45 protein-coding genes, 1 tRNA gene and 2 pseudogenes are annotated in these 57,671 nt (G+C 65.3%); 23 read left to right on the forward strand and 25 right to left on the reverse strand.

What is annotated here, in order from left to right:
• Positions 1-198: 198 nt before the first annotated feature.
• The 4 genes from AC3A3Q_RS00005 to AC3A3Q_RS00020 are packed head-to-tail and all read right to left on the reverse strand — an operon-like array spanning position 199 to position 2,430.
• Entirely contained in the window at positions 199-726 is a 528-nt protein-coding gene (locus tag AC3A3Q_RS00005; RefSeq protein WP_487584316.1) for a protein tyrosine phosphatase family protein, read from the reverse strand.
• 11 nt (positions 727-737) lie between these two features.
• Entirely contained in the window at positions 738-1,154 is a 417-nt protein-coding gene (locus AC3A3Q_RS00010; protein WP_487584317.1) for a DUF6691 family protein, read from the reverse strand.
• 2 nt (positions 1,155-1,156) lie between these two features.
• Entirely contained in the window at positions 1,157-1,576 is a 420-nt protein-coding gene (locus tag AC3A3Q_RS00015) for a YeeE/YedE family protein (RefSeq protein WP_487584318.1), read from the reverse strand.
• Entirely contained in the window at positions 1,573-2,430 is an 858-nt protein-coding gene (locus AC3A3Q_RS00020) for an MBL fold metallo-hydrolase (protein WP_487584319.1), read from the reverse strand. Before AC3A3Q_RS00020 ends, AC3A3Q_RS00015 begins: the two co-directional genes overlap by 4 nt.
• Positions 2,431-2,531: 101 nt before the next feature.
• Between AC3A3Q_RS00020 and AC3A3Q_RS00025 the strand changes: the two genes are divergently transcribed.
• The 7 genes and pseudogenes from AC3A3Q_RS00025 (at position 2,532) to AC3A3Q_RS00055 (ending at position 10,107) form a co-directional block, all read left to right on the forward strand.
• Positions 2,532-2,876: a metalloregulator ArsR/SmtB family transcription factor gene (locus AC3A3Q_RS00025; protein WP_487584320.1), complete on the forward strand. Its 345-nt coding sequence runs from the start codon at positions 2,532-2,534 to the stop codon at positions 2,874-2,876.
• 8 nt (positions 2,877-2,884) lie between these two features.
• Positions 2,885-3,150 (forward strand): annotated as a pseudogene (locus AC3A3Q_RS00030) (hypothetical protein); the annotation flags it as partial.
• Positions 3,151-3,386: 236 nt separating this feature from the next.
• Positions 3,387-3,647: a DUF5676 family membrane protein gene (locus AC3A3Q_RS00035; protein WP_487584321.1), complete on the forward strand. Its 261-nt coding sequence runs from the start codon at positions 3,387-3,389 to the stop codon at positions 3,645-3,647.
• 87 nt (positions 3,648-3,734) lie between these two features.
• Positions 3,735-6,095 (forward strand): heavy metal translocating P-type ATPase, encoded by a 2,361-nt coding sequence (locus AC3A3Q_RS00040; protein WP_487584322.1) that lies wholly within the window; start codon positions 3,735-3,737, stop codon positions 6,093-6,095.
• A 402-nt stretch (positions 6,096-6,497) separates the two neighbouring features.
• Positions 6,498-6,848 (forward strand): hypothetical protein, encoded by a 351-nt coding sequence (locus AC3A3Q_RS00045; RefSeq protein ID WP_487584323.1) that lies wholly within the window; start codon positions 6,498-6,500, stop codon positions 6,846-6,848.
• Between the two features lie 374 nt (positions 6,849-7,222).
• On the forward strand, positions 7,223-9,322 hold the full coding sequence (locus AC3A3Q_RS00050; RefSeq protein ID WP_487584324.1) for an alkyl/aryl-sulfatase: 2,100 nt from the start codon (positions 7,223-7,225) through the stop codon (positions 9,320-9,322).
• Between the two features lie 41 nt (positions 9,323-9,363).
• Positions 9,364-10,107, forward strand: a complete 744-nt coding sequence (locus AC3A3Q_RS00055) for a hypothetical protein (RefSeq protein ID WP_487584325.1) — start codon at positions 9,364-9,366, stop codon at positions 10,105-10,107.
• A 601-nt stretch (positions 10,108-10,708) separates the two neighbouring features.
• On the opposite strand, the gene AC3A3Q_RS00060 is transcribed toward AC3A3Q_RS00055, so the two are convergent.
• Positions 10,709-11,482, reverse strand: coding sequence for an alpha/beta fold hydrolase (locus tag AC3A3Q_RS00060; RefSeq protein WP_487584326.1), 774 nt, complete (start codon positions 11,480-11,482; stop codon positions 10,709-10,711).
• Positions 11,483-11,596: 114 nt separating this feature from the next.
• Here AC3A3Q_RS00060 and AC3A3Q_RS00065 point away from each other — a divergent pair, with 114 nt between their 5' ends.
• Entirely contained in the window at positions 11,597-12,439 is an 843-nt protein-coding gene (locus AC3A3Q_RS00065) for a cupin domain-containing protein (RefSeq protein ID WP_487584327.1), read from the forward strand.
• Between the two features lie 37 nt (positions 12,440-12,476).
• On the opposite strand, the gene AC3A3Q_RS00070 is transcribed toward AC3A3Q_RS00065, so the two are convergent.
• The 8 genes from AC3A3Q_RS00070 to AC3A3Q_RS00105 all read right to left on the reverse strand — a co-directional run bounded on the left by AC3A3Q_RS00070 (position 12,477) and on the right by AC3A3Q_RS00105 (position 17,226).
• Positions 12,477-12,764 (reverse strand): hypothetical protein, encoded by a 288-nt coding sequence (locus AC3A3Q_RS00070; RefSeq protein WP_487584328.1) that lies wholly within the window; start codon positions 12,762-12,764, stop codon positions 12,477-12,479.
• A 104-nt stretch (positions 12,765-12,868) separates the two neighbouring features.
• Positions 12,869-13,486 (reverse strand): tyrosine-type recombinase/integrase, encoded by a 618-nt coding sequence (locus AC3A3Q_RS00075; protein ID WP_487584329.1) that lies wholly within the window; start codon positions 13,484-13,486, stop codon positions 12,869-12,871.
• 331 nt (positions 13,487-13,817) lie between these two features.
• The gene (locus tag AC3A3Q_RS00080; RefSeq protein WP_487584330.1) at positions 13,818-14,099 is read right to left on the reverse strand and encodes a hypothetical protein; all 282 of its coding nucleotides are present in this window, start codon (positions 14,097-14,099) and stop codon (positions 13,818-13,820) included.
• 307 nt (positions 14,100-14,406) lie between these two features.
• A complete protein-coding gene (locus tag AC3A3Q_RS00085) occupies positions 14,407-14,604 on the reverse strand; it encodes an HGGxSTG domain-containing protein (RefSeq protein WP_487584331.1) in 198 nt (65 codons plus the stop codon).
• A gap of 198 nt (positions 14,605-14,802) precedes the next feature.
• Positions 14,803-15,321 (reverse strand): hypothetical protein, encoded by a 519-nt coding sequence (locus tag AC3A3Q_RS00090; RefSeq protein WP_487584332.1) that lies wholly within the window; start codon positions 15,319-15,321, stop codon positions 14,803-14,805.
• Positions 15,311-15,634, reverse strand: a complete 324-nt coding sequence (locus AC3A3Q_RS00095) for a helix-turn-helix transcriptional regulator (protein ID WP_487584333.1) — start codon at positions 15,632-15,634, stop codon at positions 15,311-15,313. The genes AC3A3Q_RS00090 and AC3A3Q_RS00095 overlap by 11 nt, the downstream gene beginning before the upstream one ends.
• Positions 15,635-15,746: 112 nt before the next feature.
• Entirely contained in the window at positions 15,747-16,961 is a 1,215-nt protein-coding gene (locus AC3A3Q_RS00100; RefSeq protein WP_487584334.1) for a tyrosine-type recombinase/integrase, read from the reverse strand.
• 180 nt (positions 16,962-17,141) lie between these two features.
• Positions 17,142-17,226, reverse strand: a tRNA-Leu gene (locus AC3A3Q_RS00105).
• A 284-nt stretch (positions 17,227-17,510) separates the two neighbouring features.
• On the opposite strand from AC3A3Q_RS00105, the gene rnk reads away from it, so the two are divergent.
• The 10 genes from rnk (at position 17,511) to fabB (ending at position 29,404) form a co-directional block, all read left to right on the forward strand.
• On the forward strand, positions 17,511-17,927 hold the full coding sequence (gene rnk / locus AC3A3Q_RS00110; RefSeq protein ID WP_487584335.1) for a nucleoside diphosphate kinase regulator: 417 nt from the start codon (positions 17,511-17,513) through the stop codon (positions 17,925-17,927).
• Between the two features lie 140 nt (positions 17,928-18,067).
• A complete protein-coding gene (gene parC, locus AC3A3Q_RS00115) occupies positions 18,068-20,311 on the forward strand; it encodes a DNA topoisomerase IV subunit A (protein WP_487584336.1) in 2,244 nt (747 codons plus the stop codon).
• 3 nt (positions 20,312-20,314) lie between these two features.
• Positions 20,315-20,977: a thiopurine S-methyltransferase gene (locus AC3A3Q_RS00120; RefSeq protein WP_487584337.1), complete on the forward strand. Its 663-nt coding sequence runs from the start codon at positions 20,315-20,317 to the stop codon at positions 20,975-20,977.
• 44 nt (positions 20,978-21,021) lie between these two features.
• Complete coding sequence (hemN, locus tag AC3A3Q_RS00125) at positions 21,022-22,422, forward strand: oxygen-independent coproporphyrinogen III oxidase (protein WP_487584338.1); 1,401 nt, start codon at positions 21,022-21,024, stop codon at positions 22,420-22,422.
• 19 nt (positions 22,423-22,441) lie between these two features.
• Positions 22,442-23,197: a helix-turn-helix domain-containing protein gene (locus tag AC3A3Q_RS00130; protein ID WP_487584339.1), complete on the forward strand. Its 756-nt coding sequence runs from the start codon at positions 22,442-22,444 to the stop codon at positions 23,195-23,197.
• Positions 23,198-23,336: 139 nt separating this feature from the next.
• Positions 23,337-25,610 (forward strand): nitric-oxide reductase large subunit, encoded by a 2,274-nt coding sequence (locus tag AC3A3Q_RS00135; RefSeq protein WP_487584340.1) that lies wholly within the window; start codon positions 23,337-23,339, stop codon positions 25,608-25,610.
• 119 nt (positions 25,611-25,729) lie between these two features.
• Positions 25,730-26,962, forward strand: a complete 1,233-nt coding sequence (locus tag AC3A3Q_RS00140; protein WP_487584341.1) for an NnrS family protein — start codon at positions 25,730-25,732, stop codon at positions 26,960-26,962.
• Between the two features lie 20 nt (positions 26,963-26,982).
• Positions 26,983-27,384: a SirB2 family protein gene (locus tag AC3A3Q_RS00145; protein ID WP_487584342.1), complete on the forward strand. Its 402-nt coding sequence runs from the start codon at positions 26,983-26,985 to the stop codon at positions 27,382-27,384.
• Positions 27,385-27,664: 280 nt separating this feature from the next.
• Positions 27,665-28,180: a 3-hydroxyacyl-[acyl-carrier-protein] dehydratase FabA gene (fabA, locus tag AC3A3Q_RS00150; protein ID WP_487584343.1), complete on the forward strand. Its 516-nt coding sequence runs from the start codon at positions 27,665-27,667 to the stop codon at positions 28,178-28,180.
• The gene (gene fabB / locus AC3A3Q_RS00155) at positions 28,181-29,404 is read left to right on the forward strand and encodes a beta-ketoacyl-ACP synthase I (RefSeq protein WP_487584344.1); all 1,224 of its coding nucleotides are present in this window, start codon (positions 28,181-28,183) and stop codon (positions 29,402-29,404) included.
• 69 nt (positions 29,405-29,473) lie between these two features.
• On the opposite strand, the gene AC3A3Q_RS00160 is transcribed toward fabB, so the two are convergent.
• Positions 29,474-29,722 (reverse strand): hypothetical protein, encoded by a 249-nt coding sequence (locus AC3A3Q_RS00160; RefSeq protein WP_487584345.1) that lies wholly within the window; start codon positions 29,720-29,722, stop codon positions 29,474-29,476.
• 433 nt (positions 29,723-30,155) lie between these two features.
• On the opposite strand from AC3A3Q_RS00160, the gene azu reads away from it, so the two are divergent.
• Together azu and AC3A3Q_RS00170 are read left to right on the forward strand one after the other, a co-directional pair.
• The gene (gene azu, locus AC3A3Q_RS00165; protein WP_487584346.1) at positions 30,156-30,614 is read left to right on the forward strand and encodes an azurin; all 459 of its coding nucleotides are present in this window, start codon (positions 30,156-30,158) and stop codon (positions 30,612-30,614) included.
• A gap of 67 nt (positions 30,615-30,681) precedes the next feature.
• Entirely contained in the window at positions 30,682-31,791 is a 1,110-nt protein-coding gene (locus tag AC3A3Q_RS00170) for a PLP-dependent cysteine synthase family protein (RefSeq protein WP_487584347.1), read from the forward strand.
• 4 nt (positions 31,792-31,795) lie between these two features.
• On the opposite strand, the gene asnB is transcribed toward AC3A3Q_RS00170, so the two are convergent.
• Positions 31,796-33,496: an asparagine synthase B gene (gene asnB, locus AC3A3Q_RS00175; RefSeq protein WP_487584348.1), complete on the reverse strand. Its 1,701-nt coding sequence runs from the start codon at positions 33,494-33,496 to the stop codon at positions 31,796-31,798.
• 399 nt (positions 33,497-33,895) lie between these two features.
• On the opposite strand from asnB, the gene AC3A3Q_RS00180 reads away from it, so the two are divergent.
• On the forward strand, positions 33,896-36,238 hold the full coding sequence (locus AC3A3Q_RS00180; RefSeq protein WP_487584349.1) for a penicillin acylase family protein: 2,343 nt from the start codon (positions 33,896-33,898) through the stop codon (positions 36,236-36,238).
• Between the two features lie 45 nt (positions 36,239-36,283).
• On the opposite strand, the gene dapE is transcribed toward AC3A3Q_RS00180, so the two are convergent.
• From dapE to map, 5 genes and pseudogenes are all read right to left on the reverse strand, one after another.
• Positions 36,284-37,414, reverse strand: coding sequence for a succinyl-diaminopimelate desuccinylase (gene dapE, locus AC3A3Q_RS00185; RefSeq protein ID WP_487584350.1), 1,131 nt, complete (start codon positions 37,412-37,414; stop codon positions 36,284-36,286).
• Between the two features lie 16 nt (positions 37,415-37,430).
• A complete protein-coding gene (locus tag AC3A3Q_RS00190; RefSeq protein WP_487584351.1) occupies positions 37,431-37,796 on the reverse strand; it encodes a Spx/MgsR family RNA polymerase-binding regulatory protein in 366 nt (121 codons plus the stop codon).
• 2 nt (positions 37,797-37,798) lie between these two features.
• Positions 37,799-38,644 (reverse strand): annotated as a pseudogene (dapD, locus tag AC3A3Q_RS00195) (2,3,4,5-tetrahydropyridine-2,6-dicarboxylate N-succinyltransferase); the annotation flags it as partial.
• A 62-nt stretch (positions 38,645-38,706) separates the two neighbouring features.
• Entirely contained in the window at positions 38,707-41,352 is a 2,646-nt protein-coding gene (glnD, locus tag AC3A3Q_RS00200; RefSeq protein ID WP_487584352.1) for a [protein-PII] uridylyltransferase, read from the reverse strand.
• Entirely contained in the window at positions 41,349-42,125 is a 777-nt protein-coding gene (gene map / locus AC3A3Q_RS00205) for a type I methionyl aminopeptidase (protein WP_487584353.1), read from the reverse strand. Before map ends, glnD begins: the two co-directional genes overlap by 4 nt.
• A gap of 338 nt (positions 42,126-42,463) precedes the next feature.
• Between map and rpsB the strand changes: the two genes are divergently transcribed.
• On the forward strand, positions 42,464-43,288 hold the full coding sequence (gene rpsB / locus AC3A3Q_RS00210; protein ID WP_487584354.1) for a 30S ribosomal protein S2: 825 nt from the start codon (positions 42,464-42,466) through the stop codon (positions 43,286-43,288).
• Between the two features lie 166 nt (positions 43,289-43,454).
• Entirely contained in the window at positions 43,455-44,336 is an 882-nt protein-coding gene (tsf, locus tag AC3A3Q_RS00215) for a translation elongation factor Ts (protein ID WP_487584355.1), read from the forward strand.
• Positions 44,337-44,445: 109 nt separating this feature from the next.
• Here the strand turns inward: tsf and AC3A3Q_RS00220 are convergent, their stop codons facing one another.
• The 5 genes from AC3A3Q_RS00220 to AC3A3Q_RS00240 form a co-directional block, all read right to left on the reverse strand.
• A complete protein-coding gene (locus AC3A3Q_RS00220) occupies positions 44,446-47,664 on the reverse strand; it encodes a S8 family serine peptidase (RefSeq protein ID WP_487584356.1) in 3,219 nt (1,072 codons plus the stop codon).
• A 1,119-nt stretch (positions 47,665-48,783) separates the two neighbouring features.
• Positions 48,784-51,621, reverse strand: a complete 2,838-nt coding sequence (locus AC3A3Q_RS00225) for a TonB-dependent receptor domain-containing protein (protein WP_487584357.1) — start codon at positions 51,619-51,621, stop codon at positions 48,784-48,786.
• 128 nt (positions 51,622-51,749) lie between these two features.
• A complete protein-coding gene (locus tag AC3A3Q_RS00230; protein WP_487584358.1) occupies positions 51,750-52,748 on the reverse strand; it encodes a FecR family protein in 999 nt (332 codons plus the stop codon).
• Positions 52,749-52,756: 8 nt separating this feature from the next.
• Positions 52,757-53,356 (reverse strand): RNA polymerase sigma factor, encoded by a 600-nt coding sequence (locus AC3A3Q_RS00235; protein WP_487584359.1) that lies wholly within the window; start codon positions 53,354-53,356, stop codon positions 52,757-52,759.
• Positions 53,357-54,087: 731 nt separating this feature from the next.
• Positions 54,088-57,090, reverse strand: coding sequence for a TonB-dependent receptor (locus AC3A3Q_RS00240; RefSeq protein WP_487584360.1), 3,003 nt, complete (start codon positions 57,088-57,090; stop codon positions 54,088-54,090).
• Positions 57,091-57,671 lie beyond the last annotated feature (581 nt).

The raw sequence follows: 57,671 nt of genomic DNA on the forward strand, positions 1-57,671 counted from the left end.
CTCGCCGCGACTGTCTCGCAAATTCAGTCTGGCACCCACCGGGTGCCAAGGTGAGGAGGAGTCCATCCCATTGCTATCGGCCAATAGCAGACATCGGCGCTCGAACTAACGTTGTCCTGCCTGCTTCGGTCCCGTGCCATGGCGCGGCTAATTACCAGTCAGCATTGACCGACGCGACTGCGGTCGCATTTCGGTCTCCTACCGTCCAGTCTGGTCCAACCCGGCCTCGATCCGCCGCCGGACCTCGCCTTCAAGCCCCTTCAGGCCCCACATCTTGCCGATCGCGATCGCGTCTTCGGTCGAACGTCCTTCCATCCACGCCGCCCGCAGCGCCACGATCGCGCCGACGCGATTGCCGCTCGCACAGTGCACCAGCACCGGCCGCTTCGCCTCACGAAGCATCGCGTCGAACGCCTGCATGTTCTTATGCGTGAGGTCAGCCGGACCGCCCAGGGGCAGGTTCGAGTATGCGAGCCCGGCAGTTCGCACGGCGGCCGCCTCGTCGAAGTCCGGTGTTTCCGCATTTGGCGTCAGGTCGATGACATGGCGGATGCCAGCCTCGTGCACGCGCCCGATGTCCACGGGCGCGAGCCGACCGGCCGACACGACGCCTGGCTCCGGCGACACCGCGTTGGCGACCGCCGGCAGTTGGGTCGCGACCGACCATGTCGCGCAACCCGTCGCCGAAAATGCGGCAGTGAGGGCGAGGATGGAAAGTGGCTTCATAGCGGAGGACCTCAGGCGCGGTTGATCAGGCGGTGGAGGAGAACGCCGGCGAGCATCGCGGGAATAAACCAAAGCGCTTCGACAGAAACGATCCCCAGACCCGCGAGCGCAGGCCCAGGGCAATAGCCGGCGATACCCCAGCCAACGCCGAACAGCGCCGCGCCGCCCAGAAGTCGGCGATCGATGAGCTTCAGGTTCGACAGTTGGAAGGTGTGGGCAAGCACCGGGCTGCCGCGGCGGAGCACGAAGCGAAATAGCAGGGTGGTCGTGGCGACCGCGCCGCCAAGCACGAACATCAGGGTGGGATCGAAGGCGCCGAAGACATCGAGAAACCCGAGGGCGCGGCGCGGATCCGTCATGCCTGCCATCGCAAGGCCCAGCCCGAACAGCGCACCCGACACGAGTGCGGCAAGCGAGAACTTCTTCATGGTCAACTCCACAGATGGCGAAGGACATACGTGGTGGCAATCGCGGTGGCCATGAAGGTCACCACGGCCGCCAGCGAGCGCATGGAAAGCCGGCCAAGACCGCACACCCCGTGGCCACTCGTGCAGCCGTTGCCCATGCGTGTGCCGAAGCCGACCAGCAGGCCGGCGACGATCAGGCCGGCGCGCGAGAAGTCGGTGCGAGGCATTGGCGCGCCCGGCACGACTGCCATGTACAGGCCGCCCGCAGCGATGAGCCCCACGAGGAACGCCACGCGCCAGGACAAGTCACCGGGCTTCTGAAACACCGCGCCGTTGAGAATGCCGCTGACCCCGGCTACCCGGCCGTTGAGCCAGAGCAGCAATGTCGCCGACAGGCCGATCAGCACCCCGCCTGTCAGGGCAGTCAGCCACGTCAGCGTCACTTTCCACCTCCGATCTGATTAAGTGGCAGCCGCAGGTAGCGGATGCCATTGGCATCGGGCGGCGGCAGCTCGCCCGCGCGGATGTTCACCTGCAGCGCCGGCAGGACCAGTTTCGGGACTGCCAGGTTCACGTCCCGCTCGGTGCGCACCTTTACAAACGTCTGCTCATCGGCGTTTCCTCCTACATGGACGTTGCGCTGTCGCTGATCCTCAATCGAGCTCTGCGCGCGCGCCGCGCGTTCGGCCGACGGGTAGTCGTGACAAAGGAATAGGCGGGTAGTCGCGGGCAGGTCGAACAGCTTGCGGATCGAGCGATACAGCTTTCGCGCATCACCACCGGGGAAGTCCGCGCGCGCAGTGCCGGTTTCTGGCGCAAATATCGTGTCGCCGACGAAGGCGGCATCGCCGATCACGTAGGTGAGACTGTCGTCGGTGTGCCCCGGGGTGGCGATGACACGCGCGTCAAGCTCTCCGATAGCAAACGAGTCGTCATCGGCGAACAGCCGGTCAAACTGGCTGCCGTCCGTGGCGAACGCCGGCTCCATGTCGAACAGCGCCTTGAAGCGCGCCTGGACCTGCGTGATGCCACGGCCGATCGCGACTTTTGCCTGGGTTTCGCGCTTGAGGTAGGCGGCTGCCGTCAGGTGATCCGCATGGGCATGCGTCTCAAGGATCCAGTCCACTTTCAGGCGCTGAGTCCGCACGAAATTCAGCACGCGATCGGCTGATCCGGTCGAGGTGCGGGCGCTGGCCGGGTCGTAGTCGAGCACCGGATCGATAATGGCGGCGTGTCCGCCCTCGCGGTCGTACACCACGTGGGTAAAGGTGAACGTTGCCGGATCGTAGAAGTTCATCACTTGCGGATTCATGGAATTGCCCGTTGCGCATAACTTTAGCTACCACTAAAGTATGGTTGTAGCATATCCTTGTCAAGCAATCCCTAAAGTACCTGCCCATGACCCGTTCATCGAAGAAGCTCGCCCGGGCCCTGCCGCCCGTCCAGGAAATGGCAAGCCATGCCGGCGCGGCCGCCGAACTGTTGAAGGCCCTGGCCCATCCGGCCCGCCTGCTGGTGCTCTGCCAGTTGGTCGAAGGGGAGCGCTCGGTGGGCGAGCTCCAGCCGATCACCGGACTGAGCATGTCCGCACTCTCGCAACACCTGTCAGTGTTGCGAGAGATGGCGCTCGTGAACACGCGGCGCGAATCGCAGACGATCTTCTATTCAATGGCCGAGGGTCCCGCCGCGAGCGTGCTCGATGCCCTGTACGCCGCCTACTGCGGCACCCAGAAGGCCGGCTGACGACCACGCTGCAATTCCTTCTTGGCGCACTGGCGGGCGGCGCGGTCGGATTCACGCTCGGCCTCGTAGGCGGCGGCAGATCGATCCTTGCCGTTCCGCTGATGATCTACCTCGTCGGTGTGGACGACCCGCAGGTGATCGGGACGAGCGCGCTCGCCGTCACGTGGACGGGCAGAAGCTGCTTGCACTGTTCGCGCTGCTGATGCTGGTCGTCGTGGGCCTTATGGTCCGCTCGCGTGGGCGCGAGGGCGATCCGGCGGTGGCTACGGCCAGAAGCGGTTATTAGCGCCCGGCAAACTGCTTTCTTCTCGACTCTCCTCCTGGTTGTCGCCGCCAACGACTGCATTCCGCCTATCTGACTGTCTGATCCAGATCAAGGTCAAGGCGTGGCACCGGAGTAGGCTGAATTCAAGGAATCGAACAGATCGGCATATCAGTCACAGCGAAGTCGTTGCGAATACATGCCAGCATTCGCCTTGGGTTCGCTAGAGAACGCAAGCGAGGAGCACCATGGCCCCCATCCGAATCGGCATCGCCTTCGCCATCACGGTCGGCGTCTTCTACGCCTTGTGCACCCTCATCTGGGTGTTGGCGCCCGGATCGTTCCTAACCTTCATGAACAGCCTGTTCCACGGAATGGACTTCACCGCACTGGTCCAGCCCGAGCCACTTGCCTGGTCAGGATTCGTCACCGCGCTCCTCATTCTGTGTGGCTGGGCATTGGCAGCCGGGACATTCTTCGCGTGGTTGTCCCGTCGTTTCGCCCGCTGAACGGCAAAACGACCGCGCCCGACCGTCGGCCGGGCGATTGCTAGCCTTCGGGCCACATCTGCGCCCGGAACCACGAGGCCGATTCGCATGTCGCATCCAACCGCATACGGACACGCGCCATCCGAGGCAACCGCCATCGATCCGGTCTGCGGCATGCGCGTCGATCTGGCGAACCCGCAGTTTCGAACCGAGCACGCTGGGTTTGTGTTTCTTTTCTGCTCGGCGCATTGCCAGCAGAAGTTCATTGCCGATCCCGCCGCGTTCCATGCTGCCCACGCACAGGTTGCCCTGGCCCCGTCATCGTCCACGCTAGCTGCAGGACCAGCCACCCGCTACACGTGTCCGATGCATCCCGAAATCATCCGCGACGCGCCCGGTGCCTGTCCGATCTGCGGCATGGTGCTGGAGCCGCTGCTGCCAGTCGAGGTAGAGGTCAATCCGGAACTGGAAGACGTCCGTATGCGGTTCTGGCGGACGTTGCCGCTAACGATAATCGTCCTGACGCTGGCTATGATCGGTCACCGCTTCGCATGGCTGCCGGCCGGAACGCGTACCATGATCGAGCTGGTCCTGACCGCACCAGTGGTGCTGTGGGCCGCCTGGCCGTTCTTCGTTCGTTGCGTGTGGTCAATCCACAACAAGACCCCCAACATGTGGACGCTCATCGGCATCGGCGTGGCCGCCGCATATGGCTACAGCGTCGTGGCGACACTCACACCGGACTTGTTCCCGGCCTCATTCCGTTCGCATGGCCGCGTCGGTGTGTACTTCGAAGCCGCCGCCGTGATCGTCTCGCTGACATTGCTTGGTCAATTGCTCGAGTTGCGGGCACGCTCGAGGACGTCGGCCGCGATAATCGCGATACTTGGTCTGGCCCCGAAGACGGCGCGCCGCCAACGCGACGACGGCAGCGAGGAAGACATCGAACTGAGTCACGTGCACGTTGGCGACCGCCTGCGAGTGCGCCCTGGGGAAAAAGTGCCAGTGGATGGCCAGGTGATTGACGGCCACTCCAGTATCGACGAGTCAATGCTGACCGGCGAACCCATGCCGATCTTAAAGACCGTGGGTTCGTCGGTGATCGGCGCAACGCTCAATGGCACCGGCAGCTTGGTGATCCGCGCGGAAAGAATAGGCTCTGAATCCGTGCTTGCCCAGATCGTGCAGTTGGTTGCCCAGGCGCAACGGTCGCGTGCACCGATGCAGCGTATGGCGGACAAGGTCGCGTTCTGGTTCGTGCTAGCGGTGCTGAGCGTGGCGGTGCTGACGTTCTTCGGCTGGGGCCTGTTCGGACCAGCACCGTCGTGGACCTATGCGGTGCTCAATGCGGTGTCTGTGCTGATCATTGCGTGCCCGTGCGCGCTGGGCTTGGCGACACCGATGTCGATTATGGTGGCCACCGGCCGCGCAGCGCAGCATGGCGTGCTGTTCCGTGATGCCGAGGCGATCGAGAATCTCCGCAAGATCGATACCCTGATCGTCGACAAGACCGGCACACTCACCGAAGGCCGCCCGGCGTTCCGAACCGCTATTCCAGCGATGGGATTCAGTGAGAACGACGTGCTGCGCCTGGCTGCGAGTCTCGACCAAGGCAGCGAACACCCGCTGGCGGACGCGATCGTGGCCGAAGCACGTCGCCGACAGCTGACGTTGAACATTGCCGATGGCTTCGAGTCATCCACTGGTATCGGCGTCCGGGGCAAAGTCGGCACTCACACGCTGGCGATTGGCAATACCGAACTGATGCATGAAGTCGGCGTCGATCCGTCGCCCTTGTCTGCGGAGGCCGAATCCCTGCGCCAGGAAGGGGCGAGCGTCATGTTCCTCGCGGCGGACGGCATGCTTGCCGGGCTGCTCGCCGTTGCCGACCCTATCAAGGGATCGACCGCAGTCGCGATTAGGTCCCTACAGGACTCTGGGCTGCGCATCGTCATGGCAACTGGCGACGGCGTCACCACCGCTAATGCAGTTGCCCGGGAACTGGCCATTGACGAGGTGCACGGCGAGATCCGGCCCAAGGACAAAGTCGACCTGGTTCAGCGCCTCAAGGCCGAAGGGCGCCACGTGGCGATGGCGGGCGACGGCATCAACGATGCACCGGCGCTGGCCGCAGCGGACGTCGGCATTGCGATGGGCACCGGAACCGACGTGGCCATGTCGAGCGCGCAGGTCACGCTAGTCAAGGGTGACTTGCGGCGAATCATGCAGGCGCGCGCGATCTCCACTGCCACGGTGCGCAACATGAAGCAGAACCTCGCGTTCGCTTTTCTCTATAACGCCATCGGTGTGCCGGTCGCCGCCGGCGTCTTGTACCCCGTGTTCGGCTTGCTGCTGAGCCCGATGATCGCCGCGCTGGCGATGAGCCTTAGTTCGGTGTCCGTGGTCGCCAACGCCTTGCGCCTGGCTAAAGTGCCGCTGGCCCCTCCCATTGCTTATCCGCCACCTTAATCGAGCCTCGCCGCGTAATGTCGCCCCGGCTTCCAAACCCCTGGGGCGGCGTATGCGAAGTTGGCGCGAAGGTTGCTTTCAAACGCGCGAGATCTCGCTCTTGCGCAGGTCTTTCGCAGCAGCGGAATCTTTGGACAAAACTCCAAGTGGCCGCGGAAGAGTCGCAACTTGATTCGAGGTTATATGGACTGCAGATCATCACACCGGTGAATGTCAGCTTTGGGTCGAAAGCGGACCTTAGCACCGGTCCTGGCCTCCGCCCTGCCCCAACGTCCGCTTACGGCCAGAAGCGGGCATTGGGGGAAGGCGGAGGTCCGGACCGGCGCAGATGCATATACTGTTGCGGACCCCCTTCAGGGCAACCTACAGAATTGCACCACTTATAGCGGCGGAGTCTGAGGCATGGCACTTCACCAACCTGATTTGCTTAGTCGCATCCGATACGCACTCTTCGAGGCGGGCGTGTCCCGACTGATCTTCGAGCACGCACGCAACCTGGTTGTGGCGATGTTTGTGCTCGCGGCGGGCCTGGAGGCGATTGAGCACGATCCCCGTGACATCGGCCCCCTGTACTTTCGTTCCACCGGGTATGTTGTCGCTGCGGTGGGTGCTGCGCTGGTGCTGCTCAACCTGTCCGACGGGATGCATCGTTTATCAAAGGCGAGGCTGCCACGCCTGTGGCACAGCCTGCTTATAGTCACCTACGTCGTTGTGTTCTGGCGAGTTGCGCACCTGATCCTGCTTTTCAGGTGACGCCGCTACTGCCGGGAGCGATTGGGTGCGCAGTCACCCGACGCGCTCCGCCTGCCAGTACTGCCTTGCCAATCGCCCGAAATCCCAGACTCCGAACGCGCTGCGAACCGGCGTCACGCAAAACGCGACCATTCATCGCCGGCATTGCCGAAGCGAAGCCCCCAACCTGCTGCTGGATACCCGAAGCGTCGCGACCTCGACGTCTTGGATTATTTTCGTTTTGACGTCGCGGAGCGGTTGTCAGTGGGGACCTGTAGTGACACCATCCAAATCCGTCCGCCGACATGCATCAACGCCATCACACACGTATCACAATCGTGAATTGGGGCGGCGTCTGCGGCAGCGGCAGAGAGCAATCCGACAAGGAGCTAGAGATGAACGCTCTCCTCGGTCTTTTTTTTATTACGCTCGCCATCACGGCGCCTCCGGCATGGGCCCAACGCGCATCGGCCTTCGACGGCGCCGACTCGCGAACCGCTAGCACCGCGACGCACTTTCATCCCGAAGGCAAGCCGCCGTCGCGATTTACCGTGGAGCTTAGGAACGGCGCGAAGAAGGCCTTGCCGTTCGACGACGTGCGCGACTTCGAAGAGAACAAGCGCGGACTGCTCGCCGTTCCGCCTTTCAAGCAGATCATGGCCAACGCAGGAAACGTCGCCTGGGACATGGAGAGCTACAGTTTCCTGCTGCAGGACGATGACTTCGACAGCATCCATCCGTCGCTGCAGCGCCAAGCGATACTCAACATGGCCTATGGCCTGTATGAAGTCCTGCCCGACCGCATCTACCAGGTCAGGGGATTTGATCTCGCCAACGTCACTTTCATCAAGGGCAGTACCGGGTGGATTGTGTTTGACCCGGCAACGGCTGCCGAGACTTCGCGCGCCGCGCTGCAATTCATCAACAAGGAGCTTGGTGAGCGCCCCGTCGTCGCAGTGGTGTATTCCCACTCGCACGTCGATCACTTCGGTGGAGTGCATGGCGTGATCAGCGAGGCTGACGCGAGATCGGGCAAGGTCAAGGTCATCGCTCCAGAGAATTTCCTGCACGAAGCGATCTCAGAGAACGTTTTCGCGGGAAACGCAATGACACGCAGGAGCCGAATACAGTACGGCATCCTGTTGAAGCGCAGCCCGTTTGGCCACGTCGACCAGTCGATCGGAAAGAACGTGGCGTCCGGAAGCGTCGGCCTGATCGCACCTAACGTGAGTATTACCCGGGATTTCGAAGAACTTACCATCGACGGTATCCGGATGGTCTTTCAGAACGTGCCGGACACAGAGGCACCTGTGCAGATGCACACATGGTTTCCAGAATGGAAGGCGCTCTGGGCTGGCGAGAACGTGACTGCCACGATCCATAACATATATACGCTCCGCGGCGCGCCTGTGCGCAACGCGCTCAACTGGTCAAAGCAGATCAATGCGACCATCTACAATTTTCCGCAAGTCGAAGTGCTCTTCGCTTCGCACAGCTGGCCTCGTTGGGGAAACAAGCGCGTGATGGAGGTTCTTCGCGCGCAGCGTGATCTTTACGCGAACATGAATAATCAGGTTCTGCACCTGGCCAATCAGGGCGTAACGATCAACGAGATCCACAACATTTACCGCTCGCCGCCGAGCCTGCAGAGGCAATGGGCGGCGCGGAGCTACCACGGGGCGGAGACCAATAACAGCCGAGCGATCATCAACCGCTTCATCGGCTATTACGACGGCAATCCCGTGAACCTGGAACCTCTCCCGCAGCCCGTCATAGCCCGCCTCTACGTGGAGATGATGGGCGGGTCAGACAGGATCATCACCAAGGGGCGGGAACTGATGGAGCAAGGAAAGTATCTGGAGACGGGGGAACTGCTTAATCGCGTGGTTTTTGCCGAGCCGGAGAACCAGCCAGCGCGCAACCTCCTTGCCGACGCCTTTGAGCAGATTGGCTACCAACGCGAATCGCCGAGCATCCGCAACAGCTACCTGAACATGGCCTACGAACTTCGCAGCGGAATCCCCGCAGGCGTCGCACCAGCCTCCTCCAGCCCCGACGTCATTCGCGCCATGGCGACCGAGCAATGGCTGGATTTCCTGGGCATCAGCATGGACAGCCGGAAGGCGGACGGCATGCGCTTCACCATCAACCTGGTCACGCCGGACAACGGCGAGAAGTTCGTGATCGAGATGAACAATGCCACCTTGACCAACATCAAGGGCTTCACAAGTCCGGACGCGGACCTGACGATAACCGTCAACCGATCGGACCTCAACGACCTGATGATGGGGGTCAAGAGCTTCGAGGACCTGCGCAAAGAGGGTCGCGCGCAGTTCCACGGCGATCGCAAGCCGATCGATCAGTTGCGGGGTTTGATGGTGCAGTTCACGCCCGATTTCGCCGTCTTCCCCGGCACACGCAATGCACAGCCCGCGCCCGCGGCCACCAAGCCTTTCCAGATGGTTATCCAGCCGGGTACGACAATGGCCGACTGAGATCACCACGCCCGCTCACCCATTAGGCGACGAGGTAGCCCATGAAGCGACTCTCCCTGCCTTTCTGCATGTTCGCCATCGTCCTGTGCATGGCGGAAACCAGGTCCGCCGAGTCGTCCGACGACTGGGCGCAGACCGTCTATATCTACGGCATCGGCGCGGCGATCGAGGGTGACGCGCAGATCGGTGCGAACCTGCCGCCGCTCAGCGTCGACTTGAGCAGTTCCGATGTCCTCGATGCGTTGCGGATGGGGGGCATGGTTGCTTACGAGGTGAAGAACGACACCTGGTCCCTCACCGCGGACGTCACCTATATGGACCTTGGATGGAGCGCGTCGGCCCCCCGGGGAGCCGTTGGCGGAAGCCTCAAGCTCGACCAGCTCACCGTGATGGCCACCGGTGGCTACAGGTTCGCACCGTACGCCGAGGTGCTGCTGTCGGCCGCCTACTTCGACCTTGATGCGGACCTCACCATCCGCGTCCGGCAGTTGACGGCCCGGCCCGGCAGAAGCGCGAGCTGGACCGATGCGCTCGTCGGCCTGCGCGTATCGTTCCCCATCGGCGAGAAGTGGACCTACAACCTGCGTGGCGATATTGGCGGAGGAGGTTCCGACCTGACCTGGCATGTTGCGACCACGGTCCGGCGCAAAGTGAACGACAGTTTCGACTGGTATCTCGGCTACCGGGTGCTCTCTTACGACTACAGCGACGGCGCAGGCCCAAACTTCCAGCACTACGAGCTGATGCAGCACGGGCCAGGCGTCGGCGTCGCTTTTACCTTCTGAAACGCGCGCGCCCACACAACCCAGGTAGCCCCAACGTCCACTAACGGCCAGGAGCGGTCATTCAGTCAAAGCATGCCTCACCACTGGCCTGGCCCTGAGTCACGACGTTGAGGCAACCCATGCGGCCAATGTCGTTGGCGCAAGCACCAGTAACAACGGTCCCTCGCTGAGCCGCAAACGGGGCGACGCAAGCACCTTGGCACTGCGAATTGTCCGTGCAGACCTCGTCGCCATCTGTGGTGGGGCGGACACATCCCTCAGCACCGATAAGTATCCGCTCGACCTTGCCACCTTGTGCAGCGCACTCGTCTCGCGCCTCCGACGAGAGTCGCGTAACTCCATCCCGGAGCTTGACGTCGGGGGTGCACCCGAGACAGGTGAAAAGCACTATGGCGATGACGACACTATGTCTGCTCATGCGCGGAAGCCTATGGGAGCCCAAACCAGCTAACAAGCGAACCGTTGCCTCGTCGAAGAAGTGTCCGCTATGGGTCGGAAGCGGACGTTAACACCTGACGGGGCCCGACAAACCCTTTGAACGGCCGATCAACGCAGTTCGTCGGGAAGCCCTTGCGGACTCCCCGACAGATCCTGGGCAACATTACTTCGCGGTCGCGCGCACTGCCTCGATGATCACCTTAGCCACCGCTTCCGGGCTCGACACCATCGGCACGTGGCTAGTCGGCAACTCGGTGGTCGTGGCGCCGATCTTCTTCGCGAGCGCACGCTGCGCACCCGGGTCGATCATGCGGTCCTGGCCGGCGACGATGTACCACGACGGCTTCGCGGTCCACGCGGCCACGGTGACAGGCTGTTCGAAGTTCGCACCGCGCACCGGCCCCTGAGTGGCGTGGATCAGGTTGGCTTCGGCGGCGCTCACGTCCTGGGCGAAATCGCGGGCGATGGCGTCGGCGGGCAGAGTGAGGAAACCGTCGGCGTCTGCGATGAAGTGCGCGAAGCCCGGAGGCGCCGGGAAGCCGGTGGTGTCAGCGGCCGAGTGGGCGCCGAGCGTCGGTGCGAAGGCCGCGACGTAGACCAGCGACTTCACCTTGGCGTTGCCGCCGGCCTGGGTGATGACCGCACCGCCCCAGGAATGGCCGACCAGCACGACCGGACCGGTCTGGGCGTTGATGATGCGGTTGGCAGCGGCGACGTCGTCGTCCAGCGAGGTCAGCGGGTTCTGCACCGCGACCGCGTTCAGGCCCTGGGCCTGCAGCAGCGGGATGACCTTGTTCCAGGACGAACCATCGGCGAAGGCGCCGTGCACCAGGACTACGGTCGGGCGGGTGTCGGCGATCGGAGCAGGGGTCGCGGCGGTGGCGGCGGCGCTCAGGCCGAGGGCGGAGGCAAGGACCAGCGGGGCGAGGAAGTTCATGGCGGAGTTCCTTGGGAGTGAGTGGGCCGGGTCGTTCCCGGTGAGGCCACTATCCCGGAGTCGACCGCACGTCATGTGCTGTAAAGTCCAGAAAACTTGCCATGGAGTCCAAACATGACCGACAGGCTCGATGCCCTGCTGGGCAATTTCTCGGTGCGGGCCACGGTCCGCAACACCGGCACCATCTGTGGCACCCATGAATTGGCGACAGAAGACGGCTTGGGCCAGCTGCACCTGGTCAGGCGCGGCACTGTGGTCGTGCACCACTCCGTGGGCAAGTCGATCACCATCGATACGCCTAGCCTGCTGCTGTACCCGCGGCACTGCGGCCACCGCTTCGTGGTGGAAGGCGAGGAAGGCGCCGACCTGGCCTGCGCGGCCCTGGGCTTCGAATCCGCCACCGAAAATCCGCTGGTGTCCGCGCTGCCGGCCTACCTGTGCCTGCCGCTGGACCAGCTGACGGGCGCCCGCCTGCTGCTGGACCTGCTGTTTGAGGAAGCCTTCGAACAGCGCTGCGGTCGCCGCGAAGTACTGGGCCGCCTGTTCGAACTGGTGCTGATCCAGGTACTGCGTCACCAGATGGAAAGCGAGCAGTTGCAGACCGGCCTGATGGCGGGCTTGGCGCACCCGCGCCTGCGGCGCACGATCACCGCGATGCACGAACGGCCGCGTGAGGAGTGGACGCTGGAAGCGTCGGCGGCGGTGGCGGGCATGTCGCGCAGTTCGTTCGCGCAGACGTTCCGCACCACGGTCGGATGCACGCCGGGCGAATATCTGCAGCGGTGGCGGATCCTGCTGGTGCAGAAGGGGTTGCGCGGCGGCAAGCCCTTGAAGTTACTGGTCGATGACGCCGGCTATGCCAGCGAGTCGGCGCTGTCGCGGGCTTTCAAGGCGCAGGTGGGGGTAACGCCCAGGGAGTGGAAGGGGCGAACTAAAGTGCAGCGCAGGCCTGACTAGTCCGCTATCGGCCAGGAGCGGTCTTACCGCCCAACCGCTACCCGGTCCGATTAATGGCGAGCGCGTAAAGGTAGGTTAGAGGCCAAATGAGAATGACGGCTACGAACCACGCCCACTTGCCAGTGCGGAATGCGCGACGGGCTGACACAAAGGCGGTAACGATCGTCAGCACGATCGCCGCATACATCAGGCCTGCGCCGGCGATCCCGAACATTTCGACCGGTCCGCCGGTCGCGTCGTTGGGAACAAATGCAGCGCCGTATACAAAGAATGCGAGGACGGTGCCGAGGCCCAACTTCGGTATCAGGTTGCTACTGGTTGTCATGCCATTTTCCCAGTTGTTGAAGCCATACCACAAACGTCCGCTTAGGGTCGGAAGCAGTCGTCCGCCAGGCCAACGGCGCCGGCAGCGCCGTTGGCCCTGCTCCCTTAGGCTTCTGTCTGCTCCGCTAGCTCAAGGGCGTCATCGACCTCGATTCCGAGGTAGCGAACCGTGCTTTCCAGCTTTGTGTGCCCCAGCAGTAGCTGGACGGCGCGTAGGTTCTTCGTTCGGCGATAGATCAGGGCTGCTTTGGTGCGGCGCAGCGAGTGGGTCCCATAAGCACTGCTGTCGAGGCCGATCTCGGAAACCCAACGATGGACGATCCTCGCGTACTGCCTAGTGGATAGGTGGAGTGACCGGCGAAGGCGGCTAGGGAACAGATACGCATCCCCCGCCACACTTAAGCCGTCAAGCCAGGCCGCCACAGCTTGGCGGGTTTGGTCGGAGATCTCGAAGCAAACCGGTTGAGAAGTCTTGCGTTGGACGACTGTTGCTCGCGCCGCGATGGCGACGCCATGCCTGACGTCCCGCACCCGAAGGGCGACCAGGTCACATGCCCTCAGCTTCGAGTCGATGGCTAGGTTGAAGAGCGCCAGCTCTCGAGACTCCCGCCGGAGCTGAAGCCGTACCCGTATGGCCCAGATATCGCGGAGCTTCAACGGAGCCTTGCGGCCCACGACCTTGCCCTTGTTCCAAGGGACTGGGTTAGCAGCAGCGTTCTTCATGTTGGACTCCAGAGTGGGAGGTCCGAACATGCCTTCTATTGCGGAGGGGCGGCCCGATGGCCGCTTCCGGCTGTGGATTCAACCGGTCGATGTAACACCTGAAGGCTGCCGTTGCACATGACGTCCCGGGCAAGGATCCAGTGCATGGCAAGCCAGAACGTAACGTATACTCGCGCCCTGAACCCGCCGCAGGCTGGTCGCCCAACTTCCTCCGGGATGCGGCCCCAGGTATCCCGGCGGGTTCGCTATGTTCCGAATCCTCTTGGCATTGTTGGCGCCGGATTTCGGCCTGGCCGATAACCGGACATCCAGCAAGTCGCAATCCCGCTCGTTACAGCTTCAGTGGAAGGCCCGCACTTTGAAGGCATTCAGTAAGGGTCAAGTGGCCGTTCTGCAGGCGGGTCTCGTTCGCCTCATCTAGCGCTGCTCGATGCTGCCTTGTGAGGACGGGCAATAGTTCGCCCACCTGCGCCATTGTCCGAAGCTTCGCCTGACTCCCGCTCACCCAAATGTGCAGCAGTGTCATCGCCATGAGCTTGGGCAAGGAGCTGGCGCTAATCGCCTCGAACGCCTCACGTCCGATAGCGTCGCTGATCGTCTTGGCGTCGAACATAGGTAGCCCCCTGGAGTCGGGAGTGGGTGTGAATTGCGGGCCAGTTGCTTCAATCGAATAACGAACCATAGGGCGGCTCAAGGCCACGCGCGCACGTCCCTCTTGGGTAATGGGTCCAGTGCTGCACCCAGCGTGCCACTTGCACCTGGACCCGCGCGTTCTCACCAAAGTCACTCGCGCGCGTGCGCGCGCATAGGTTTCGACATGCCAAGCAACGCCCTCGCACGACACAGCCTTAGGCAGCCAGGTGTGCGCAACATCCACAACCCCTATGGCGATCAACTTCCCAGCACATGCACCGAGAACACTAACCGCCTTCCGCGGCGACTCGGGCCGCTCGGATACGGGGGAGGTTCAGGGCGACCTTGGCCCTTCCCTCGGGGGTTTTGGGGCCCGTCGAACGCCCCCCGTGCCAGCGACATCGCGTGCGCCCTGGAATGGGTTTCGTCCGACAAGGTGTTCCGGCGCGTGTCCTAGCGCCACAACAACTACTGATGAGTGCCATATCTGTTCACCGAAGTAGTTCGCGCGCACGTGCAAGCGTTTCGAAGTGACTGGAACGCGCGTTGCTCGTGGGGTCGTGCGTAGAGTCTTCACAAGATGAGGGCACATGGGGTGTGGGTTGCTTATACAACCCTTGGTAAGAATCTAAAAAGGTGTACGGTTCACGTACTGACCTCTTTGTCCCCATGAGTTTCCGCAGTTACGGAATACGTAACTGCGATGCATCCTTTTCCTCTCCGCGAGGTACGGGAATCGCATCTGTCATTACGGAATTCGTACTGGGCTCACGGCGCTTCGGGCGTTTGTACCGCGGACGATCGTGCTTCCACTCGCCGGTGGGCACCTTGGTGCGCGAACAATCAAGCTTGCCACTGCAGTCGTCGATCGGCATCCAGGTCAGCGCGTACAAGTTCGGCCCAATCTTTAGACCGCCCTGCTTTGTGCGGAAGACCAATCCGTAGTGCTCCAGCTCCAGGGCCGCGAAGTGCAATGTCTCCGGAACGGTCCAGCCCCGCTTGGCCATGAACGTCCTGCATGTGGTCAGATCGCCATTGTTATGCCCGTTGTACTGTCTGATCAGGTCGCAGAGCAACTTGATTGCAGTACCACCACACTGCTTCCAGTTCGCCGAGTCCTGCACGGCATGTGGAACCCGCGAAAACGTCCCGGATTCGCGGCGGCCTAGGTGTTTGGCACGGCTGCGGGCCTTATGATGCATCGCTCAGCCCCCCAAACTGGACACGCGCTGCAATCTGCGCCTCGATCCATTCGTCCACGGAAGACTCAGGCCAGGCATTAAGACGCTGTCCCAGTTTGATCGGCATGGGAAACGTCCCCGCTGCCATGCGGCGGTAGAGCTCGGAGCGACTGACCCCCGTACGAGCGATCACCTCGGGTAAGCGGACTAGGCGCTGCTTTGAGCCACGTGCTTTAGACTGTTGAGGCGACTGCATTCCGGCTCTCCAATAAAAAAGCCGCCTTGCGGCGGCTTGGGTGGGGGGTGATTTTTCGACACAAAAAAGCCCGCTCATGGCGGGCTTGGCATCAGGGGGCGATCGGACGAACCGGACGCAGCGCTCCTAGCATGGGAAATCTACTTCGTATCTGTTTCCCGAGCAAGTGCTGCGAGACGACCTGCGCCGTTTAAGGATGTGCCTGGACGGATCTCGGCGCAGCGCTCCCACACAAACTGTCCAGATAGTTCGCCCACACCTGCATCGCCTCGCGCCGGGCGTCGCCAAAAGTGGTGCGGTCGTAGGCCTTCTGCACATCCCCACGTTTGGCATGAGCAAGCTGGGCTTCCAAGACATCGATATCGACGTTGAGGCGTTCTCGGGCAACAGTACGGAGCATCCCGCGGAACCCGTGCGTGGCGTGCTGCCCTTGGAAGCCCATGCGACGGAGCGCTGCACTCAGGGCGTCCCGGTGCAGGTGGGGGGTCTTCTGGCGGGCCAAGGGAGGAAACACATAGGTTCGTCCTTCAGTGTAGGCCTGCATCTCGCGCAGGCCAGCAATCGCCTGGGTCGGCAACGGGACCAGATGATCGTGTCGGGTTTTCATGCGGTGACCGGCAACGTGCCACTCCCCCGCCTCCAGGTCGATCTCGTCCCAGCGCGCGGAGGCCACGATGCCCGGACGCATCGCCGTCAGCATGGCCAGCCTCAATGCCGCGCGGGTCACCGGCGTCGGGTAACCGTTGATCGCTTTGACCAGCGCCGTGATCGTCTTGACGTTGGTAGCTGCCGGGATGTGACCCTTGTCATGGGCGGGCACCGCCCCGCGAAGCGACAGCACACGCCCATCCTCACGCAACCCGTGTTGCTCGGCGTAGCGCGTGATGCCTTGCAAGTACTGCCGGGCCTTTGCCGCGAGTGCTGGGGCCCCCTTGCCTATGTCAACCAAAACCGCCACAGCATCCTTAGTGGTCAAGGTGGCGACCGAACGCCGGCGCAGCTTTGGAATGAGGTACATCTCCGTGACGTACTTGGCCTTGCGGTAGGTTTCCGGCGCCCAGCCCGGCCGCTTGTGCTCCAGCCACGCGGTAGCCGCGAGCTCGAACCCGGCCATGGCATCGCGCCTGGCCGCCGCCTTGGCTTCCGCGCGCGCAGCCGAGGGGTCTTGGCCGTTGCGCAGGACACGGCGCGCCTCGTCTCGTCGCTCGCGCGCCTCAGCGAGGCCGACCTCTGGATAGACACCGAACGCCAAGCGCTTTTCCTTGCCGGCGAATCGATACTTCATTCGCCAATATCGGCCACCGCTCTCGGTCACTTCGAGGTACAAGCCGAGGCCATCGGCGTGCTTGCCGGCGCGGGCCGACTTGATGAACAGCGCGGTGAGCTTGTTGGTTGCGGTCGCCATGGCATTCCAAGGTCGCAAAGTGGGCCCAATGTGCCCCCACGGCCAGATGCCCCCAAATATGCCCCCAGCTTGGCGGCGCTGCAATGGGACGACCTGAGATCCCCAGAAACAAAAAACCCGCCAAACTGGCGGGTTTCTGTCGATTCTCGGGACGTCGTGAGATGACCCGAAACTATGTGTTGGTGCCCAGGAGAGGACTCGAACCTCCACGGTTTTACCCGCTAGTACCTGAAACTAGTGCGTCTACCAATTCCGCCACCTGGGCTCTCTGCAACGGTTTGTGCCGTGCGAGGCCGCGTATGTTGCGTTGCGGCGGGCACCTTGTCAACGCCTTGTGAGCAATTTTTTTTGGCGCCGGCGCAAGCAACAGCAAAATGGGTCCCGGCGTTCGCCGGGATGACGGATGTCCATGGCCGCTGGACCTTCAATGAATCCGCCGGAAGCCGCCTGTTGCCGCCTCCCGGATTCGGGGCTATGGTCGCGCTTACATCACTAATTGGCGGGCGGCGCACCCGGTGCGTCGCCCGCGCTGCTATTGGAGCCCGATCCATGAACCACCCCATTCCCCCGCCCCTGTTGATGTCGCGCCTCGACGTGGAGCGCATCGAGGCCCTGCTCGAGCTGCCGATCGCCGAGGGCATCGACACCTCGGCGCTGGAGGCGGAGCTGGAGCGGGCCGAGGTCGTCGAGCCGGGGCAGATGCCCGATGACGTCATCACCATGAACACGACCGCGCGCTTCCGCGACGAGACCAACGGCGAAGAGCACGAGCTGACCCTGGTCTACCCGCGCGATGCCGATGGCAGCCCGGACAAGGTTTCGATCCTGGCGCCGATCGGCAGCGCCCTGCTCGGCCTGCATGTAGGTGACTCGATCGAATGGCCGCTGCCAGGCGGCCGCACCGCGCGGCTGCAGGTGCTTTCCGTGCGCAACCAGCCTGAAGCCAACGGCGAAGCGCACCGCTGACCTCCTCTTTGCGTCTCTCGCATTGCGACGACGCAGGCAGAACATGCGACCGGGCCAACAGCCGCGCCACTGTGCGCGGTTAAATCGTGCAACGTTAAACTCCGCCCAACGACTCATTCCAGGTTCGTATCGCCCTCCCCATGAACGAAACCGTCCGTCCGGCCTTCCACGGCTTCGAGCAGATCCCGCTGCGCGAGTACGCCGAGCGCGCCTACCTCGATTACTCGATGTATGTGGTCCTCGACCGCGCCCTGCCCTTCCTCGGCGACGGCCTCAAGCCGGTGCAGCGCCGGATCATCTACTCGATGAGCGAACTGGGCCTCAATGCCGGGGCCAAGCCGAAGAAGTCCGCGCGCACCGTCGGTGACGTCATCGGTAAATACCATCCCCACGGCGACAGCGCCTGCTACGAGGCGATGGTGCTGATGGCGCAGCCGTTCTCGTACCGCTATCCGCTGGTCGAGGGCCAGGGCAACTTCGGTTCCACCGACGATCCCAAGTCGTTCGCGGCGATGCGCTACACCGAGTCCAAGCTCACCCCCATCGCCGAAGTGCTGCTGGGCGAGCTCGGCCAGGGCACGGTCGACTGGACGCCGAACTTCGACGGCACGCTGGAAGAGCCGACCTGGATGCCGGCGCGCCTGCCGCACCTGCTGCTCAACGGCACCACCGGCATTGCCGTGGGCATGGCCACCGACGTGCCGCCGCACAACCTCAACGAGGTCGTCAGCGCCTGCCTGCGGTTGCTCGACGACCCCGACGCGACCACACGCGACCTGTGCGAGCACGTGCTCGGCCCGGATTACCCGACCGCCGCCGAGATCATCACCCCGCGCGCCGACCTGCTGAACATGTACGAGACCGGCCTGGGCAGCGTTCGCGCCCGCGCCGTGTACGTGAAGGACGGCAGCAACCTGGTGATCACCGCGCTGCCGTACCAGGCCTCGCCCGGCAAGGTGATCGAGCAGATCGCCACGCAGATGCGTGCCAAGAAGCTGCCGTGGCTGGAGGACATCCGCGACGAGTCCGACCACGCCAACCCGACCCGCATCGTGCTGGTGCCGCGCAGCAACCGGATCGATGCCGAACAGCTGATGGGCCATCTGTTCGCGACCACGGACATGGAGAAGAGCTTCCGGGTCAACTTCAACGTGATCGGCCTCGATGGCCGCCCGCAGGTGAAGAACCTCAAGGCGTTCCTGAGCGAGTGGCTGTCGTTCCGTACCGACACCGTCACGCGCCGCCTCAAGCATCGCCTCGAAAAGGTCGAGCGCCGACTGCACCTGTTGGAAGGCTTGTTGATCGCCTTCCTCAACCTCGACGAAGTGATCCGCATCATCCGTCGCGAGGACGAGCCGCGTCCCGTGCTGATGGCGCGCTTCAAGCTCAGCGACGAGCAGACCGACTACATCCTCGAGACCAAGCTGCGCCAGCTGGCGCGTCTGGAAGAGATGAAGATCCGCGGCGAAGAGGCCGAACTGGAAGCCGAGCGCGATCGCATCATCGCCACGCTCGACAGCAAGGCCAAGCTCAAGAAGCTGGTGAAGGATGAACTGATCGCCGATGCCAAGAAGTTCGGTGACGAGCGTCGTTCGCCGCTGGTCGCACGCGGCGCCGCGCAGGCATTGTCGGAAACCGAACTGGTGGCCAGCGAGCCGATGACCGTCGTGCTCAGCGAGAAGGGCTGGGTGCGCGCGGCCAAGGGCCACGACATCGACGCATCGGGCCTGAGCTACCGCGAAGGCGACGAACTGCTGGCGGCGACCAAGAGCCGCAGCACGCAGCAGGTGGCGTTCCTGGATTCGACCGGTCGTGCCTATTCGACCGTGGTGCATTCGCTGCCTTCGGCGCGCGGCAATGGCGAACCGCTCACCGGCCGCTTCTCGCCGGCACCGGGCGCGTCGTTCCAGGCGCTGGCCAGCGGCGACAACGACCATCGCTTCGTGCTCGCCTCCAGCCACGGCTACGGCTTCGTCACCCGCTTCGAAAACCTCACTGGCCGCAACAAGGCCGGCAAGGCGATGCTGTCGCTGACCCCGGGCGCCAAGGTCATCCAGCCGGCACTTGTCGGCGACGTCGAACAGGGCCGCATCGCGGTGGTGACCAACGTTGGCCACCTGCTGACCTTCCCGGTGGGCGAACTGCCCGAGCTCGACAAGGGCAAGGGCAACAAGCTGATCGACATCCCCAAGGCCAAGCTCGGCACCGAGCGCGTGGTCGCGGTGGCGGTGGTGCTGCCGGGTTCGACGCTGGTGGTGAAGTCCGGAGCACGGACGATGTCGCTGTCGTTCAAGGACCTCGATGCCTACGTCGGTGCACGCGCCACGCGCGGTGGTTTGTTGCCGCGCGGTTGGCAGAAGGTCGAAGGCCTGGCGGTCGAATAAGCCATGCAGCCCGACTTCTGGCACCAGCGCTGGGCGGAAAAGCAGATCGGCTTCCATCAGGACAAGCCGACGCCGCTGCTGCTCAAGCATTGGCCGTCGTTGCAGATCGAAGCCGGCAGCCGCGTGTTCGTGCCGCTGGCCGGCAAGAGCCTGGACATGGCCTGGTTCGCCTCGCAGGGATTGCGCGTGCTCGGCGTCGAGCTGTCACGCATCGCCGTGGAGGAGTTCTTCGCCGAGAACGGCCTGGAGCCCGAAGTCAGCCAGTCGCCCTTTGGGGCCCACTACGTGGCCGAAGGCATCGAACTGATCTGCGGCGATGCGTTCGCACTGGACGCGGCCGTGCTTGCAGACTGCGCGGCCGTCTACGACCGTGCCGCCCTGATCGCCCTGCCCGCTCCACTGCGCCGACGCTACGTGCACGAACTCTACCCGCGCCTGCCGCAGCGCTGCCGCGGCCTGCTGATCACCCTGGAGTATCCGCAGCACGAGAAGGACGGCCCGCCGTTCGACGTGCGCGAGGCCGAGGTGCGCGAGCTGTACGGGCGCGACTGGGACGTGGCCACGCTGGAGCGCCGCGACATCCTGGCGCAGCAGCCGAAGTTCATCGAGGAAGGCGTCACGGCGCTGGATACCGTGGTCTATCGGATCGACCGCCGCCAGTTTTGACCTGGATCAAGGCGGTCATCGCGCTCCCGGCCTAGCCTTCTGCCATGGCCACGCCGTCTCCCGCCTTCGACCCCGATCTGCTGCGCCGCTATGACCGGCCCGGGCCGCGCTATACCTCCTATCCGACCGCTCCCCAGTTCTCCACGGACTTCCAGTCCGGCGAACTGCGCGAGATGGCGGCCATCAGCAATGGCGACCCGATTCCGCGCCCGCTGTCGATCTACGTGCACGTACCGTTCTGCGCGAGCCCGTGCTTCTACTGCGGCTGCAACCGCATCATCACCCGCGACAAGGCCCGCGGCGACGCCTACCTGACCCGGCTGTACCGCGAGATCGGGATGATGTCGACGTTGTTCGACCGCGATCGCGAGGTTGCGCAGCTGCACCTGGGCGGTGGTACGCCCAACTTCCTCGCGCCGGAGCAGATCGCCGAAGTCGTCGACGTGATCCACCGCCACTTCTCGTTCGCCCGCAGCGGCGAGCGTGACTGCTCGATCGAGCTCGATCCGCGATTCGTTTCTCCCGATGACATCCGCATCCTCGCCGAAGCCGGCTTCAACCGCGCCAGCCTCGGCGTCCAGGACTTCGACCCGGTGGTGCAACAGGCGGTCAACCGGATCCAGAGCGTGGAGGAAACGCTGGCGATCATCGAGGCATGCCGCAAGCATGGCCTGCGGTCGGTCAACGTGGACCTGATCTACGGGTTGCCGTTGCAGTCGCCGGAAGGTTTCGAGCGCACCCTCGATATCACCCTGGCCGCACGCCCGGATCGCCTGGCGATCTACAGCTACGCGCACCTGCCTTCCCTGTTTCGTCCGCAGCAGCGTATCCGCAGCGAAGACCTGCCCTCCCCGGCAGTCAAGCTCGGATTGCTGCAGCGGGCGATCGAGCGCCTTGGCGAAGCGGGCTATGTCTATATCGGCATGGACCATTTCGCCCTGCCCGAGGACGACCTCGCCGTGGCCCAGGCGCGCGGCGGCCTGCATCGCAACTTCATGGGCTATACCACCTGTGCCGACAGTGACCTGATCGGCCTCGGGGTCAGCGCGATCAGCCACATCGGCGCCAGCTTCAGCCAGAACCCGCGTGACCTGCCCAATTGGGAAAACGCCATCGACGAAGGCCGCCTGCCGGTCTGGCGCGGCATGCGCCTGGACGCCGACGACCTGGTCCGGGCCGACGTCATCCAGCAGCTGATGTGCCACGGCGAGATCGACATCGGCGTGGTCGAGCGCCGCCACATGATCGACTTCGCCGACTACTTCGGGCAGGCACTGCAGCGCCTGCAACCGCTGCAGCACGACGGGCTGGTCGACGTGTCCGCCACCCACATCCGGGCCACCTCCCGCGGCCGGCTGCTATTGCGTATCCTTGCCTCGTGTTTCGACCGATACCTCCCCAGCCAGCCCGACGCTGCTCCTGGGCAGTTCTCGCGGACCGTGTGATCCGGGACGGAGCCTGCGCATGAGTTCGGGCGTCATGTTTCCGCATACCGACGCCAGCATCCTGGCCGACGACGGCGATTCGTTCACTTTCTGCTCCACCTGCGCCTTCTCCCAGGCCTGCCTGTCGTCGGGCATGGACAAGAGCGCGCTGGCGGAGCTGCACGTGCTGGTCGAGCATGTCGGTCCGCTGCACGCGGGGGAGCACGTGTTCCGCGAAGGCGATCCCTTCGGCGCGATCGCCGCCGTGCGCGCCGGCACCGTCAAGACCTACATGACCGACGCCGACGGGCGCGAGCAGGTGCTGGGCTTCCACCTGCCAGGTGAGGTCATCGGCCTCAACGCCATCCACGACGATCGCTACCCCTGCAACGCCGTCGCCCTGGACACGGTGATGCTGTGTCGTTTCTCGTTCCCGCGAATCGCACTGCTGGCCACGCGGCTGCCCAATCTGCAACAGCACCTGTTCAAGCTGATGAGCCGCGACATCGGCGTGGCCTCGCTGTTCGCCGGCGACCACTCCGCCGACGAACGCATGGCTGCCTTCCTCATCGGGCTCTCACGACGCCTGGCCCTGCGCGGGTTCTCGCCGCGCCGCTTCCAGCTGACGATGTCGCGCACGGAAATCGCCAACTACCTGCGCCAGGCACCGGAGACGGTCAGCCGCGTGCTGCGCCGTTTCGAGCGCGATGGTCTGCTGGCCATCAAGCAGCGCGACGTCGAGATCCTCGACATGCCGCGGCTTGAAGCCCTGGCGCTGACGATACTGCGCCACTGATCGCGACCGCGCAGCGGCCCGGCCGCAGTTGCCTCGTGCTCCATCCGGGACGATCCACTCCGCCTTGATCTGCGTCATGGAGCCGGCAGGCCGTGCAGGCAGAACATGCCGGCGTCCGTTCCATCACTGGAGTGCCGCAATGAATTCCACCCGCAAGCTTTGGGCAGGATTGGCGATCCTGCTCATCGCTTCGTTTGCCGTCCTGATCTGGGTCGGCAGCGAAATCCACCGCCAACAACCACCTATGCCCGAACAGGTGGTCGGAGCCAACGGCGAAACGATCTTCACCCGCGCCGACATCGAGACCGGCCGCCAGGTCTGGCAATCGATCGGCGGCCAGCAGCTGGGCTCGATCTGGGGACACGGCGGCTACGTCGCGCCGGACTGGAGCGCCGACTGGCTGCACCGCGAAGCCGAAGCCGTCATGGACGGCTGGGCACGGAAAGAAGCCGGCGTCGACAGCTACAAACATCTCGACGCCACCCTCCAGGCCGGTTACCGCGCCCGCCTGCAGAAGATGATGCGGACCAACACCTACGACGCATCGACCGGAACCATCCGCCTGGATGACGACCGCGTTGCCGCGATCGCCAAGGTCGCGGCGCACTACCAGAGCCTGTTCGGCACTGACCCGGCCACCGCGGGACTGCGCGAGGCGTACGCGATGCGCGACGGCACCGTCGCCGATGCAGCGCACCGTCGCATGCTGACCGCGTTCTACTGGTGGACCGCGTGGGCAGCGGTCAGCGAGCGGCCCGGTTCGGACATCACCTACACCTCCAACTGGCCGGCCGACGACCTGGTGGGCAACAAGCCGCCGTCCAGCGCCTTCGTCTGGACAGTGTTCAGCGTGCTGTTCCTGATCGCCGGCATCGGCCTGCTGGGCTGGCATTACGCCGTCAACCACGGCGACGAGTTCGCGCCGGTGCTACCCAAGAACGATCCACTGGCGGCGATCAAGGTCACCGCATCGATGAAGGCCACGGCCAAGTACTTCTGGGTCGTGATGGCGCTGTTCCTGACCCAGATCCTGCTTGGCGCGATCACCGCGCATTACCAGGTCGAAGGCCAGCAGGCTTACGGCTTCGCCCTGGCCGATGTGCTGCCCTATTCGCTCACGCGCACCTGGCACACGCAACTGGCGGTGCTGTGGATCGCCACGGCCTGGCTGGGCATGGGGCTTTACATCGGTCCGGCCATTTCCGGGCACGAGCCGCGTTTCCAGCGCCTGGGTGTGAACGTGTTGTGGGTCTGCCTGCTGGTGATCGTGGTCGGTGCCTTCGCCGGGCAATGGCTCGCCGTCATGCAGAAGCTCGGCCTGGAGAAGAACTTCTGGTTTGGCCACCAGGGTTGGGAATACGTCGACCTGGGTCGCTTCTGGCAGTGGTTCCTGTTCATCGGCCTGGGCCTGTGGCTGACCCTGGTCGGCCGCTCACTGTGGCCGGCGTTGCGCAACGGCGGCGATTCGCGCTCGATCGTGATGCTGCTGTTCCTGTCGACCGTCGCCATCGGACTGTTCTACGGCGCCGGCCTGATGTGGGGCGAGCACACCTCGCTGTCGATGGTCGAGTACTGGCGCTGGTGGGTGGTGCACCTGTGGGTCGAGGGCTTCTTCGAGGTCTTCGCCGTGGCCGTGATGTCGTTCCTGTTCACGCGCCTGGGCTTGCTGCAGGTGCGCACGGCGACGGTGGCGGTGTTGTTCGCCACGATCGTGTTCATGGCCGGCGGCGTGCTGGGCACCTTGCACCATCTGTACTTCACCGGCACTCCGACCGCGGTGATCGCCCTGGGTGCCAGCTTCTCGGCACTGGAAGTGGTGCCGCTTGCCTACGTCGGTTTCGAGGCCTACCACAGCTACAAGATGGGCAAGTCGACACCGTGGATGCAGCGTTACCGCTGGCCGATCATGTTCTTCATCGCGGTGTCGTTCTGGAACCTCGTGGGCGCGGGCCTGTTCGGCTTCCTGATCAATCCGCCGCTGTCGCTGTACTACATGCAGGGCCTGAACCTCACGGCGACGCACGGCCACACGGCATTGTTCGGTGTCTACGGCATGCTCGGCATCGGCCTGATGCTGTTCTGCCTGCGCGGCCTGAAACCGGACGTGGTCTGGAACGAACGCCTGCTGCGGACCAGTTTCTGGGCGCTCAACCTCGGCCTCGCCGGCATGGCACTGTTCACGCTGCTGCCGCTGGGCATCCTGCAGCTGATCGCTGCGCTCGACCACGGCTACTGGTACGCACGTTCGGCTGATTTCATGCAGCAGCCGATCGTCGAGATGCTGGTGTGGATGCGCGTTCCTGGCGACACGATCTTCAGCGTCGGCGCGGTTTCGCTGGCCTGGTTCGTGCTGCGGCTGTGGGTTGCACCGCAGCGCGAAGCGGCGTTGGATGCGCTGCCGGCGCATCGCTGAACCGGACGCACCCGGGAAAAGGGCCGCTTTTGCGGCCCTTTTTCTTCAGAGCGGAAAGGCACACACTCCGGGTGATCCAGATCAAGGCATCCCCGCCCCTGCGAGTCCACACTCGCGCCATGCGCCAGCCCACTCCCATTCCCGCTTCCGGCCTGTCGACCCGACACCTCGTCCAGGCACCCCATCGGCTGATGTTCTTCATTGGCGCCGGCAATCTCCTGCTGGCGATGCTGTGGTGGGCCTTGTGGATGGCATCGGTACGCTGGAGCGGCTGGACGATGCCGCAAACGCCGGTCTACGCCGGCTGGCTGCATGCATTCATCATGCAGTACCTGGTGCTGCCCAGTTTCATCTTCGGCTTCCTGCTGACGGTATTCCCGCGCTGGATGGGGCTGGCCCCACCGCAGCGCTGGCACTACGTACCGGTCGGCGCTGGCCTGATGGGCGGGCAGCTCGCGATCCTGCTGGGTGCCTGCGGCTGGGAAGTCGGCTTTACGGTCGGTCTGTGGATGGCCCTGGCCGGCTGGATCGCGGGCGTTGCCATCCTCGGCCGCCAGGTGTTGCTGGAAAAAGGCCGCACCTGGCACGCCTGGTCGTGCCTGGCCGGACTGATCCTCGGCCTCGTCGGCGTTGCCGCCTTCATCGCGTTCGCACTCGGCGCTTCCCCATTCTGGGTGATGTTCAGCGTCAAGGTCGGCAGCATCGGATTGCTGCTGCCGGTGTACATCACTGTCGCCCATCGGATGTTCCCGTTCTTCGCCGGCAACGTCGTGCCCGGCTATCAGCCATGGCGACCGATGGCGTGGCTGGCGACGATGTGGGCACTGCTGCTGGTGCACCTGGCGATGGAACTGAGCCACGCATACGCCTGGCTGTGGCTGGCGGATGTACCGCTGCTGGTGGCCAGCGTCATCGCCCTGTGGCACTGGTGGCCCCGCGGACGCATGCCCGGCTTGCTGGCAGTGCTCTTCATCGGCACCGCATGGCTGCCACTGACCTTCGGGCTGTATGTCACGCAAAGCCTCACGTACCTGATCACCGGTGAATTCGTGCTGGGCCGTGCGCCGATGCATGCACTGTTCATCGGATTCTTCGGCAGCCTGCTGGTGGCCATGGTGACGCGCGTGACGCAAGGCCATTCCGGACGGCCACTGGTGATGCCGCCGGTGGCGTGGTTCGCCTTCATCGCGATCCAGGTGGTCGCTGCCATGCGCGTGGCCGCCGAACTCATGCCCGATGTGCTGGCCTGGCAGGTGCTGGCCGCCGCGGGTTGGCTGCTCGCCTTCCTGCCCTGGGTCACGCGGATCGGCGTCATCTACCTCAGCCCGCGCGCGGATGGTCAACCGGGCTGAGCGCCATACGAGTCGAATCCATGATCGAGTTCTATCCGCAGATCAAGCTGGTGCACATTGCCGCGATCACCTGCAGCGGCGCACTGTTCGCCATGCGCGGCAGTGCCGCCGTGGCCGGCATGCGCTGGCCGATGGCAGCGCCGGTGCGCTACGTAAGCTACGGCATCGACACGGTGTTGCTGACCGCGGCAATGATGCTGCTGACGATCCTGCCGGGCGGTCTGTTCGCCAACGGTTGGCTGGCGGTCAAGGTCGCACTGGTGGTGACTTACATCGTGCTCGGCGTGATGGCGATGCGTGACGGCCGCAGCCGCCGCGCGCGTGCCGGTTTCCTGGTCGCCGCATTGCTGGCGTTCGCGCAGATCTATTTCATTGCACGCGCGCACCATCCGCTCGGCGTGTTTTACCTCTGGCAGGCCTGATCCGGCGGCCGCAACGCCTGACCCTTGCCGTGGTCCGTGAAAGTGGCCGCTGGGCCAGCGACTGTGGCGGCCGCACCTCGCTTCCGGGCACGGTCCGGGCCTGAATGGCCCACGGCGCTGGAGCGCACTGGCAGGATGTCGAGCACGCCGTCAACGCCTCGGCGGCATTACGCGGGCTTGCATACGCGCCGGTACGGTTTTTCAAGCTTGATCGCAGTCATTGCAGCGGCCAATGCAGACGACGACACTTGTCGGATTACCAAGTCGCAGCAGAAGCCAGATGACCCGTCCCTCCTCATTCGATCGCGAGCAGTTGCTCGCATGTGCCAACGGCACCATGTTTGGTCCGGGCAATGCCCGCCTGCCGGCTCCGCCGATGCTGATGTTCGATCGCATCACCGAGATTTCGACCGAGGGTGGCCGCTACGGCAAGGGCGTGATCCGCGCAGAACTCGATATCAAACCCGACCTGTGGTTCTTCGCCTGCCATTTCGAAGGCGACCCGGTGATGCCCGGTTGCCTGGGCCTGGATGCGATGTGGCAGCTGTGCGGCTTCTTCCTGCCGTGGCTGGGCGAACCCGGCCGCGGCCGAGCGCTGGGCGTGGGCGAGGTGAAGTTCACCGGCCAGGTGCTGCCCAATGCCAAGCTGGTCCAGTACGAGATCGACATCCGCCGCGTGATGCGCGGCAAGCTGGCGCTGGTCATCGGCGAAGGCAGGATGTCGGTCGACGGACGCGAGATCTACACCGCGGACAACCTGCGCGTCGGTCTGTTCACCTCGACGGAGGGCTTCTGAGTGCGCAGGGTAGTCATCACCGGCCTGGGTATCGTTTCCTGCATCGGCAATGATCGCGCTTCGGTTTCCGCATCGTTGCGCGAAGGACGTCCCGGCATCAGCTTCGTCCCCGAGTACGAACAATTGGGGCTGCGCAGCCAGGTCGCGGGCGTTCCGCACATCGACCTGGATGCGCGGATCGACCGCAAGCTCAAGCGCTTCATGGGCGATGCGGCGGCCTACAGCTACGTGGCCATGCAGGACGCGATCGCAGACGCAGGTCTCGACGAGGAACAGGTGCGCAATGTCCGCACCGGTGTGATCGCCGGTTCGGGCGGCGGTTCGCCGCAATGGCAGATCGAAACCGCCGACCTGTTGCGCAACAAGGGCGTTCGTCGAGTCGGCCCGTACATGGTGCCGCGCACGATGTGCTCGACGGTATCGGCCTCGCTGGCCACTGCGTTCGGCATTCGCGGCCACAGCTATTCGGTGTCCGCGGCCTGCGCGACCTCGGCGCACTGCATCGGCATGGCCGCCGATCTCATCCGCCTTGGCGTGCAGGACGTGGTATTCGCCGGTGGCGGCGAAGAAGTGCACTGGGGCATGACTTCGCAGTTCGACGCCATGGGCGCGCTGTCGACCCATCGCAACGACAACCCGCTTGCGGCATCGCGCCCCTATGACGCCGACCGCGACGGATTCGTAATCGCCGGCGGCGGCGGCATGCTGGTGCTGGAGGATTACGAGCACGCCAAGGCCCGCGGCGCGCGCATCATTGCCGAGCTGGTGGGCTACGGCGTGACCTCCGATGGCGCCGACATGGTCGCGCCCTCGGGCGAGGGCGCGGTCAGGTGCATGCAGATGGCGCTGGCCGGACTGGATGGCCAGGGCGTCGGTCCGGTCGACTACCTAAATACCCACGGAACCTCGACCCCTTTGGGCGACGTGGTCGAGCTGGAAGCGGTTCGCGCGGCATTCGGCGGCGCGATCCCGCCGCTGTCGTCAACCAAGGCGCTCAGCGGCCACTCGCTCGGAGCGGCCAGCGTGCACGAGGCTGTCTACTGCCTGCTGATGATGGAGGACGGCTTCATTGCCGGCTCGGCCAATATCGACACCATCGATCCGCGCGCAGAGGGATTCCCGATCGTGCGCGAGAGTCGTGATCAGGTCTGTACGACGGTGATGTCGAACAGCTTCGGCTTCGGCGGCACCAACGCCACGTTGGTGTTCAAGCGCGTTCAGTAGCCGCGAAGGCGCTCGACAGTGGGGCAGCGACTGCTGCCCCACACGGTTGCCGGACTGCACGGCCCACGCTTACCCGCAACTTCCGCAGCACTGCCCGCCCTGGTGACCTGCCTCGGCGTTGCTGTCGGTGGGAGTGGCCCGCACCCCCAACCCGCCCAGTATCTCCAGGACTTCGTGCTCGCTGAGCACGGTGGAGACGTTGAGCTGGCCAGTGGCGCTCTCGACGCTGACCGCGGCATGCGGGTCGGCATTGCGCAACGCAGCCGTGAGCAACTGCTCGTCAACTGGTTGGCCGGCGAGGTTGTTTTGAGTGGACATGAGAGTCTCCGTTGCCGTGATGTGACGTGAAGCACGCTGGTGGTTCGCCTGCGTGAAGTGCACGGCCAAGGCTAGGCAAAGTCGCGCGCATCAGCGTTGACCAGGATCAAGCCCGACGCAGGTTGGCTCGCAGGCCGACGCTCGCGTCCACGTCGCTACGCAGCCGGCTGGTTTGACGTACATCAAGGCAAAGCGCCGTGCCCGGGCCTACCGTGAGCCATTGCCAAGGCAGTCACATGGGGGGCGTGTATGGTCGTCGGGCTTCAACCACACCAGCGCACCGATCCTGCTTGACCGCGACGGCCGGGTCCTCGCCCGCAGCGCAGTCACCGGCCTGCAGCCGATCCGGGATTCGTCGCCCAGGTGAAGCAATCCTTCGCTGCCTCGCCCTGACAACCCTTCACCCAGTTCGAGCTTCTCCAAGGAGTAACCCATGAAGATCCTTTCCACCTCACTGCTCTGCCTCGGACTGCTCGCCGCGTCCGGATTCGCCCACGCCGCCAGCAACTGCACCATCTCGCTCAAGGGCGACGATGCAATGAAGTTCGATCTGAAGACAGCAACGGTGTCGGCCGCGTGCCCCAGCATCACCGTCGAACTCGTGCACACCGGCAAGCTGCCTGTCGCAGCCATGGGCCACAACGTGGTCATCAGCGCGACCAAGGACGTGGACGCCATCGCGCGGGACGGCATCAAGGCCGGCGCGGCGAACAATTACGTCACCAAGGGCGACACCCGCGTGATCGCCGCGACGACACTGGTCGGCGGCGGCCAGAAAACCAAGGTCACCTTCCCCGGCAAGAAGCTCACAGCCGGTGGCGACTACACGTTCTTCTGCAGCTTCCCCGGCCACTCGACGCTGATGAAGGGCAAGTTGACGGTCACCAAGTAAGGGGCGAGCCGCGGCCACCCGCTCCGGCGGGTGTGCCGCCGGCCCACTCTGCGAGGCGGAGGCAACGATGGCACGCAACCACCGCGACTGGGTCGCCACGGCCATTGCCAGGATCGAGGCCGACTTCAACCGCTCATCCGACACCCATCTGATACCGCTCGAGCTGCCCGGCTATCTCGGCATCGACGTCTACCTGAAGGACGAGTCCAGCCACCCCACCGGCAGTCTCAAGCACCGGCTGGCGCGCTCGCTGTTTCTCTATGCACTGGCCAATGGCTGGCTGCATGAGGCGAGCACCGTGGTGGAAGCCTCCAGCGGCTCGACCGCGGTGTCGGAAGCCTATTTCGCGCGGCTGCTTGGCCTGCCCTTTGTCGCGGTCATGCCCCACGGGACGTCGCCGGAGAAGATCCGCGCCATCGAGTTCTACGGTGGCCAGTGCCACCTGGTCGACGGTGCCAGCGGGCTGGACGAAGCGTCCCGGCGGCTGGCGCGTCAGAGCGGCGGCCATTTCATGGATCAGTTCACCTACGCCGAGCGCGCCACCGACTGGCGTGCCAACAACAACATCGCCGAATCCATCTTCAGGCAAATGGCGCTGGAGCCGCATCCGGTCCCGGCATGGATCGTGTGCAGCGCCGGCACCGGCGGCACTTCGGCGACGCTCGGCCGATACGTCCGATATCGTCGCCACGACACCCGCATCCTCTGCGCCGACCCGGAATCATCGGTGTTCTTCGACTACTACGCCGGTGCAATGCGCGGGCGCGCCGACGCCAGCCTGTCGCTGCCGCACGGCTCGCGCATCGAAGGCATCGGCCGGCCGCGGGTGGAGCCCAGTTTCATCCCGGGCTGCATCGACACCATGGTCAAAGTGCCTGATTCGCTGAGCCTGGCGGCGATGCGTCACGTCAGCACCTGCCTGGGCCGTCGCGTCGGGGGATCGACCGGAACCAATTTCGTCGGCGTGCTGTACGCAGCGCAATGCATGCGATCTGCAGGCCAGACCGGGTCGATCGTCGCCATCCTGTGCGATGGCGGCGAACGCTATGCGCACAGCTACTACGCCGCCGACTGGTACGACCGCAACGGCATCGACGTTGTCCACGCCGACGCCGCCCTGGTTGCCGCGCTGGACGGTACAGACCTGGAGCTTGCAGTCGCTGCAGCGGCGACCTGAGCCGTCATGCCTGCCCCAGCGCCGCCTGGTGCACCCCCGCGACCGCACGACCGGACGGATCGGCCATGGTCGCGAACGCCGCGTCCCAGGCAATCGCCGCCGGTGACGAGCAGGCGATCGACTTTCCGCCCGGCACGGTCTCGGCGCAGGCGGCACTGGGGAAGAACTGCTCGAAGATGTGCCGGTACAGATAGGCCTCCTTCGTCTGCGGCGGGTTGACCGGGAAGCGGCTGGTGGCCGCGGCGAAGACGCGGTCGCTGACCTGCGCCTGCGCGTGCGCCTTGAGACCGTCGATCCAGCCATACCCGACGCCGTCGCTGAACTGCTCCTTCTGCCGCCACAGGATCGATTCGGGCAGGTAGCCGTCGAAAGCTTCGCGCAGGATCGACTTCTCGATGCGTCGCGTACCGTCCGGCCCGGGCCCTGCCATCTTGTACTGCGCGTCCATGCGCATCGCCACGTCGAGGAACTCGACATCGAGGAACGGCACGCGCGGCTCCACGCCCCAGGCCATCATCGACTTGTTCGCGCGCAGGCAGTCGTAGTTGTAGAGGGCATCGATCTTGCGCACGGTCTCTTCATGGAACTCGCGTGCGTTGGGCGCCTTGTGGAAGTACAGGTAGCCACCGAAGATCTCGTCGCTGCCCTCGCCCGACAGGACCATCTTCACCCCCATCGCCTTGATCCGCCGCGCCAGCAGGAACATCGGCGTGGAGGCGCGGATGGTGGTGACGTCATAGGTCTCGATGTGGCGGATCACTTCCGGCAGTGCGTCCAGGCCCTCCTCGAAGGTATAGGTGAAACCGTGGTGTACCGTGCCCAGCGCCTGCGCTGCGATCTCGGCCGCGGCGAGGTCGGGCGAACCGTCCAGACCGATCGCGAACGAATGCAGGCGCGGCCACCACGCTTCGCTGGCGTCGTTGTCCTCGATGCGCTTGCGTGCGTAGCGTGCGGCCACTGCGGCAACCAGCGACGAGTCCAGCCCGCCCGACAACAGCACGCCGTAAGGCACGTCGCTCATCATCTGCCGGTGCACCGCGCGCTCGAAGGCCTCGCGCAGCTCCTGCTTCGCCACTTCCACGCCCTGCGTCGCGTCGTAGTCGCGCCAGGGTTTGACGTAATAGCGCACCAGTTCACCGCTGGAACTGTCGTAGTAGTGACCCGGCGGGAACTGGGCGACATCGGCGCAGACATCGGCCAGCGCTTTCATCTCCGAGGCCACGCAAAGGCGGCCGTCATGGTCGTGCCCCCAGTACAGCGGGCATACGCCAATCGGGTCGCGCGCAATCAGGTAGCGCTTGTTGCCTGCATCCCAAAGCGCGAACGCGAAGATGCCGTTGAGCTCGTTGAGCCAAGCGGCGACGTCGTCACGTTCGCGGTAGAGCGCGCTGATCACCTCGCAGTCCGAGCCGGTCTGGAACGCATACGGTTCGCGCAGCCGTTGCTCAAGCTCGCGGTGGTTGTAGATCTCGCCGTTGACGGCCAGCGCCAGTTCGCCGTCTTCCGAATGCAGCGGCTGCGAGCCGCCGGCAGGGTCGACGATGGCCAGGCGCTCGTGGACGAGGATCACGCCGTCGTCCAGGTGCACGCCGCTCCAGTCGGGGCCGCGGTGGCGCTGGCGTTGCGAAAGCTCGAGGGCGCGCCGGCGCAGCGCTTGCACGTCGTCGCCGGGTTGCAGGCCGAATATGCCGAGGATGGAACACATGGGAGGACTCCTGGGTGGGCTTCTTTCGGTGGCGGGAAGGCAGAAACGAAGAAGCCCGCGCTTTTGGCGCGGGCTTCGTGAGCGAGTTAGCGTGTCTTGTGCGCGCTAATCGCCGGCCCGCGGGTGGCTGGCGTTATTGCGGTTGTTATTGTTCAGGCCGGCCACGGGCGCGCCGCCGCGGAGCGCGGCATTGGTGGCGTGGGCGAGGGCCTGGACGGAAGACATGGGCCGATCCTGCGACAGCCGGCGGCCACTTGCAAGCCCCCTCCCCTTGGGTAGGAGCGAGCTTGCTCGCGATCCGTCGGCCAGGCGCGGTCCGGCCTGGTCGCGAGCAAGCTCGCTCCTACGCCCATCCAATTGCGCGACACTAGGACGGGGAATCAATCCACGACGGGGACCATGAAGAAACTGATCAAACGCAGCCTGATCGCGCTGCTGCTGTTGCTGGTGGCAGGCGCTTTCGCGATCTGGTGGCTGATGCGCGGCAGCCTGCCGAGCCTGGATGGCGAACTCGCCCTGCCCGGCCTGTCGGCACCGGTTTCGATCCAGCGCGACGCGCTGGGCGTGGTCACCGTCGATGCCGCCAACGAAGCCGATGCGATGCGCGCACTGGGCTACGTCCACGCGCAGGAACGCTACTTCGAGATGGACCTGCTGCGCCGCGCATCGTCCGGCGAATTGTCGGCCCTGTTCGGCCCGGCCGCGATCGACACCGACAAGCAGCGCCGCGTGCACCGCATGCGTGCGCGCGTGAGCGCCCACCTCGATGCGATCCTCGGCGACAAGCGATCGATGGCGCAGGCCTACGTCGATGGCGTCAATGCCGGCGTGGCCGCATTGAAGGTACGCCCCTGGCCCTACCTGCTGCTGCGCACCCAGCCCGAGCCGTGGCGCCTGGAAGACTCTGCACTGGCCGGCTACGCCATGTACTTCGACCTGCAGGACGCCAGCAACGCACGCGAACTGGCGATGTGGAAGCTCAGGCCGCAGGTGCCGGAGGCGCTGTATGCGCTGCTCGCCCACGACGGCAGCAGCTGGGACGCACCGCTGGCCGGCCGGCCGCGTGGCGACGCCACCCTGCCCGATGCGGCCACGCTCGACCTGCGCAAGCTGTCGATGCCCGATCCCGCCGACCGCCCGGCCAACGTGCCCGAGCGCTCGGACGTGGGCAGCAACAACTTCGCTGTCTCCGGCCAGCTCACCGCCGACGGCCGCGCCATCGTCGCCGACGACATGCACCTGGGCCTGCGCGCACCGAACATCTGGTTCCGCGCACGCCTTCGCTATCCCGACACGCGCGCCGTCGGCGGACACGTCGACGCCACCGGATTCACCCTGCCCGGCCTGCCGGCGCTGGTGGTTGGCAGCAACGGCCAGGTCGCCTGGGGCTTCACCAACAGCTACGGCGACTGGCTCGACTGGCAGAGCCAGCCGGCCTGCGCCGAACCCTGCGCGGGCGTGACGCGGCACGTGGAGCGCATCCGCGTCGCCGGCCAGTCCGATGTCGAATTCCCGGTCGACGAATCGGCCTGGGGACCGATCCTGTTCCGCCAGCCCGATGGCAGTGGCCTGGCCCTGCGCTGGGTTGCCCACCAGCCCGGTTCGATGAACCTGGGACTCGCCGATTTCCTGCACGCGCGCTCGCTCGACGATGCCCTGCAGATGGCCGACCACACCGCGATCCCCGGGCAGAACCTCGCCATCGGCGGTCGCGACGGCCGCATCACCTGGCGCCTGCTCGGTCCGGCGCCCGTGCGCCAGGCCAGCTGCGCGGCGACCACCGTCAGCGACGCAGCATCGTGCCCGCCGTGGCCGATCACGACCGCCTCGGGCATCGCCCTGCCGCCGGGCACGGTGCAGCGGATGTGGAGCGCCAACACCCGCGTCGTGGACGGCGCGCTGCTTGCCCGCATCGGCGACGGTGGCTACGCCAATGGCGCGCGTGCCCGACAGATCCGCGACGGCCTGTTCGCCAGGGAGCGTTTCAACGAACGCGACCTGCTGGCAATCCAGCTCGACGATCGCGCATTGTTCCTGACGCGCTGGTGGCAGCTGCTGCGCGACCAGGGCACGTCGGACAAGTCGCCGGCGCTGCACGAACTGGCCGTGGCATCACCGACCTGGCAGGGCCACGCCAGCACCGACTCGGCCAGCTACCGGATCGTGCGCGCCTGGCGCCTGGCCGTGCACGACCGCCTGCTCGACGGCCTGACCGCACCGGCGCAGGCCGCGCTGGGCAAGGACTTCGAGATGCCCAACCTCTCGCACTTCGAAGGCGTGGCCTGGCCACTGGTGACCCAGCGCCCGGCGAACCTGCTGCCGCGTCGCTTCGCCTCGTGGGATGCATTGTTCGAGGATGCCGCGCGTGAAGTGCGCGACGAGTTGCAGGAGAAGGGCCCGATCGCGCAGCGCAGCTGGGGCGAGCGCAACACCGCCAGGATCTGCCATCCGCTCAGCCGTGCCCTGCCCGCCTTCGCCAAGCCGGCGCTGTGCATGGCCGCCGATGAGCTGCCCGGCGACAGCGGCATGCCGCGCGTGCAGGGGCCGAACTTCGGCGCGTCCGAGCGCATGGTGGTGTCACCGGGCCACGAAGCCGACGGCATCATCCACATGCCCGGCGGACAGAGCGGTCACCTGATGTCGCCGTTCTGGGGCGCGGGCCACGACGACTGGGTGCATGGACGGCCGACGCCGTTCCTGCCTGGAAAGACGCAGCACACGCTCAAGCTGGCGCCGCAGTAATCGGCATCGGTGCGACGCCTCTCCCGTTCGCGGGAGAGGCCTGCGTCAGCGCAGCAGCATCCGCTCGATCAGTGCCAGGTACAGATCCGGCAATGCCTCGAGATCGGCCACCGACACATGTTCGTCCACCTTGTGGATGCTGGCATTCACCGGGCCGATCTCGATGCACTGCGCGCCCAGCGGCGCGATGAAGCGCGCATCCGAAGTACCGCCGCCGGTGCTTTCCTCCGGCGCGGCGCCGCAATAACGGCCCAGCACTTCACGCGCGGCAGCACGCAGCGGGCCTTCGGGCGTGTAGAACGGCTCGCCGCCGCGATGCCAGCGCACTTCAAACTCCAGCCCGTGCCGCTGCAGCACCGCTTCGCATTCCTGCTCAAGCCGCTCTGCAGACCAGCTGGGATTGAAGCGCAGGTTGAACAGCACTTCGAGCTCGCCGGGAATGACGTTGTTGGCGCCGGTGCCTGCATGGATGTTGCTGATCTGCAGGCTGGTCGGCGGGAACGTCTCGTAGCCGTCGTCCCAGCGACGCGCCGAAAGTTCGGCGAGCGCGGGCATGGCCTGGTGGATCGGGTTGCGGGCCTTGTCGGGATACGCGACATGGCCCTGCACGCCGCGCACCGTCAGCGTCGCCGACAACGTGCCGCGACGGCCGACGCGCAGCAGGTCGCCCAGCTTCGCCATCGAAGACGGCTCGCCGGTGATGCACCAGTCCAGTCGTTCGCCGCGCTCGCGGAACGTCTCGGCAACGCGGCGCACGCCGTCGATGGCATCGCCCTCCTCGTCGGAGGTCAGCAGCAGCGCGACCCGGCCAGGATGGTCGGGATGGGCAGCGACGAAGCGCTCAAGCGCGATGACGAAGGCGGCGACACTGCCCTTCATGTCCGCGGCGCCGCGTCCATACAACACGCCGTCGCGGATCTCGGGCAGGAACGGATCGCTGGCCCAGGCTTCGCGAGGTCCCGGCGGAACCACATCGGTATGGCCGAGCAGCACCAGCGTCGGGCCCTCGCTGCCGTGCACCGCCCACAGATTGTCGACGTCGCCGTAGTGCATGTGCTCGCAGCGGAAATCCGCGGCGAGCAGGCGCTGGCCGAGCATCGCCTGGCAATCGCCGTCCTGCGGCGTGACCGAAGCGCGTGCGATCAGGTCGCGAGTGAGGTCAAGGACGTCGCTCATGCGTCAGTCCAGCCCGTCAACCCAGCGCGCCGACGCCGAAGCGCTGCTTGAAGCCGTTGTCGCTGAAGCCCTGGCTGACCCTGCCGTCGTCGGTCATCACCAACGGACGACGGATCAGCTGCGGGTATTCCTTCAGCAGCAGCTTCCATTCGGCATCGGAGCCTGGCGTCTTGCGATTGTCGGGCAGGCTGCGCCAGGTCGTGGACGACTTGTTGATCATCGCGTCCCAGCCACCAAGCTGGTCCTTCCACTCGACCAGCTTTTCGGGCGACTGGCGCTCGTCGCGGTAATCGACGAAGGCATAGCCCAGGCCGAACCGGTCAAGCCACTTGCGGGCTTTCTTGCAGGTGTCGCAATTGTTGAGTCCGTAGAGCGTGGTCATCTTCAGTCCGCCAATCCGCGCAGCAGTTCGTTGATGCTGGTCTTCGACAGCGTCTTGGCGTCGACCTGCTTGACGATCACCGCGCAGTACAGCGAGTGCGAACCGTCCTTGGCCGGCAGCTGGCCGGAGACGACCACGCTGTACGGCGGCACGTAGCCATAGGTGATCTCGCCGGTGGCGCGGTTGTACACGCGCGTGCTCTGGCCGAGGAACACGCCCATGCCGATCACGCTGTGGTGGCCGACGACGAAGCCTTCGACGACTTCCGAGCGGGCGCCGATGAAGCAATGGTCCTCGATGATCGTCGGCGAGGCCTGCAGCGGCTCGAGCACGCCACCAATGCCGGCACCGCCGGACAGGTGGCAATGCTTGCCGACCTGCGCGCACGAACCCACCGTGGCCCAGGTATCGACCATCGTGCCTTCGCCGACGTGCGCGCCGATGTTGACGAAGCTCGGCATCAGCACCACGTCCTTGCCGATATAGGAACCGCGGCGGGCGATCGCACCGGGCACGACGCGGGCGCCAAGCTTGCGGAAATCGGCCTCGCCGAAACCCTCGAAGCGCCCCGGGATCTTGTCCCAGAACGGCGCCGGGAAACCTTCGACCAGCTGCATGTCGTTGACGCGGAAGTACAGCAGCACGGCCTTCTTCAGCCATTCGTTGACGGTCCAGCCGCCCTTGCCGTCGGGCTCGGCGACGCGGAACTCACCGCTCTCCAGGCCAGAGATCACGCGCTCGACGGTCGGTCGCGTCGAGCCTTCCAGCTCATCGGGGGTCAGCATTGCCCGGCGCTCGAAGGCGCTGTCGACCATGAACTTCAGTTCGTCGACGCCCGGCCCCTTCGGCGCGACCTTCTTGCGGACGGCCTTGCGGGTGGTCTTGCGGGCGGGCTTCTTCTCGGAACTCATCAACGATCTCCTTCAAGGCAGGCCAGCAACGCGTCGCGCAGGGCCTCCTGTTGCGTTTCATCGAGCGCGCCATCGCGCCCGTCGGGTTGGGTACTGGTGAGCTGGAACACGTCCTCCGCGCGCTCGCCGAAGGTGGCGATGCGGGCGTCGTGCACGCGCAGACCCTGGCCGCGGATGGCCTGGGTGACGTCGGCCAGCAGTCCGGGCCGGTCGGTGCAGACCAGGCTGAGCATGGTGCGGCCGTCGTCGAGCGTGTCGAAGCCGACCTGCGCGGCGATGCGGAAATGGCGCAGGTGGCGCGGCTGCTGGCGACGCGTCGGCTTGATGCGGTCGAGCGGACCGTCGAGCACTGCGGCCAGGCGCTGTTCGACCTCGTCGATGCCCGGCGGGCAACGCGGATCGATCGGCACGACCTCGAAGCTGTCGAAGATCATCGCGTTCGGCCCATCGAGCACACGCGCCTGCTGGATCGCCAGGCCGAGACGATCGAGCGTGGCCACGATCGCGGCGAACAGGCCATCGCGGTCCTGGCAATGCACGAACACTTCCAGGGCACCGGCATGCTCGCCGACGGCGCGCGCACGCACGCGTGTTTCGCCAACGGCGACGCCGCGCAGCGAGGCCGCCTGCCAGGCGATCTGGTCGGGGCGGCTGCGCTGGAAGCCGATCTCGGGCATGCGCGCAAAGAGTTGATCGACGTCCTCGTCACCGAAGCCGAGCGTGGCCAGCATCGCGCGCGCGGCATCGCGGGTTTCGCTTGCGCGTTCGACACCTGCGACCGGATGCTCGAGTCCACGGCGCAGCGCCAGGCGCGTGGCCGTGTAGAGATCGGCCAGCAGGCGATCCTTCCAGGCATTCCACAGCTTGGGTGAAGTGCCGGCGATGTCGGCGCAGGTCAGAAGATACAGATGATCCAGGTGCTCGCGATCGTTGACCTTGCCGGCAAAGCGATGGATCACTTCCGGATCGGCGATGTCCTGCTTCTGCGCCGTCACCGACATCAGCAGGTGCTGGCGCACCAGCCATTCGACCAGCGCGGTGTCGGCACGCGACAACCCAATCGTGCTGCAGAAGATGCGCGCATCCTCGGCACCTAGTTCGGAATGATCACCGCCGCGGCCCTTGGCGATGTCGTGGAACAGCCCGGCCAGCAGCAGCAGTTCCGGCTTGCGCAGGCGCGGCCACACTTCGTGGGCGATGCTGAAGCGCTCGTCGACGATGCCCGAGGCGAAGCGCGCCAGGTTGCGCAGCACCGCCAGCGTGTGCTGGTCGACGGTGAAGACATGGAACAGGTCGAACTGCATGCGCCCGGAGACTTTCGCGAAAGCCGGAATCCAGCGCCCCAGCACGCCCAGTCGCGCCATGCGCTCGAGTGCATGCACCGGGTGCGGACCGCGCAGCAGCGCGATGAAACGTTCGCGCAACGCCGGCTCGGCCTGCTGGAACGCCGGCACGCGCGACAGCGACTCGGCCAGTGCGCGCGCGGTCTGCGAGTGCAGGCCGCGGACGGCATCGTGCCCGGCCCACACGGCAAACAGTGCGAAGACATCGTAGGCATCGCGCGGCCACTGCGGGTCGCGCGCGGCCAGGTAGTCGCGGCGCAGTTCGAAAGCATGGTCGATGACGACCGGCGCGGTCTCGCCTTCGATCTGCTCTTCGAAGCGCTGCAGCAGGCGTTCGCCGATGCGCAGCACCAGCGCGGCACTGCGGTAGAAGCCCTGCATCATCTGCTCGACGGCAAGCGTGTCGGCGTTGTCGACATGCCCCAGCCGTTCCGCGAGCAGCTTCTGGTAATCGAAGCGCAACCGCTCCTCGCGCTTGCCCGCGACCAGGTGCAGGCCGAAGCGCAGGCGCGACAAAGCGCGGCGTTCGCGCTCGAGCGTGGCCAGTTCGTCGGCGCCGAACTGGCCGATCGCAACCAGCGACTCCAGGTCGCCGGTGCCGACGATGCGCAGCGCCATCCAGCGCAGCGTCTGCACGTCGCGAAGGCCACCGGGGCCTTCCTTCAGGTTCGGCTCGAGGTTGTCGGCGGTGTCCTCGTAACGGGCATGACGCAGGCGCAGTTCCTCGCGCTTGGCGCCGAAGAACTCGCGCGCCGGCCATACCTGGTTCGGCGCCGTCGCCACCTGCAAGGCATGCATGTCCTCGACGGTGGCGATCAGCGGACGGGCTTCCAGCATCGCGGTGAGCACGGTGATGTCGGCGGCGGCCTGGGTGCATTGCGCCGCTGAACGCACGGCGTGGCCGACCGGCAGGCCGGCATCCCAGAGCAAGGCGACGAATGCGGCCAGCGCCTCGCCGTGCGCGACCTGGGCGTCGGGCTCCGCGAGCACCAGCAAATCGATGTCCGACTGCGGAAACAGTTCGCCGCGGCCGTAGCCGCCGACTGCGAACAGTGCCAGCGGCGCGTCGGCCGGCAGGCAACTGGCCCATGCGGCGCGCACCTGGGTGTCGACCGCGCCGGTCCGCGCCTGCAGCAGGCGGTCGATGTCGGCGTCGGGGTCGCTGTCGAAACGTTGTGCCAGGCCGGCACTTACCGCCGCAAGCGCATTGCGGATGGCGAGCGCCTGGTCACCAGTCTCCTGCGCCGCCGGTCGCGCCGCCGATCCTGCGGTGGATCCGGCGTCGGCGACCGGAGCCGTCATAGGTCGTTGTCGTCCCCGGGAACGCGGGTCAGGATCTCGACCCCGTCGTCGGTGACCACGACCGTGTGCTCCCACTGCGCAGAGAGCTTGCGGTCCTTGGTGACCACGGTCCAACCGTCGGGCAGCAATTTGGTGTGGCGCGCGCCCTCGTTGATCATCGGCTCGATGGTGAAGGTCATGCCGGGCTTGAGCACCAGCCCTTCGCCGGCGCGGCCGTAGTGCAGCACCTGCGGGTCTTCGTGGTAGATCCGGCCGATGCCGTGGCCGCAGTACTCGCGCACCACGCTGAAGCGTTCGGCTTCGGCGAACTGCTGGATCGCCGCGCCGATGTCGCCCAGGGTCGCGCCCGGACGCACGGTACGGATACCGCGGAACATCGCCTCGCGGGTCACGTCGACCAGGCGCCTGGCCATGACCGACGGCTCGCCGACCATGTACATGCGGCTGGTGTCGCCGTGCCAGCCGTCCTTGATCACGGTGACATCGATATTGACGATGTCGCCGTCCTTGAGGACCTTGCCGGGGCTGGGGATGCCGTGGCAGATGACGTTGTTGACCGAGGTACACACGGTCTTGGGGAATCCCTTGTAGCCGACATTGGCCGGGATCGCCTTCTGCACGTTGACGATATGATCGTGGCAGATGCGGTCCAGTTCCTCGGTGGTCACGCCCGCCTTCACGTGCGGGGCGACGACCTGCAGGACCTCGGCGGCCAGGCGGCCGGCGACGCGCATCTTCTCGATCTCTTCGGGGGTCTTGATGGTGATGGCCATGGCGCCATTATCGCCTATCTGCGGCCCGTTCAGGGTCCAACCGACCCCCAGCTTGCCCGTAACACAGCGTTACGGCTACAATCCCGCGGCTTGGCCAGGCCTTCGTGCCTTCCCAACCGCCCACGCCGGGCGCAGCAACCGGGCCAGCAGGCCCCGAGCAGGCGAATACACACCCGCTGCAACCCTTCGTGCCGGGGTGCCTGCGGTCCTTCGGGGCCAACAGGTTCGGTCACGGACGCAGCGGGGAGGCCCAACCCCGGAACCATCGCCCCCGGCCCTGCCGCGGGCAGCCGCCATACCCTACCCGGCGGCCGGTTCCACTGCCTTGGAGTTTTGCAATGCCCCAGATCACCATGCGCCAGATGCTCGAAGCAGGCGTCCACTTCGGCCACCAGACCCGTTACTGGAACCCGAAGATGGGCCCGTACATCTTCGGCGCCCGCGGCAAGATCCACATCATCAACCTCGAGAAGACCGTTCCGCTCTTCAATGACGCGATGAACTTCATCTCGGGCATCGCGCAGAAGCGCGGCATGATCCTGTTCCTCGGCACCAAGCGCAGCGCGCGCGAAGCCATCAAGGAAGAAGCCGAGCGTTGCAACATGCCGTACATGACCCAGCGCTGGCTGGGCGGCACGCTGACCAACTTCCGCACCGTCAAGCAGTCGGTGCAGCGCCTGAAGGAGCTGGAAGCGGCCGAGACCGATGGCACCTTCCAGAAGCTGGTCAAGCACGAAGTGCTGGGCCTGCGCCGTGAGCGCGACAAGCTGGAAGCCTCGCTGGGCGGCATCAAGGAAATGAACCGCCTGCCCGACGCGCTGTTCGTGATCGACATCGGCCACGAAGACATCGCGATCAAGGAAGCCAAGAAGCTCGGCATCCCGGTCATCGCCGTCGTCGACACCAACTACGATCCGGCCCTGGTCGACTACGCCATCCCGGGTAACGACGACGCCATCCGCGCCGTGCAGCTGTACGCCCGTGCCGCCGCCGACGCCGTGCTGGAAGGCAAGGCCGCTGCGCCGACGCCGGCTGGCGTGCGCGAGGAAGACTTCGCCGAAGCCGCCGCCGAAGGCGAAGAGAACGGCGCCGAGCGCAAGGCCCCGCGTGGCCGCGCCCCGGCCAAGAAGGCACCGGCCAAGAAGGCCGACGCCGCCGAGTAAGGCCGGCGTCATGCGGCCGCGCGATCATGCGCGGTCGCATCGCTTTGGTCGTACTGCATCTGGTTCACATTGAATTGATTCAGCGGACGCGCCACGCACCGGCCAGCCATGGCCTGAGCGACCTTTGGCGCCATCCGCACATCCACCGAATTCCGAGGTAATCCCCATGGCTGAAATCACCGCTTCCCTCGTCAAGGAACTGCGCGAGCGCACCGGCGCCGGCATGATGGAGTGCAAGAAGGCACTCGTCGAAAACAATGGCGACATCGACGCTGCCGCCGAGTGGCTGCGCAAGTCGGGTCTGGCCAAGGCCGACAAGAAGGCCGACCGCGTCGCCGCCGAAGGCCGCATCGCGGTTGCCCAGGACGGCGGCAAGGCCGTGCTGGTCGAGATCAACTCCGAGACCGACTTCGTCGCCAAGGATGACAACTTCCTGGGCTTCACCGAAGCCGTCGCCAAGGCCGCCCTGGCCTCCGGCGCCGCCGACGCCGAAGCGCTGAAGTCGGCCAAGGTCGACGACGGCCTGACCGTCGAGGAAACTCGCGCCGCCGTGATCTCCAAGGTCGGCGAGAACGTGCAGGTCCGCCGCCTCGCCCGCGTCGACAGCGCCAACAACGTTGCCGCGTACGTCCACGGCGGCCGCATCGGCGTGCTGGTCGAGGTCAAGGGTGGCGACATCGAGCTGGCCCGTGGCATCGCCATGCACGTTGCCGCGATGAACCCGCCGCACATCAAGGCTTCCGACGTCCCGGCCGAGTTCGTGGCCAAGGAAAAGGAAATCGAGCTGGCCAAGATGTCCGAGAAGGACAAGGCCAAGCCGGCCGAGATCCTCGAGAAGATCATCAGCGGCAAGATCGCCAAGATCGTCAACGAGGTCACGCTGTACGGCCAGCCGTACGTGCTCAACACCGACCAGACCGTCGAGCAGGTGCTCAAGGCCGCTGGCGCCGACGTCGTCACCATGCAGCGTCTTGCTGTTGGCGAAGGCATCGAGAAGGTCGTCGAGGACTACGCTGCCGAAGTGATGAAGCAGGCCGGCCTGGCGTAAGCCACCGGCGCCTCCCCGGCGCATGCAACAACAAGAAGGCCGCGAGAAATCGCGGCCTTTTTGCTTTGGAGTGCATCTGCTCCAAGCGACGGTGTCGTCGCTGCATTGGTCAGAAGTTGAGGGTGTAACGCGCGTTCACGCCGTGGTCGCGGGACTCGTCGGCGAACTGCCCGCTGTAGTTCAACTCGACCAGGCCATTGCGACTGACCCGTGCCCCCAGGCCGACTTCGGCCAGGTCGGCGTTCTCGGCCAGAGGCACGCCGTAAACATCGAACGCCCCGCCGCCTTGCCAGGCCAGCGACGCAGTCGACGACAGGTCACCACTGGCATGTCGACGAGCCATGCCGCCGCGCAGGCTCAGCCAGCTTTCCTTCTGTTCGGCGACCTTGAGGTTGAGGTTGAAGCGCAGCCCCAGCGTCGAGAGATTGATCCGACTGTCTGCAACCTGCCCGGCCAACGCAGCGACGCCACCGCGTTCGACAAAGCGATCCGAACTCGTCCGCACCTGGGCGAACTGCCCGTACGGCTCCCATTCCCAGGCACCGGCAGCCCAGCGATAGCCGCCTTCGATATACGCCTGGCGGGTGTCGGCATCGTAGTCGGCACGGGTCCGATCCTGCACGCCGGGAAACGCGATGGTCCGTTCGCCATCGACGTCATGCGCCGCATAGCCAAGACCCGCACGCACGCCGAAGCCGCCCCAGGCCTGGCCCGCATACAGGCCGGCGTGACGCGTGTGGATGTCACCCTTCGAATGCCGGCTCTGAAGCTTCACGTCATCCCGGCCAAGACCACCGAGCACGCCCACGCGAAAACCATTATCGAAGCGGAAGTCGTAGCCGAGCAGCGTGGTGCTGCCGTTGTACTCGACTTCGCCGGCATTGCCATCGGCGTGCAGCGTGCCGCCGCTGCTGAGCACCTGGATCCACGCGGCCGACGGCGCATCGCCATTGGCCGGCGCGAACTCACCGGAACCGGCCCGGGCCCGGACCAGCGCGGCATCACGCACATGACGACTGCCCTCGACCAGCACCGACTGGACGCTGGGATAGAGTTCGCCGCTTAGCGAGTCCAGCGCGCTGAGGGCCTGCTGCGGGAACAGCAGCGTCAGCGTCTGCGCCAGCCGCGCGTTGAATGGCAGAGCGTCGGCGGACCTCGCGGCAGAACGCTGGTTGCCTGTGCGCGCGGCCGCCGCAAGCGCGAGGCCTCGAGCGACGTCAACGTTGACCCCGTCCGCGCCGTAGTTGAAGTCGAACTTCAGGAACGGCGAAATGGCCGACGCGTCGATGCGGGCAAACTGGCCCGACACGCCACCGGTCGCCGTGAGGATGTTGAAGCGCTGTCCCAACAAGTACTGGCCCGGCGCATTGAACACCCGCACCGTACCGCCCAGCAGGTTGGCGCGCCCGGTGACATCGATGAGATCGGATGCCGACGGCGCTGCGATCTCGGCCTCGTACAACGAACCCGGTGCCTGGGTGTAGGTGCCCACGATGTGCAGGGTGCCGATCGAGTTGCCCGGAGCGACGGTGCCCTCGACCACGGTGTCGCCCAAAGTGCCGTTGCCGTGCAGACTGCCGCCTGCCGCAATCCGGGTAGCGCCGCCGGTCACACGTCCCTCGACGCTGGCGACGCCGCTGTTGACGAGCAGGTCGGTACTGGCCAGCTTTCCAATGAGCACGAACAAGCCGCCGTTGACCTCGACTTTGCCCAGGCGATTATCGGAATCCAGTTCGAGCACGCCCTGCCTGACATCAAGGCCGCCGAAGGTGTTCTTGCCACTCAGCCGCAGCCAGCCAACGCCCGACTTGGTCAACCGACCGCTGCCGCCGATGTCGTTGCGCCAGTCGTCCCAGGCCTCGCCTCCCCAGACCTTGAGGCCGCCAGCGCGCTGGTTCATCACCACATTGGTATCCACACGAATCTGACCCGGTCCGTCGATCGCCTTCTCCAGGTTGACCAGGCCCCAACCGTAGATGTCGTCGACACCGGGCGCACCGAGGTCGGTGGTCGTGGTCAACAGGACATCGCGCACCTGGGCATTGTCGAGGTACGGAAAGCGTTCGATCAGCAGTGCCAACGAACCAGTGACGTGCGGCGCAGCCATCGATGTGCCGGTGTACGTGGCATAACGGTAGGTTGGCATTCGCGAACGGACTTCCAGGCTGACGCTGCCATCCGGGCTCGTCGTAAGTTCACCTCGAGTGTTTCCGCCACCTGCGTAGATCGTCGACTGGATTTCGGCCCCTGGTGCGGCAACGCACCAGTTCATGCTAAGCCCGCATTTGTTCGAGCTGCTGGCCAGGACCAGGTTTCGGTCGACATTGACCACGCTGAGCCAATACTGCTCGATGTCTGAGAATGCACGCGGCAACGTGGCGTGGATGCCCGCAATCGGGTGTGCTTCGGGACTTGCGGCCCCAACGTCGTTGTTGCCTGCGGCCCAAACCTGGATCAGTCCCGTTGCCCGCGAACCATCGGTAATGGCTCGCCAGTAATCCGCTGCGCCTGGATCGAAAAGGCTGGAGTCCACGCCCTCGGTCGTGTCGGGCTCAACGGCGTAGCCCCAGCTGTGATTGATGACCCGGACCTCCTGTGCGTTCATTTGCCGGTACATATCGGCGATCGCCGAGACATCGGCACCGAAGCCAAGCAGATTCACCGGCGAATACCCGCCAGGGACCCTTTGCCACTGCGAAACAGAGTTGGAGAACAGACGCGCAGTCGTCAGGTCTGCGCCGAAAGCTACCCCATGGGTACCGCGACCGTCGCGGTTGGCGGCAATCGTTCCACCGACATGGGTTCCATGGTCGTTGTACCGAAAGCCGGGCGCATAACTCCCCCTGCGGATGATCTCGCGAACACGCTCCGGGACGCTGTCGTCAATCTGGATGTACTCAATGGCGACGTCATCGCCACGCGAAGAGAAACAGGCGCCGGGACCCGAGAGGAAGGTCGTATTGGTGCATCGACTACCGTCGGCAAGGGTGTCCGCAATCTGCAGACTGCGGTGATCCTTGCCCGCGAACTCCGGGTGATCGAGGCCGGTGCCGCTGTCGAAGATGCCGGTGCGAACGCCGCGACCACTCAGGCCGCGTGCGTAGGCGTACTCGGCACGGATCGCGGCAAGCCCCCAGTCCGCCTTGAATTCTTCGGAGCGCCAGCTTCCTGGGTCACCGGTGCGACCAGCTTCACTGACTGCACCTTGAGCGTTCGCGGTCGCGAGCCCAGCGAGAAAAATGGTCCCCGCGATCGCCGCGGATAGTGCCGAGCTGGCGCATGTGATGCTTTCAGCTTGTGCGTTCGCTCCCCTTGCCTTTTGCTGCATGTCCAGACGCTCCTTGTTTGACATGGACGAGCCTGGTCAAGACGCCGTTGGCGCTCTCCAGACTCCAGGTTCCGCTTCTTGTCGCGGCGCTCCCGTCTACCGCTGGTCAACCTTGCCGAATTCCGGCCCCCGGCTGACCCGGCGTAGGTGACCACTTCAAGTCCACGTCAGAAAATGAGAATCATCTGAAACACTCGGAGATCCCTGCGAGCGTTCGAGGTGCAGTGCTGTCGTGCATGCACGGGAATGGGCCGCAATTCTGCAGCCTGTCATTAGTCAGGAGCGGGATCTGCCGTCTCATGCGTTTCATGTCGCACGCACTCGCTCCCGCCGCCATGAACCGTGCGCAGGACTGGTGACGCCGAGGACCACGAAAGAGTCTGGAGAAGTCGATCCATCGACTTCCCCAGACATGCCGGACGCAGGGGGGGAGCCCCCGGCACTGACCGGCGTGGGTCCGTGGTAACCCACCCGGCTACGCACCCTCCTGGCGCGCAAACTACGCAGTTCCCGCTGACTTGCTTGGTGCGACTTGCAGGCAATGCTCGCCGACACGACATGCGCGATCCGCGCGCACGAATGCCTGTCGAAAACCAGACAGCTGTTGCTGAGTCGAAGTCCCCAATCACACAAAATTCGCGGACGCCTCATCTGACCACTACGATTGCGGGTCGTATATGAGAATCGTCTCAAAGCACGCGCGAAATACGCACGCTGGCTGCGGCGATGATGAATACGCGATTGGCACGGCGAACGTGCATCGAAGTCTTGGCGAAAGAGAGGCGCGGATGAAACTGGCGCCATCCTTGGCGCCCCATGCTTCATCCAGAAGACTGCAGGTACGACCTTCGCGATCCGCGGGGGAAGGCGCGCGGAGCCTGGCCGTCTCAATTGAATTGCGCCATCCGTGGCGCGTGATGCTTCATCCGGAAGCCTTTACCACCAGTACAGCCCGCGGGGCAGCGCGAACGTTGTCGAAGCGGTGAATAGGTGCGCCATCCTTGGCGCGTGAGCCTTCCTTTCGGAAGGTCATGGCCAGTAACGCAGGCGACGCCCTACCCCCCTACCCGGCCTGGCAGTTTATTTTCACGGAGGCATCGCGCCCGCTTCCCGGCAACCCTAGAAGCGGTACGCCGCGCTCAGCAGGTAATAGCGACCGCGCGGGTCGTCGTAGGCGATGTCGTAGCCGAGCTTGTCGGAGTCGTAGTTGACCGGCTGATGGTCGGTCAGGTTGTTGATGTTGAGCGAGAACCGCCAGCTGGCCAGCCCGACATAGGCCAGGTAGAGGTCGGCCGTGGTCCAGGCCGGCGTGCGGCATTTGCGCACGCTGGCATTGCCCTGCGGGCAGGGTTCGCCCGGCGCGGCAACGTCCGACGGTCCGAGCTCGTGGATGTTCAGTGCCGCGATCCAGTCGCCGACGGTCCACTCCGCGCCGGCCAGTACCGAGCGTTGGGGCGTGCCGTGACCGGCGTAGTCGAGCTCCGGGCTGGCGGCGTTGGCCTGGCGCCGAAGGTGGTCGAGGTAACTCGCCGCCAGGCGCAGCACGAAGCTGCCGTGCGCGTCGGTGGCGATGCGGTATTCGGACTGGAACTCCCAGCCATCCACTTCGGTGCGCCCGACGTTGGTGAAGTAGTCATTGATCGCGAACAACCCGCCCTGCTCGTCGCGCTCCAGCGCCTCGGCGAAGGCCGACGGATTGGCCAGCGCGTTGGTGCTGAGGATCTCGTTGCGACGCAGGATGCGGAAGCGGTCGAGACTGACGTCGAAGTCGGCCGTCGGCGCCCACACCATGCCGAGGATGTAGCTGCGCGAGGTTTCCGGCTGCAGGTCCGGATTCTCCCTGCCGCCGAGCGAGACCAGGCAATAGGTCACGCCATCGTCGGCCTGGATCGGCACCTGACACGGCGCCAGTGCGTCGGTCATCTCGACGATATCGACCGAATCGGAGGCGGTCGGGCGGCGCAGCTCGAACAAGGTCGGGGCGCGATAGCCGGAGGCGGCGGTGCCGCGCAATGTCAGCGACGGCGACAGCTTCCACTTCAGGCCGAGCATCGGCGAGGACCTGCTTTCATAACCCTGGCGATGATCGATCCGCCATGCCAGGTCGGCATTGAGCCAGGTCGTCACCGGCATGCTCAGTTCGGCATAGAGGGCCGAGCTGTAGCGATGCTCGTCGATGGCGATCTTCTGCGCGCCCAGGGCGATGTCGCCGGCGATCATCAACGGATCGGGACGATTGTCCAGCGCATCGCGATTCCATTCCATGCCGACGGCGGCCTGGGTTTGGCCGCCCGGCAACGAGAACCAGGGCCCGTTGGCACTGAAGGCGAACTGGTCGAACTGCGCATCGCCCTGCACCTTCACACGTGGCGACAGTTCGGACAGCAGCGCCTGCGGATTGCCGGCGCTGTTGAAGCGGTAGCTCACGTCATCGATCGCACGCTGAAGGACACTGTTGCTGACCAGTCCGTCGATCAGGTTGTCGACGTCATTACGGTGGTGGGCGAGATCCAGCCGCCACTGCCACTCGCCGCGATAGCCATCCAGGCCCAGGGTGAGGTCACCGCTGCGGGCGGTGCTGCGGCTGCGCACCTGTCCGATGTCGAAGAAGGCGTAGTTGAGGACGGTGGCGTTTCCCTGGAACCAGTCGTCGGGGTGATCGAAAGGCAGGAAGACGGCGGCATGGAATGGCGCTCCCTGCAGTCGTTGCTGGACCTGGCTCAGGCGCAAGGAAGCACTGAATTCGACGTTGTCGGTCAGTGGCTGCCGGATCTGTCCATAGACCGCGGTGCTCTCCAGCTCCGGTTGCAGCGTGACGTAGCGCGGCTTGTCGAGATAGCACTCGCCGGCGTCGTCGCGGATACGGTCCGGGCAGGCCCAGTGCTCCAGGCCCTGGGCGCTGAAGTAGGCCAGCGGGACGCGCTGGTCGCGCAGGCCCAGTCGGCGCAGGTCGGCGCTTCGCCAGGCGCGGTCGTCGCCGAGGAGCGCGTCGCGGTGCAGGTAATCGGCGCTGATCGACCAGTTGCCACCGTCATCGGCGACCTGGCCATAGTTGAAGGAGAACCGCCGCTGCTCGGCATCGCCGCGCTCGGACAATCCATAGCGGGCGACCGCTTCACCGCCCACCTGGCCTTTGCGCAGGATGATGTTGACCACGCCCGCCATCGCGTCGGCACCGTAAATGGCGGAGGCGCCGCCGCGGATGATCTCGATGCGCTCGACCATGCTCAACGGAATGCCGTTGAGATCGGTCAGTCCGCCCAGGTCGGCCGACGCCAACCCATAGTTGGCCATGCGGCGACCGTCGAGCAGGAACAAGGTGGCGCGAGGCCCCAGCCCGTACAGGCTGGTAGTTGCGGCGGCGGCGAATGGTTGCTGCGACTGGAAACCGCCGTCGGTGGCGACGTCGACCGGATGGTGGCTGACCATGCCGGGTTGGTAACTCAGCAACTCGAACAGTGCCTGGTAGCCGCTGGCCTCGATCTGGGCGCGGGTGATGCGGGTCAGCGGCACCGCGGTGACCACGTCCAGGCTCGAGCGCGGAATGTGGGTGCCGGTGACCTGCACCGTATCCAGCTCGGTAGGGGCATCGCCTCGCGCCGACGGCGCCCCGGACGCAACGCTCGTGGATGCGCTTTCGGCTTCGATCAGGAAGGTGTTGGCATTGACCTGCACCGCGCGCAGTCCGCTGCCCTGCAACAGCAGGTCCAGCGCCTGTTGCGGCGGCATGCGCACCTGCAGACCGGGAGCGCGCCGGCCTTCCACCAGTCCGGGGGCGTAGAGGATCTGGGTGTGGCTCTGCGTCGCCAACGCCTGCAGCGCGCGGTCGAGCTTGCCGGCCGGGACAACCAGACGCACTGGCGCTGCAACCTCTTCGGCCGCGTAGCAGACAGCCGCCAGGCAGCCCCATGACAGTGCGCCAGCGATGGCAAGGGTGAAACAGTACGACCTGGCCATTCGTCCGGTGAACGGGCTGCCCTGAGGCGCACATTACGGGAGGCCGACGGGGGTGGCAATGCGTTCCCTTGGGACGCTTGGCCCCCCTCCACCGCGATGCCGCAGGCAGCGTTTCCGGCGCCCGGCGATTACTGCGCCGGTCGGCTCAGGACGATCTCTTCGGCGCCTTGGCGCTGTGCCCGCAGCGACCAGCCGCGTTCCAGTGCCGCCACCAGCGCTTCCTGGTCGCCGGCGTGGAACACGCCGCTGACCTGCAACGAACCCAGTGCCGGGTCGTCGAGTCGCAGCTGCACCTGCGAATAGCGGTTCATCTCGACCAGCAACTCGTCGAGCCGTCGCTGGCGGAACACCAGATCGCCCTGCGGCCAGGCATGCGCCGCAGCCAGGTCGAGCGGTTGCTTGCCGCCGATGGCGCCGTTGCCATCGATGCTGATCTGTTCGCCAGGTGCCAGCTCGCTGCGGCGGACATCGGCGCCGGACCCGACCGAGACGTCGACCCGTCCTTCGAGTAGGCCGACGTTGACCTGCCCGTCGATGCGGCTGACCTGGAACGTCGTGCCGATGTCACGCACGGTGCCGGGACCTGCCTTGACCAGGAACGGACGATCCGGGTCGGCGGCGACCACGAACTGGGCGCGACCGCTCTCGAGTTCGACCAGACGCTGGCGGCCATCGAAGCGGGTAGTGATTTGCGAGCCTGTGTCCAGGCGCAGCACGGTACCGTCGAACAGCGTGATCTCGCGCTGCTCGCCCTGGGCCGTCACGAACTGCTGGACGACGGCCTTCTCTGCCGGGCGCGGCCACAGCGTGGCGGTGGCCACGGCGACAACAAGGACGGCCGCGGCCGCGGCTGGCAACCACGACCGCCAGTTGCGCTGTGATTCCGCGGGTCTGCGCCGGGCCGACTGTGCGGCCGCACGCAGAAGATCGTCCGAGCCCAGGCCCGCGGCCAGCGCATGGATCCGCTCGGCCTCGATGTAGGCGGCGATGTTGTCGGGCGACTGCGCCAGCCAGTCCTCGAATGCGGCCCGCTCGTGCGGTTCGCATTCGGGCGACATCAGCCGCGCCAGCCAGGCTTCTGCCTGGCTGGCACCGGTGTCAGGCTGGCCGGTGTCATGTTCGAACATCCTTGTACTCATGATTGGTCCTCGCGGCTGAGACCGCTTTGCTTCAGCTTCAGCCGCAACAATCCCAGCGCCTTGCCGATGTGCTTTTCCACGGCCTTCACCGAAATCCCGCAGTGGCTTGCGATCTGGCTGTAGCTCATGCCTTCGATCCGGTTGAGCAGGTAGACCTGGCGGCAGCGCTCGGGCATTTGCAGGATTGCCGCCCGTACAAGCGCCAACTCCTGCTCATGGGCAATGCGCTGGTCGTGGCTGGGCTCCGACGACGCCAGGCCGAGGAAATCCTGGTCGAGGCTGACATGCGCCGACGCCTGTCGCGTCGAGTCGCGGCGGCCGCGGTCGTTGAGCACGTTCAGGGCGATGCGGTACATCAACGGACGCAACTGGTCCGCCGGCTGGGAGCGGTAGCGCATCAGCCGGACCATCGCCTCCTGGGCGATGTCCTTGGCGTCCTCATCGCCGGCGCGTCGCGCCAGGAACGCGATCAACGGCGCCTGGTGCTCACGCAGGAACTGGTCGAAGCCGTCGCCATCCGCGGCTGGCGCGGCGGTGACGAGTTCGTCTTCTCGCGGTGGGGACGGCAGCATCGCCTCGGCCATTGCGTCGCTCACCCCGCCACGCGGCATGCGCCGCCGCAACGGCAGCGGTTCCGGTTCGAAGCGGAAGTGGGGCGAACGCTCATGCGCATGACGGGGATGGCTGGCTCCAGTGCGGACGGGTCGGCCGCGAACGCGCAATTTGTAGCATGCGCCCGGCCGGACCGGCACGACCGCCCGCGACGCGGTAGTGCCCGTCCCTGGTGCGGCTGGCGTCGACAGTGGCATTCCCATGCCCACCACAACGCAACGGCCGTGGCGCCACCCCACCCGGCCCGGTGGCGACCGTTCAGTTCCCGACCGGGGTCACGGATTGGTTGTGCGGCGTGACAGAGGAGAACGACGTCGCTGGGTCCCCGCCTTCGCGGGGATGACGGGCAAGGGCAACGTCCATGGGTTCCCGCCTTCGCGGGAATGACGAACAACAGCCGAAGACCGGGCAATGAAATGCCGGAGCGGCGTTCGACGGGCCGGGGATTGCGCAGCAGTGGGCCATGGATGGCCCACGCCCCGCCTCCGGACAGGATGTCCGGCGAAGGGGCGGAGCAATCCCCGGCCCGGCGGACGACGCCACTCCGCAGACTCAACACGCAACGCGCGGCACACACGGCACACGGCACACGGCACATGGCACATGGCACATGGCCAAGGGCCACGGCCCACGGCATGCAACAGGCAACACGCAAGCCCGGAAAAAGCGCGGCCGCCCGAGGGCGGCCGCGAAACAAACTGTCAGCAGCGGGTGCTTACCAGTTGTACTGGACCATGAAGCGAACCGCGCGCGGCGCCTGGTAGACCGTCGGGGTCAGGTAGGTGATGCCCACCAGCGGGTTGCCCGTGGTGTCTTCGCCCGACTCGTCCACCGCCAGCGCCTTCTGGCGGTTAAACACGTTGAACACGTCCATCTTCAGGGCCAGGCGACCCTCGGCGAACGACGGACGATAGGACACGTTCAGATCGAGGTTGAAGATGTCGTCGGTGCGACCCGCCGAACCGCGACGCACGATCGTGGTGCCGTTGCTGCCAGTGTCCGGATCGACCGGGCCGGCGTCGCACGAGAAGTAGCTGTTGAGGTAACCAACCGGGTCATCCCCGTACACACCGAAGCAGTTGATCGGACGACCGCTCTGGTAGAGGAAGTTCGCGCCCGTCGACCACTGGTCGTTGAACTCGTAGTTTCCGAACAGCTTCAACGTGTGGCGACGATCGTTGGGCAGGTAGCCATCGGCGCCGACCATCAGCTCCGGATAGTCGAAGTCCTGGGTAACGCCGGTGTCGTCCTGGCCGATGTCCGACTTCACGCCGCCTTCGGCGTTGCCCTTGTTCTTCGACCAGGTGTAGGAACCCTGCAGGAAGAACTTGTCGGTGATCTGGCCTTCGGCGAAGAACTCCACCGCGGTGTAGGTGCGCTTGGACTTCGGACCGAGCTTGTCGGCCGGGATCATCACATGCTCCAGCGTGCCGTCGGCGTCGATGTCGATGTCGACATCCAGGTCGCGGCCCGGGTTGTAGATGTGGCAGTAGGCGAAGGCCGGGTTGTACGAGTCGATCGCGTAGCCGTTGTCGTCGGCCCACTGCTCGAACACGCGGTAGTCGCACTGGTCGTCGATCGAACGCTTCAGGTCGCGGTAGATCGCGCGCACGCCGCCGGAGAAGTTGTCGGTGATCGCCTTCTGGAAGCCGAGGATGTACTCGTCCTGGTACTGCGGATCGAGGTTCTTCGAAGCGATCGTGCGCGGATCCTTGCCGATGCCGAACTCGTTGTTGAGGTAGCTCAGCGCGCTCGACTCGGTCAGGCCGGTGGGCACACCGGTGACCGGATCGACACCGGTGTAATCGAAGTACTGCTGGCTGTACAGCGACGGGCTAGAACCGCGCACGGCCACGTTCGCCGCGATCGGCAGCGCGTAGCGGCCGGCGTTACCGAAGATCTTCAGCGTCGAGTCGCCGTTGACGTCCCACGAGAAGCCAAGGCGCGGGCCGAACTGGTTGTCCTGCTTGACGTAGGTCTGGCCTTCGCCGTTCTTGTTCTCGAAGCTGTCCCAGCGCAGGCCGATGTAGGCGTTGAAGCTGTCGGTGATGCTCCAGGTGTCTTCGATGTAGAACGCCTCGGAATCGACCTCGACATCCGCGCCGGTCTGGAACACTCGGCGACGGACCTGGTCACGGCCCTGGCGGACCACGTAACGCCATGCCACGCCGCCTTCGCTGGCCTCGCCGTCGCGCGACTTGAACGTGTCGCTGTCGTAACCGGCGCGCAGCAGGTGCGAACCGAGCTGCCATTCGGCGTCGATGCGGAACTGGTCGCGCTCGTCCTTTGCGTCGGTCAGGCCGAGGTTCTGGCCGAGGAAGCTGCAGGAACTGGTGATGGCCGGGATGAGGCCGGCTACCGCGTCCGGACGGCCATCGCTGACCACCGGGCAACCGGTGGCACCAATGATCCCGGCGGCATTGTCCGGGCTGACCACGCCGTCATAGACCAGGCGCTCGCCGGCGGCGTTGATGCCGTAATTGCTGCGCTTGTATTCACCGGTGCCGTACAGGGCGCTGAGCGTGAAGCTGTCGGTCAGGTAGCCGGTGTACTTCATGACGTAGTTGTTGCCGCCGGTCTCGTCATGGACCGTGCCCAGGTAGTTCTGGCGCTGGCTGATGCCCTGCGGGTTGGAGAACACGTCACGCTCGGTTTCGCGCTTGTCGGAGAAGCCGGTGAACTCGAGCAGGTTGGCGTCGTTGATGTTCCAGTCGAGCTTGACCAGCCAGTTCGGGTTCTTGGCGGTCTCGCTGTCGTTGAGCACGCTGAGGTTGTCGCCGTAGCTGCGCGAACCGCTCTCGCGGCCGTACTGCAACAGGGCGTAACCGAACAGCGTGTCCTTGACCAGCGCGCCGCTGGCCCACACCGAAGCGATGGTCTCGGTCGGATCCTTGTCCCTGGAGTTGTCGGAGATCAGCTGGCCATCGGGCGAGTAGATGTCGCGCTCGGTGGCACGCAGGCTGCTGGCGGTATAGAAGATGTTGCCGCCGGCATGGAACTCGTTGGTGCCGCGCTTGGTGACCAGGTTGACCACGCCGCCGAGGGCGCGACCGAACTCGGCGCCGTAGCCGCCGGTCTTGATCTGCTGTTCGCCGATCGCTTCGAACGGGATGTTGGCGAAGTTCAGTCCCTTGAACGAGTTGGTGATGTTGAAGCCGTTGACGAAGTACGCGTTCTCGGCCACCGAGGCGCCGCCGAACGAGGCGAGGTTTCCGAACGCGGCATCGCCTTTGACCGTGCCAGGGGCAAGCAGCGCCACGCTGGTCACGTCGCGCGGCACGGGGATCTTGGCGATCTGCTCGGCGGTGAGGATGGTGGTCGACTCCACCGACGAGACGTCGATCGGATTGACCAGTGCGGCGGTGACCTGGATCGCTTCCAGGTCGGTGGCGCCACCTGCCGGTGCCGCGCCGAAGTTGACCGAGGTACCGGTACCGACGTTGACGGTCACGTTCTCGCGGACCGAGCTGGTGCCGTCGGCGCGCTGCAGGGTGATGCGATAGCTGCCGGTCGGCAGAGCCGATGCGCGGTACTGGCCGTCGCTGCCGACGGAAATGCTGCGCTTGAAGCCGGTTGCCGGATTCTCAACCAGCACCGTATCGCCTGCGCCCGCCTGGCCGAACACGGCACCTGCGGTATTGGATTGCGCCTGCACGTTCGATGCGAAACACAGGCCAAGCGCCACCGTCAGCGCGCTGCGTCGCAGCGCACGATTCATTGTTGTTCTCGACACTTCTTCCTCTCCCAAAGTCAGTGAGTGCCCTTCTCCCGAGGGCGACCCGACTATGACTTTCGTCATGAACGGCATTCAACGTGTCAAGTGCCGTTTCGTGAACATTTCAATACAGCCGATGGATCGCGAAAAATCCGCGAGCCGATTCGGCAAACACGCGGCCCTTGCACACCCCGATCAACGCGTGATTGGCGCGTGATTTCCGCGAAGACTCGTCTTCCGACTGCGGCGTGGCATCGTCCGCCGGGCCGGCACTTCATTGCCAGGTCTTCAATAGCAACCCGTCATCCCCGCGAATGCAGGGACCGAGCGTCGTTGTCCTTCAGCCCGTCATTCCCGCGAATGCGGGAATCCATGGACGTTGCTTCAAGCTTCTGGAACCACCACGCGCTACCGCGGGCGTCCGTGACCAAACTCGCAACCGAGCGAGGGCACGGACACCGCCCTGTATCGCCACAGCCCGAGTCCGACCCGATCAGCCGTGTCACGCGGCCAGCGCACCGACCCGACACGCGAAGGTCGATGAAACAACCGCAGCTTCCAAAAGGAGGGGGTGGGGTGTATTT

This window comes from Lysobacter sp. Soil_C_59 (assembly GCF_057656415.1).

Excerpts from the sequence above, each read along its gene's own strand:
- AC3A3Q_RS00005 (WP_487584316.1), bottom strand. The coding sequence starts at position 726 with ATGAAGCCACTTTCCATCCTCGCCCTCACTGCCGCATTTTCGGCGACG.
- AC3A3Q_RS00010 (WP_487584317.1), bottom strand. The coding sequence starts at position 1,154 with ATGAAGAAGTTCTCGCTTGCCGCACTCGTGTCGGGTGCGCTGTTCGGG.
- AC3A3Q_RS00020 (WP_487584319.1), bottom strand. The coding sequence starts at position 2,430 with ATGAACTTCTACGATCCGGCAACGTTCACCTTTACCCACGTGGTGTAC.
- AC3A3Q_RS00025 (WP_487584320.1), top strand. The coding sequence starts at position 2,532 with ATGACCCGTTCATCGAAGAAGCTCGCCCGGGCCCTGCCGCCCGTCCAG.
- AC3A3Q_RS00035 (WP_487584321.1), top strand. The coding sequence starts at position 3,387 with ATGGCCCCCATCCGAATCGGCATCGCCTTCGCCATCACGGTCGGCGTC.
- AC3A3Q_RS00040 (WP_487584322.1), top strand. The coding sequence starts at position 3,735 with ATGTCGCATCCAACCGCATACGGACACGCGCCATCCGAGGCAACCGCC.
- AC3A3Q_RS00045 (WP_487584323.1), top strand. The coding sequence starts at position 6,498 with ATGGCACTTCACCAACCTGATTTGCTTAGTCGCATCCGATACGCACTC.
- AC3A3Q_RS00050 (WP_487584324.1), top strand. The coding sequence starts at position 7,223 with ATGAACGCTCTCCTCGGTCTTTTTTTTATTACGCTCGCCATCACGGCG.
- AC3A3Q_RS00055 (WP_487584325.1), top strand. The coding sequence starts at position 9,364 with ATGAAGCGACTCTCCCTGCCTTTCTGCATGTTCGCCATCGTCCTGTGC.
- AC3A3Q_RS00060 (WP_487584326.1), bottom strand. The coding sequence starts at position 11,482 with ATGAACTTCCTCGCCCCGCTGGTCCTTGCCTCCGCCCTCGGCCTGAGC.
- AC3A3Q_RS00065 (WP_487584327.1), top strand. The coding sequence starts at position 11,597 with ATGACCGACAGGCTCGATGCCCTGCTGGGCAATTTCTCGGTGCGGGCC.
- AC3A3Q_RS00070 (WP_487584328.1), bottom strand. The coding sequence starts at position 12,764 with ATGACAACCAGTAGCAACCTGATACCGAAGTTGGGCCTCGGCACCGTC.
- AC3A3Q_RS00075 (WP_487584329.1), bottom strand. The coding sequence starts at position 13,486 with ATGAAGAACGCTGCTGCTAACCCAGTCCCTTGGAACAAGGGCAAGGTC.
- AC3A3Q_RS00080 (WP_487584330.1), bottom strand. The coding sequence starts at position 14,099 with ATGTTCGACGCCAAGACGATCAGCGACGCTATCGGACGTGAGGCGTTC.
- AC3A3Q_RS00085 (WP_487584331.1), bottom strand. The coding sequence starts at position 14,604 with ATGGCACTCATCAGTAGTTGTTGTGGCGCTAGGACACGCGCCGGAACA.
- AC3A3Q_RS00090 (WP_487584332.1), bottom strand. The coding sequence starts at position 15,321 with ATGCATCATAAGGCCCGCAGCCGTGCCAAACACCTAGGCCGCCGCGAA.
- AC3A3Q_RS00095 (WP_487584333.1), bottom strand. The coding sequence starts at position 15,634 with ATGAGCGGGCTTTTTTGTGTCGAAAAATCACCCCCCACCCAAGCCGCC.
- AC3A3Q_RS00100 (WP_487584334.1), bottom strand. The coding sequence starts at position 16,961 with ATGGCGACCGCAACCAACAAGCTCACCGCGCTGTTCATCAAGTCGGCC.
- rnk (WP_487584335.1), top strand. The coding sequence starts at position 17,511 with ATGAACCACCCCATTCCCCCGCCCCTGTTGATGTCGCGCCTCGACGTG.
- parC (WP_487584336.1), top strand. The coding sequence starts at position 18,068 with ATGAACGAAACCGTCCGTCCGGCCTTCCACGGCTTCGAGCAGATCCCG.
- AC3A3Q_RS00120 (WP_487584337.1), top strand. The coding sequence starts at position 20,315 with ATGCAGCCCGACTTCTGGCACCAGCGCTGGGCGGAAAAGCAGATCGGC.
- hemN (WP_487584338.1), top strand. The coding sequence starts at position 21,022 with ATGGCCACGCCGTCTCCCGCCTTCGACCCCGATCTGCTGCGCCGCTAT.
- AC3A3Q_RS00130 (WP_487584339.1), top strand. The coding sequence starts at position 22,442 with ATGAGTTCGGGCGTCATGTTTCCGCATACCGACGCCAGCATCCTGGCC.
- AC3A3Q_RS00135 (WP_487584340.1), top strand. The coding sequence starts at position 23,337 with ATGAATTCCACCCGCAAGCTTTGGGCAGGATTGGCGATCCTGCTCATC.
- AC3A3Q_RS00140 (WP_487584341.1), top strand. The coding sequence starts at position 25,730 with ATGCGCCAGCCCACTCCCATTCCCGCTTCCGGCCTGTCGACCCGACAC.
- AC3A3Q_RS00145 (WP_487584342.1), top strand. The coding sequence starts at position 26,983 with ATGATCGAGTTCTATCCGCAGATCAAGCTGGTGCACATTGCCGCGATC.
- fabA (WP_487584343.1), top strand. The coding sequence starts at position 27,665 with ATGACCCGTCCCTCCTCATTCGATCGCGAGCAGTTGCTCGCATGTGCC.
- AC3A3Q_RS00160 (WP_487584345.1), bottom strand. The coding sequence starts at position 29,722 with ATGTCCACTCAAAACAACCTCGCCGGCCAACCAGTTGACGAGCAGTTG.
- azu (WP_487584346.1), top strand. The coding sequence starts at position 30,156 with ATGAAGATCCTTTCCACCTCACTGCTCTGCCTCGGACTGCTCGCCGCG.
- AC3A3Q_RS00170 (WP_487584347.1), top strand. The coding sequence starts at position 30,682 with ATGGCACGCAACCACCGCGACTGGGTCGCCACGGCCATTGCCAGGATC.
- asnB (WP_487584348.1), bottom strand. The coding sequence starts at position 33,496 with ATGTGTTCCATCCTCGGCATATTCGGCCTGCAACCCGGCGACGACGTG.
- AC3A3Q_RS00180 (WP_487584349.1), top strand. The coding sequence starts at position 33,896 with ATGAAGAAACTGATCAAACGCAGCCTGATCGCGCTGCTGCTGTTGCTG.
- dapE (WP_487584350.1), bottom strand. The coding sequence starts at position 37,414 with ATGAGCGACGTCCTTGACCTCACTCGCGACCTGATCGCACGCGCTTCG.
- AC3A3Q_RS00190 (WP_487584351.1), bottom strand. The coding sequence starts at position 37,796 with ATGACCACGCTCTACGGACTCAACAATTGCGACACCTGCAAGAAAGCC.
- glnD (WP_487584352.1), bottom strand. The coding sequence starts at position 41,352 with ATGACGGCTCCGGTCGCCGACGCCGGATCCACCGCAGGATCGGCGGCG.
- map (WP_487584353.1), bottom strand. The coding sequence starts at position 42,125 with ATGGCCATCACCATCAAGACCCCCGAAGAGATCGAGAAGATGCGCGTC.
- rpsB (WP_487584354.1), top strand. The coding sequence starts at position 42,464 with ATGCCCCAGATCACCATGCGCCAGATGCTCGAAGCAGGCGTCCACTTC.
- tsf (WP_487584355.1), top strand. The coding sequence starts at position 43,455 with ATGGCTGAAATCACCGCTTCCCTCGTCAAGGAACTGCGCGAGCGCACC.
- AC3A3Q_RS00220 (WP_487584356.1), bottom strand. The coding sequence starts at position 47,664 with ATGCAGCAAAAGGCAAGGGGAGCGAACGCACAAGCTGAAAGCATCACA.
- AC3A3Q_RS00225 (WP_487584357.1), bottom strand. The coding sequence starts at position 51,621 with ATGGCCAGGTCGTACTGTTTCACCCTTGCCATCGCTGGCGCACTGTCA.
- AC3A3Q_RS00230 (WP_487584358.1), bottom strand. The coding sequence starts at position 52,748 with ATGTTCGAACATGACACCGGCCAGCCTGACACCGGTGCCAGCCAGGCA.
- AC3A3Q_RS00240 (WP_487584360.1), bottom strand. The coding sequence starts at position 57,090 with ATGAATCGTGCGCTGCGACGCAGCGCGCTGACGGTGGCGCTTGGCCTG.